Source organism: Syntrophotalea sp. (assembly GCF_050253115.1).
GTDB lineage: Bacteria > Desulfobacterota > Desulfuromonadia > Desulfuromonadales > Syntrophotaleaceae > Syntrophotalea > Syntrophotalea acetylenica.
In genome coordinates this window covers 1-42,790 of sequence record NZ_JBFWJQ010000009.1, presented here as the reverse complement: position 1 = coordinate 42,790, position 42,790 = coordinate 1, and the positions used below count along the sequence as shown (strand labels likewise).

Here is a 42,790-nt window from a genome sequence, read left to right as displayed (position 1 = left end):
CGAAACGGGTGAATTGACCGAAAAAGGTCAGATGCACAGTACCGATGGGACCGTTGCGTTGCTTGCCGATAATGATTTCCGCATCCTTGTCGTGCCCTTTTTCGCAGGTATGCTCTTTACTGCGGCAATCGTCGCAATAAACCGCTTCACGATAAATGAACATGATCACGTCCGCGTCCTGTTCGATGGCGCCTGACTCACGCAGGTCCGCCATGATGGGGCGCTTGTCGGTGCGGTTTTCCAGAGAACGATTCAACTGGGACAGCGCCAGCACAGGCACATTGATTTCCTTGGCAAGCGCCTTCAGCGAACGGGAAATTTCCGAAATCTCCTGTTGGCGGCTCTCGGGATTGTGCCCCTGCATGAGCTGCAGGTAGTCAACCACAACCATGCCGAGATTGTGTTCTGCCTTGAGTCGACGGGCTTTGGCCCGCAGTTCCATGACGGTAATGGCCGGCGTATCGTCGATGAATATGGGAGCTTCGGAGAGCTTGCTGGCCCCCTCGATAAGCTTCGGCCAGTCGGACTCGACCAGATTGCCGGTCCTCAGGCGGCCGGCATCTACCCTTGCAAGGGAGCACAGCATACGCTGAACCAGCGACTCCTTGCTCATCTCCAGCGAAAAAATAACCGTTGGAACGGGTTTGGCACCATGGACCGCGGCATTTTCCACGAGATTAAGGACAAAGGCGGTTTTCCCCATGGAGGGGCGACCGGCAACGATAATGAGGTCCGAGGGCTGCAATCCGGCGGTCATTTCGTCCAGGACCTTGTATCCGGTCGTGACGCCGGTTACCAGCTCCTTGCGATGGTATAGATCCTCGATAATCTGGATGGTGTCCTTCATGATTTCCCGGGTGGAAAAATACGAAGGACGGTTTTTCATGCCGCTGATTTCGAAGATGGATTTTTCCGACCAGTCGAGCAAAGCCTCCACATCGCCGCCGGTATAGCCGCGCGTTGCGATTTCCGTCGCCACGGAAATAAGATGGCGGGTCAGGGCCTTTTCCTTTACCAGCCGGCAATAATAAACGATGTTGGCAGCGGTCGGAACATAATCGACAAGGGTGCTGAGATAGGAGCTTCCGCCAACCGCATCGAGTTCGCCCTTTTTCTGCAGTGCCGCGGTCAGGGTCACCAGATCGGCGGGCTCACCGACATCGGACAGTTCGACGAGGGTGGCAAAAATTTTTCTGTGGCTTTCCCGGTAAAAGTCGTCCGGACGCAGAATTCCCAAAGCCTTGTTGAGGGCTTCGTTTTCAAGAAGAATGCCCCCCAGAACGGACATTTCGCCTTCCAGGGATTGCGGGGGAAGCTTGGTCACCGAAATCTCGGTCATAAAAAACAACTTACTACGCTGAAACAGCCGGTACCGGGGCATGCCCGATACCGGCCGCAAGTTTAATCAAGAGCGGTTACGGCCACTTTCACCGTTGCGACGATGCCGGCGGGCAGCCTGACGCCAACCTCGTAATCGCCGAGTGCCTTGATGGGCTCATCGAGCTGGATCTTCTTGCGATCGATCTCGATACCCGCCTCGGCAAGCTTGGCCTGAATTTCCATGCTGGTAACGGAACCGAACAGCTTGCCGTCTTCACCGGCGCGCAGAGCAAAAGCACAGGACACCTTTTCGATCTGAGCCTTGACCAGTTCCGAAGCCTGGAGCATTTTCTGGGCCTTGTGTTCCATCTGGCGTTTCTGATGCTCAAGTTCCTTGATATTGCGGGTATTGGCTTCTACCGCAAATTTTTTGGGAATAAGAAAGTTGCGCGCGTAGCCGGGCTTGACTTTGACGAGATCACCGATCTGGCCCAGTCCTTCCACGTTTTCCATCAAGATGATATCCATTGAGTTCCTCCAAAAAGGATCTAATCCTTGTGTTTTCCAGGTTTGCGAAAATCGATCCAGAGATCGAATATTCCAACCCCCGTTGCAAGCACCCGCAAGGGAAAACTCGCAACAACCAGAAAATAACCGATCGCCCTGAACGCTGGCGGAAATCGTTTCACCCTGAAATAGTGGCTCAGGATGGCCAACCCCTGCAGGAAATAAATGCCCAGCACTACCACCAGAACATTCCACGCAAGACGCTGCCAACCTCCCTGCAGAAAGGTGGTCCCGACACCCCCGGCAATCAAAACCCAGATCAGGTTTTCAGGCACCTTCCAGGCGCAAAACGCAACTTGTTCAGGGAGCAATGCGCCCGTCCTGCGGTTCAGAAACCACACTGTAGCCAGCAGCATCACAGCCACCGTCAAAATGATTACGGCCGGATACAGCGCAATGAGACTGTGGCCCAGATCACGGAACAAGGCCTGTGTCTGCTGAACCATTTCAGGTGGCAGATCGGCGGTTTTCAGGGCCTCCAGAGCCCGATTGACCTCACGATTCGCCCATTCGTCCGCCAGTTGCAGCGGGTTTTTCCCGATGCGGACCGCATAAGCGGTCATCCCTAGACTGCCAATGGCAATGATGGTGCCCGTGCCGATGGCCACCACCCGGTCCCACCGGCAGCCCTTATGGAGCAAACCGGAAACGATCAGAGAAGCCAATCCAAACTGGCACAGGTAAGCGGCACCAAAGGGCCACCCTGCCCAGCCTCCGAGGATCACCGCGCTGGCCAGCACCGCCGCAATGCCATCCGCGACGCCTTGCCGGACAACCAGCAGTGCCACGGGCCACGATACGCAAAGCGCCATGACACTACCCATAAGGGTCAGCAGGCTGTTTTGTGCCTGTGAAATAAGGCCGGCCACCATCGCCTGCAAACCGATGGTTAGCACTACCGTGCAAGACAGCGACAAAAGCCTTTGCGTGATCCTCAAAGCGGCTTTCCCGGTTTAATCGAGAGAATGACCGGCCGTAAAGGGCAGCAGGGCGATGTTGCGCGCCCGCTTGATCGCTTCACGAACCTTGCGCTGATGTTCGGCACAATTGCCGGAAATCCTGCGCGGTACGATTTTGCCGCGTTCGCTGACGAAATAGCGCAGATTGCGCACTTCCTTGTAATCGATTTTGAGGGTGCTGTCAGCGCAAAACCGGCAGCCCTTGCGCCGCGAAAAGCGACGGCGGACAGAACGTTTTGCGGGAGCGCCGGTAGTATTTCTTTCATTCATGATCAATTCCTCCTTCAGTACGATGCGATGGGCCAGTTGCCCGATTCCGGTTTACTCTTCTTCTTCGAAACCAGCGGTTTCCTCAGCAGCGGCGGAGGAAGACTCTTCCACAAAGCCTTTTTCCAGTTGAACTGTCTGGAATTTGAGAACGGCTTCGTCGAGGCGCAGTCGGCGCTCGAACTCGTCAATAATGCTCGGATCGGCTTCGAAAACGGTCAGAACGTAACTGCCGCGGCCCTGTTTCCTGACCGGATAGGCAAGCTTGCGCACGCCCCATTCATCGACTTTAAGGAGGTTGGCGTTCAGGTCACCGAGAACGCCCTTGAATTTTTCGACAACGGCGTTGTACTCGTCACCCACTTTTTCCGGATGCACGATCATAATGTTTTCGTAGGTACGCATTTATCTCTCTCCTCTCGAGTGTTTAGCCCCGGCACCCGCCGGAACAAGGAGTAGGCACCAAGTGCCTGCCACAAACCAGAACATGATTTACTATCATATAAATCGGTCTATTTCAATGTTTTTCAGATCGTCAAGCCGTCAGGAGTCTGGAAGTTTGCGTCAGTCAGAGAAAGGGCGCAATCCATCACAAAATTCCCAAGAGGCGATCGGCCACCTGGAAAACGTAAAAGCAACCTATACATTGAACCTAAAATGCATAACGTCACCATCCTGCACGACATAATCCTTGCCTTCCAGACGCAGCAGGCCTTTTTCCTTTGCGCCTGCTTCGCCGCGGCACGCCACGAAATCATCGTAGGCTATTACTTCGGCCCGGATAAATCCTTTTTCAAAGTCACTGTGAATAACACCGGCAGCCTGAGGAGCGCGGTCCCCCTGACGAATGGTCCAGGCACGCACCTCCTTGACGCCTGCCGTGAAATAGGTAATCAGGCCTAGCAACTGATAGCCGGCCTGGATCATACGATCGAGGCCGGAGCACTCCAGCCCCATTTCCTTGAGAAACTCCTGTTTTTCCTCTCCGTCGAGTTCGGCAATCTCCGCTTCGATCTTGCCGCAGATAGCCACGGCTTCTGCGCCTTCGCGGGCTGCGAGCTCCCGTACCCTGGCGACATGCGGATGTTCACCCTGCAGATCGTCCTCGGCGACATTGGCAACGTACAGTACCGGCTTGGCGGTTATAAGATGCAGATCGTAGACAAGACCGCGTTCTTCGTCGGACAGGCCTGCCGCCCGCGCCGGTTTTCCGGCATTGAGAACCTCTCGTACTTTTTCCAGAACCTCCTGCTGCGCCTTGAGTTCCTTGTCGCCGCTTTTGGCCTGCTTTTGAATCCGCGACAGGCGCTTCTCAAGGGTATCCAGATCGGCCAGGTTGAGTTCCGTCTGGATGACTTCGATATCCCGCAAGGGGTCGACGGACCCATCGACGTGCACAACATTGTCGTCATCGAAACAGCGTACGATATTGGCAATGGCGTCAACCTGGCGGATATGTCCCAGGAACTGATTTCCAAGGCCCTCTCCACGGCTGGCGCCGCGGACCAGTCCGGCGATATCGACGAACTCGATGGTGGTAGGCAACACCCTCTGAGGTTTGACGATTGCCGCCAGCGCATCGAGCCGCGGATCAGGCACGGAAACCACGCCCACGTTCGGCTCGATGGTACAGAAGGGGTAATTGGCCGACTCGGCTCCGGCCGAGGTGATGGCGTTGAAAATGGTCGATTTACCGACGTTGGGCAAGCCAACGATGCCACATTTGAATCCCATGAAAATATCCTGCCTAAATAACGATAGCCGGGAAGAGATCCCGGCTATCGATTTTAACGATGTCAGATTCTGACGCTGCGAATCAAACCAGCAGCGGTGCAATAACCAGCGATACAACGCTCATCAGCTTGATAAGGATGTTCATGGCAGGACCCGAGGTATCCTTGAACGGATCGCCAACGGTATCGCCGACAACGGCCGCCTTGTGAGCCTCGCCGCCTTTGACTTCGCCGTCAAGCTCACCCTTCTCGATAAATTTCTTGGCATTATCCCAGGCACCACCGCCGTTGGACATCATCAGCGCCAGCATTACGCCGGCCAGGGTCGCACCGGCCAGCATGCCCCCGAGGGCTTCCTTGCCGATTACGAATCCGACCAGAACCGGAGCTATGACGGCGACCATGCCGGGCAGCACCATTTCGCGCAGAGCGGCACGGGCGGAGATATCAATGCATTTTTCCGGTTCAGGCTTGGCACCAGGCTTGCCTTCGAGAAGCCCGGGAATTTCGCGGAACTGACGACGGATTTCATCAACCATCTTGCCAGCGGCACGACCAACGCTGGTCATGGTCAAAGCACCGATGAAGAAAGGCAGCATGCCGCCAATGAACAGCCCGATGATGGTGGAGGGATTGATAAGGTCGATTTTCTCCAGACCCACCGTGGTGGCATAGGCAGAGAACAGGGCCAGCGCGGTCAGCGCCGCGGAGCCGATGGCGAACCCTTTGCCGATAGCGGCGGTGGTGTTGCCGATCGAGTCGAGTCCGTCGGTAATCTTGCGAACGTCCGGTCCCAGACCGCACATTTCGGAAATGCCGCCGGCATTGTCGGCGATGGGGCCATAGGCGTCGACGGTCATGGTGACGCCAACCGTGGCCAGCATGCCGACCGCGGCGATACCGATACCGTAAAGGCCGGCGTAGTAGTTGGCGACAAAAATGGAAACGCAGATGATCAGTACCGGCAGGGCACAGCTCTCAAGACCGACGGCCAGACCATGGATGATGTTGGTGGCGGGACCGGTTTTGCTGGCCTCGGCAATACGGGTAACGGGGCTGCCCGCGGTATAGTATTCGGTTACCTGGCCAATGGCGATGCCGGACAGGGTACCTGCCAGAATCGCCCAGAACACACCTACGCTCAGGCCTAAACCCATGATCAGGAAATATGCCGCCACCAGAAAACCACCGGCGGCAACGAACGTGGTGTAATGCAGAGCCTTGGCGGGTGCGATGCCCTTGAGGAACTTCATGGAGCCGATGCCGATCAGCGAAAACAGCAGGCCGACGGTCGCCATGGCCAAAGGCAGCTGCATTGCAGCGGCCTGGACATTCACGCCGGATCCGAGCTGGGCCAGCAATGCAGGGCTGGCGGCGGCGGCAATGGCAATGGTTGCAATGATAGAACCGACGTAGGATTCAAAAATGTCGGCGCCCATACCGGCGGTATCGCCGACGCAGTCACCGACGTTATCGGCAATGACGCCGGGATTGCGGGGATCGTCCTCGGGGATGCCGGCTTCAACCTTGCCAACCAGGTCCGCCCCGACATCGGCAGCCTTGGTATAGATCCCGCCACCGACACGGGCGAACAGGGCGATGGACGAAGCACCCATGGCAAAGCCGTTGATGTACTGTGCGGTCTGGGGATCGCCGAACAGCAGATAGGCGATGCCGACGCCGACCAGGCCCAGGGACGCAACCGCCAGGCCCATGACAGCACCACCATTGAAGGACACCAGCAGCGCTTTGCTCTGGCCGGACTGGCGGGCGGCTTCCGTGGTGCGCACATTCGCGCGGGTGGCGGCTTTCATGCCGATAAACCCGCAGATCATCGAGCAGACGGCACCACCCACAAAGGCCAGGGCGGTTTCCTTGTTCATGCCCATGAAGATCAGAAAGAAAACAAGAACGATAAAAATTGCCAGAACCCGATACTCACGTCCGAGGAAGGCCATGGCGCCGGAATGAATGGCGTCCGAAATTTCCTTCATGCGCGCATTGCCGACCGGCTGCGCCTTGATCACATTGTAGATGACAATGGCGATCACAAACCCCACCGCACCAAAGATCGGTGCAAGCTTTGCAAGCATTTGCAGTTCCATTTGTGTTCTTCCCTCTCTGTTAATTTAAAAACACCCGGTTATTGAACTCGTTCATGGCATGCTGTGCACCTTTTTGCATCAACACCTCCAGTGCCCTGACCGAGCTATCCAACACGTTGTCGAGTTGTGATTTCTCCGCGGAAGAAAAGGGGCCCAGAACATATCGGGCAACATCGATCGGTCCGACTGGTCTGCCGATACCAATCCGCAGCCGGATAAAATCCCGCGATCCGATCAGCTCCATGATACTTCGCAGGCCATTGTGCCCGCCATGCCCCCCGCCGGTCTTGATGCGCACCGAACCGAAGGGCAGATCGATTTCATCGTGGATGACGACGAGATCTTCCACACCGAGGCCCTTGCACTTCATGGCGGAGGCTACCGATATACCGCTGCGGTTCATGTAGGTCTGGGGCAGCAGCACCATAACCTCATGCCCTTCCACACGACCGTTCCCCACGATAGCCTGATAAGACTGCCGCTTCAGGGACATGCCGGCTTTTTCAGCAAACTTCTGGGCAACCAGAAAACCGATATTATGCCTTGTTACAGCATATTCCGGCCCCGGGTTGCCCAGACCAACAAGCAGCTTCAAGGATTATCCCCGCGTCCCTATTCCGCGGTTTCTTCCTCGACGGATGCAGCAGATTCTTCCGTCTCGGAGGAACGGCCCGTGACGGTCACCACGGTAAAATTGACATCCGGGGGCAATTCGACACCGGCGGGGAGCCGGAGGTCGCTGGCGTGCAGCGCATCGCCGATATTCAACCCGGTGACGTCAACTTCAAGAGACCCGGGGATATTGGTCGGCAGGCACACAAGTTCGATCTCGTGGCGGATAACCTGCAGATTGCCGCCCTGTTTCTCGCCTTCGGACTTGCCGACGGCAACCAGAGGAACCATAACATGGGCTTTCTCTTTGAGATTGAGGGCCTGAAAGTCGACATGCAGGGGGACTCCGCGCACCGGATCAAGCTGCATGTCCTTCAGGATTACAACCTTGCCGTCAAAGTCGCCTTCGCCCTTGAGGGTGATCAGCGTATTCCAGGCAGCTTCGCTCTCGAGAATAGCGGCGAGTTTTTTGGGTTCCACGGTCAAAGCGCAAGCCGCAACCCCTTTGCCGTACATGACGGCGGGTACCAGCCCTTCGCGACGCAGACTGCGAGCAGTCCCTTTTCCAAGCCCTTCACGCAGGCTGACATTCAATTCCGTCTGTGCCATGTATCAGATCCTCCAATCATCAGTCTGTTACGGTTCATGTAGAACCCTGTCGGTGTTTTATACAAAAAGAGAGCTGACCGATTCACTGCCGTTAATGCGCCGAATGGCCTCGGCAAGAAGCTCGGCCACGGAAAGTTGCCGTAACCGTTTGCAGGCTTTGAGTTTATCCAGCAAGGGAATCGTGTTGGTGACCACCACTTCTTCCAGGCAGCTGTTGTCGATCCGCTCCAGAGCGGGACCGGAAAGAACCGCATGGGTCGCAAAGGCATGCACCTTCCCGGCACCCTTGTCCTTCAGCGCCTGGGCGGCCTGACAAAGCGTTCCGGCGGTATCGATCATATCATCCACGATGATGCAGGTTTTGCCTTCGACATCACCGATGATGTTCATGACCTGAGAAACATTGGGGCCGCTGCGACGCTTGTCGATGATCGCAAGACTGGCATCGAGGCGTTTGGCAAAGGCCCTGGCCCGCTCCGTGCCGCCGGCATCAGGGGAAACAACCACCAGCGAATCCGAAAACCGGTCGGCAATGTCCCGCAGAATCACCGGTGCGGCATAGAGATGATCGACGGGAATATTAAAGAAACCCTGTATCTGACCGGCGTGAAGATCCATGGTCAGCACCCTGTCGAACCCCGATGTAGAAATGAGATCGGCGATCAGCTTGCTGGTAATCGGGGTACGCGGCGCAACCTTGCGATCCTGCCTTGCATATCCAAAATAGGGAATAACGGCGGTAATACGGGCGGCCGAAGCCCGTTTAAGGGCATCGGCCATGATCAGCAACTCCATAAGATTGTCGTTGGCGGGCGCACAGGTAGGCTGAACCACATAAACATCCCTCCCCCTGACGTTTTCTCCGATCTCGACCATGATTTCGCCATCCGAAAAAGGGCGCACCTTGGCAGCCCCCAACGGAACGGCCAGATGACCACAGATTTCACGCGCAAGAGGCGTGTTCGAATTACCAGAGAAAATTTTCAGGTTGTTCACGACAGATCCCCAGAGATTTTAAGTAGAAAAAAACTGCAGGCCATGGAAACCATGACCTGTTATGCGACGAACCCCGGAAGTGTCCGCCTGCCGACTCGCACCACCATCGAAACAACCTTCCGAAGGGGGCACGACTATGTAGGGTGGCTGGGGCGCCAGGGTTCGAACCTGGGAATGCCGGAATCAAAATCCGGTGCCTTACCGCTTGGCGACGCCCCAACAATACACACAATCTCTATATCTTTCCGACAAACCCTGTCTTTCGTCAAAGACATCAATCATTTATCGGCTTGACAGCAAAAGCCCTGAATCCGGGCTGTCTACCCATTTCCTCGGCGGCGGCACGAGCCCGATCGCCATTGCTGAAGACACCAAAAACGGTCGATCCGCTGCCACTCATGAGAGCCCCTTCGGCCCCCAGATCAATCAGCTGTCGCTTGACCTGCCCGATCAGAGGAAAACGCGCTGCCGTTACGTTCTCAAGATCGTTGTGCAGCACATTAACGATCTCCTCTACCGTGCCGGAAAACCGAGGTATTCTAAGATCATCCCGACCAGATGTCAACCGCAAATTTTGATAAACCCAAGCCGTTGAAACTTCCAGTCCCGGATTGACCAGTACATACCACAAAGGCGGCAGCCCGACCACCCGTTCCAGGTTTTCACCGATGCCCGTAGCCCACGCGGCATGCCTGAAAATGAAAAAAGGCACATCGGCACCGAGTTTAACCCCCGTCTCCATGAGCTGGGCAGGCGAAAATCCCAGCTCCAGCATCTGATTGAGGCCCATCAGCACCGTTGCCGCATCGGACGAACCACCCCCGAGACCGGCCGCTACAGGGATATTTTTCTCAATGACAATCTCCACTCCCCGGCTCATGCCGGCGCGCCGGAGAAGCACCTCGGCGGCCCGGGCCGCGATATTTCCCTGGCCTGCTGGCAAGGTCAGGCCGTCACATCGGACCCGGATTCCAGGGCCCTCGACAATGGCCATCTCAATTTGATCATATAGCGAAACCCGCTGCATAAGCATGGCCAGGTCATGATAACCGTCTTCGCGGCGCCTGAGCACATGCAGACAAAGATTGATTTTGGCCGGCGCCAGAAAAGTGGTCATTGAAAGCAGCCTTAACGCGAAAGATGAACAAACAGGTTCTGTGTCGGGATTACTCCCTCAAGGCGCCTATCTATTAATAAATTCGCCTCCTCATGTCAAGCCTTATCCCGGCTATAAATGGCCCCGAATGATAGATTTAATTTTAAAGACGGACGAAATAATCTTCCCAGGCCGCCGTGATGGTCTCCTTGCTGAGAACCGGCGGATAGCCGTGATAGGAGGCATCGGCCAATATGTGTTCGACCAGATCCTGAGGATGACAGGCGCTGTAACGGATTTCGAGGCGCTTGTAATAATTGCTCATCAGGTAATCGAAAACTTCCTTGTCAAAAACAATACTGTTGAGTTGACAGACCTGACGGAAAATGTTCTCGAACTGTTCCTCTGTAGGGTAGTCGACTTTGAACTTGTAATGGATGCGCCGCAGAAAGGCTTCATCCACCAGCTGCTGCGGCTCGATGTTGGTGGAAAAAATCACCAGGTTATCGAAGGGAATTTCAAATTTCATCCCTGTGTGCAGCGTAAGAAAGTCGATACGCCGGTCAAGCGGAACCATCCAACGGTTTAACAGCAATTGGGGGTCGACCGATTGTCGTCCGAAATCGTCGATAATGAAAATGCCGTTATTGGCCTTTACCTGAAGGGGGGATTCGTAATATTTGGTGATCGGATTGAAGTCGAGATCGAGGGTTCGCAAGGTCAGCTCGCCCCCGGCAATGACCACCGGCCGCCGTACAAACAGCCAGCGCTCGTCATAGGCACAGGCTCCGTTTTCAACTTCCAGAGCGTGATGGTTGACCGGGTCGTAGACATTGATGATTTCCCCCCGCACATACAAGGCATAGGGCATATAAATGCCGCCCGGCAGCAGTTCGGCAATAGCCTCGGCGATGGAGGTCTTGCCGTTGCCCGGCGGTCCGTAAAGAAAAATTTCCTTTCCCGAACTCAGTGCCGGCCCCAGACGCCGCAACAACCGATCGCTGACAACCAGATGGGAGAAGACCTGATGCACCCTTTCCTGGCTTATCAGGAGACTACGCACCGTCTGGAGGTCCACCATGTCGCGGTAATCGTCAAGAGCAACCGGGGCGGGTCCTACATAACGGGAAACATCGAGCAGCGCCGAGGCCCGACGGATGCCTGGTTCGGTAATACAATACTGATAGGTGCTTTTGGAATAGAGGGAGGCCCCCTTCACTTTGACAAAATGCTCTCTTCGGAGCTCTTCCACTGCCAGATCGAGAATATGCCCCGGAAGCTTGACCCGATCGCTCAGGTCGGCGAGGGTAAAGTCTCCAAGGAACAGGGCATGCTTCAATGCCAGATCGGCAATGAAAAACAGGTCGAGGCCGGTATCTTCGATGGTCTGCGGGCATTCCGGAGGCTTTCGAAAAAAATTCTGAAGCTTCTTCTCATCGAGCGATCCCTGGGCACAAAGATTCTGCCCCAGCCGCCCTCCCCGCAGCCTCTGACGCTGTAACGCCGCGCTGAGTTGCTGTTGAGATATTACACCCTCTTCTACCAACCTTTCACCCAGGGGAATTTTCATAACGCCAGCCTTCCATGGTGTTTGGATTACATTTGCAAGCAGCATTGCCCTGCTTGCCGAAAATTCATACTGAAAGTTTACGTTAAAAACCGCGGGAAGCCAGTTCCGGAAAACCGGAAAATCCTCAAAACGCCCGGCACCTCTGGATAGATCCGGCAGTCATCGGCATCAGGCATCGGGAAACACATTGTCGCGAAACTGGTGAAAATCCGTAAAGCAGGCACGACGGCACTGGAAAAGCAGTAAAAGACTGCAGGCGGCGACGCCGGCGACAATGGCACACATAATGGCAATCTGGTATCTGACCGCAATCAAGGGATCGGTACCGGAGAGGATCTGGCCGGTCATCATGCCGGGAAGCGTTACCAGACCGGCGGCGGCCATCGAATTGGTGACCGGAATGAGCGCTGCGCGAAACGCCTGCCGCAAGGCCGGAGCGGCTGCTGTTGCGGCGCTGGCGCCGAGACACAGGGCGACTTCGATCTCGTCGCGCCGGTCACGCAGTTCCGACAGATACCTCTCCAGCGCCAGGGTCGCACCATTCATGGAATTTCCCAGGATCATACTGGCCAGCGGCACCAGGTAGCGGGGGTCGTACCAGGGGGAAGGACCTACGACCAGCAGACAGAAATAGGCCGTCACCGAACCACAGCCAAACAGCAGCGCGATGCCGATCATGCGGTGCAGACCGCGCAGCCGCGATTTTATCCGACCACCGATGATCTGCAGGGCGAAGGCGACCATGCTCAGCAGAATCATCAGGGTGAGTAAGGGGCTGCGTACGGCAAAAACCAGTCGCAGCAGAAAACCGACCGCGACCAGTTGCGCCACCATGCGGAGCGAGGCCCACAACAACGCCCGTTCCCGCCCAGCACCGCTAAGACGCGCCAGCCCCACAACCAGCAGGATCAGGCCATATGCGAAAGCCATATTCGCCGCATTCGGGTCGATTATCACGGCCTGATTCATGGCAGGTCTCCCCCGGCGTCGGAATGTACCAGAAAACGGCGCAAGGCCGCGCTGCGAGGATTATTGAACAGATCCCCAGCCGGCCCCTGCTCCTCGATTTTTCCGTCATTGAGGAACACGGCCTGGTCGGCGACGCGCGGCACAAACCATAAATCATGACTTGCCAGCAGCAACGTCACGCCCCGCGTGCGACACAGGCTGCGAAGCGATCGGGCGAGCCCGTCACAGGCCGGTCGGTCCAGGGCGCTGGTCGGTTCGTCCAAAAGCAGCATGGCCGGGCGACCGACAAGCGCCCGCGCCAATCCGACCCGCTGCTGCTGCCCCAGAGACAAGGAACCGGCCGGCCGGTCCAGAAACTCGCCGGACAACTGCGCAAGATCCAGCACCTCCCGCCACAGCGGATCACGCAGCGGCGGCGGTTGCTGTTTGCGTAGCAGAAACGGTGCCCGCAGGTTATCCAGCACACTCCCCTGGAACATGGTGGTTTTCTGCGGCACCAGAGCGACCCGCTGGCGCAGCTGCACAGGATTCATCGAGGCGATATCCATACCGTCAAGCAGAATCCGGCCCGCAGTCGGATCTTCCAGCCGATTGACAAGACGCAACAGCGTGGTCTTGCCGCCACCGGAGGGGCCTATCAGCACCACGGCGTCCCCGGCCGCAATCTCCAGGCAGACATCCCGCAGAATGTGCACGGACGATCCGTCCTGGCGCAGACGAACCCTGGTGATATTTTCCAGCCTCAGCAAGGTTTGACAGCTTTCTCAGGCATCACTGCCACGCAACCGGCCCATGACCTGTTTAAGATCTTCCCACACTTCCCGCTTCGAAGCGGGATTCCTCAAAAGATAAGCCGGGTGGTATGTAGGCATCAGCGGAATGCCTTCGTATTCACGCCACTGGCCCCGCAGACGACTGACAGCCTGCTTTTCCCGCAGCAGCGTCTGGACCGCAAAACGCCCCATACCCACAATGACACGAGGGCGGATGGCCGCCAACTGTCGTATCAAAAAGGGTTCGCAAGCGGCAATTTCCTCTGACTGCGGATCCCTGTTGCCTGGTGGCCGACACTTCAGCACGTTGCAGATATAAACATCCTCCCGGCCCAGCCCCATGGCAAAAAGCATCCGATCCAGCAGGCGCCCGGCCTCGCCGACAAAGGGCATCCCCTGCTTGTCCTCTTCGCGGCCCGGAGCCTCGCCGACCAGCACCAGGCGAGCCGCGGCACTACCGCAACCGAACACAATGTGTTCGCGTTTTTCGCAGAGCATGCAACGTTGGCAATCTCCCAGATCCGCGCGGATCTCTTCCAGACTTTCCGGTCGGCACGGTCCGGCACCATCCCCAGAGTCCTGGGAGGTCACGCAAACCGGCAGATCCTCTGTCGGCACGGCAGGCGGCAAATGCCGCACCCCGAGTAATTGGAGGTTTTCCAACAACCCGCGCACCTGGCCGACCGTCTCACAAACATCACGGTAAAGCTTATCCGGCATATCTCTTTACATTTCCCTGGCTGCGGGATTATGCTTGCAGCAGAAATCAACGCAGGTATCCATGGCGTTCATATTGTTCATCACCACATTTTTCGCGATTCTCGCTATCCCTGCCGATGCATCGGCCTGGGGTCTCGGTGTCCATCTGCAACTGGGCTCGCAGGTGCTTGGCGAACTGCACCTTCTGCCGGAAACGCTGCGGCACCTGATCGCCGCGCATCCTTTCGATTTTCTCTACGGCTGCATCAGCGCCGACATCACTCTCGGCAAACGTTTCACCCATTACCTGCAGCACTGCCATTCCTGGCGGGTAGGCTGCCGCATCCTCGAAGCCGCCGAGAACGATGCCCAGCGCGCCTGTGCCTACGGCTACATCGCCCATCTGGCTGCCGACACCATTGCCCACGCCTATCTGATTCCCTACAAGCTGGTGCGAACCTTCAATACCGTCATGCACAAACACACTTACTGGGAGATGCGCTTCGAAGGCCGGGTAAATCCCGCCTGCTGGGCCCTGGCGCGCTCTTTGGCACAGAAAGATCTGAGTGCCGACGACACCATGCTGCGCAAAACTCTGGCACCGACGCTGTTCTCCTTTGGCACCAACAAGCGTCTGTTCAACTCTCTGCTATTGTTGAGCCGCCTGCAGCAATGGCAGAAAATGCTACGTTCCCTTTCCGAGCACTCCAAGTGGACGCTACAGGAAGACAATCAGGATGAATACCTCGGCCTGGCCCATGAAGCCGTAATGAGCGTGTTGCGGCACATGCAGGACAGCCCTTACTGGAAAGCCGATCCCGCTGGAGAAAGGGCCCTTAACGCCGCCAGGGCCATCCGCAAAAATCTGCGGCTGCTCTGGCTGGAGGGGAAGTTGCCCGACAATCAGGCAGAGCAGTTGCTTGGCGAGATCAAACTGCGGCTGCGCCGCGGAATCACTCATCCGGAAAAACTTCTCGAACTGCTGTCGGGCTACTGACCTGCCCCGTTGCCCGCCGCCGAGGGATATCGCAGGCGCAGCAGCCTGTCCAGCACCACATCGGCCAGTTCGGCTTTGCTCATCAAGAGGCACTGCTCGGCGGTGCCGTTGCGATAAAAAATCCGAACCAGATTGGTGTCTACCTCAAAACCGGCCTCGGGGTGACTTACATCATTGGCAAGGATCATGTCCAGATTCTTGTTCTTCAATTTTCGCAACGCATGTTCTTCCAGATTCTCCGTCTCCGCGGCAAAGCCGATGAGCAGCCGGTCGCCCTTCACCCGGCCCAATTCCGACAGGATGTCCGGATTCTTGAGCAGGTTCAGCTGCATCCTGTCTGCAGGCCCCTTTTTGATTTTCTGCTTATCCCGTTGTTCCGGCCTGTAATCCGCAACCGCCGCTGCCTTGATCACCACCGTCACCACCGGGAGGCACTCCATGACCGCCTGTTGCATCTGCAGAGCGCTGGACACCCTGCGCACGTCGATCCCTGCCGGCGGCGCCAGACAGGTCGGTCCCGACACCAGGATAACCCGCGCCCCGCGTCGACTGGCGGCACGGGCGATGGCGTATCCCATTTTGCCGGACGAATAATTGCTCAGGTAGCGCACCGGATCGAGTTCCTCGCGGGTCGGACCGGCGGTGACCAGAATGGTTTCCGATGCCAGATCCTGCGGAGTCAGCAACCGTAGTGTTTCCTCCCATACCACATCGGGCTCGGCCATCTTGCCCTGCCCTTGCCAACCGCAGGCCAGAAGCCCGCTGACCGGATCGACAAAACCGTACCCAAGGTTCCTCAGCCGCGCCTGGTTGCCCTGATAGACGGGATTTTCCCACATATTGCTATTCATGGCCGGCACGAACAACACCGGCGCTTTGGTCGCCATGATCGTGGTTGTGAGCAGGTCATCGGCCAGACCGGCGGCCACTTTTCCAATCAGGTTGGCGGTTGCGGGCGCCACTACCAGCACGTCGGCACGGTCCGCCAGTGTGATGTGGCCAATTTCCCGCTCGCTGATCAGGCTGAACAAATCGGTGTGCACGGGATTGCCCGACAATGTCTGGAAGGTCAGCGGCGTGATGAATTCGGCAGCGGCGCGGGTCATGATGACATGCACCTGCGCGCCGGCCTTGACATACAGCCGGACCAGTTCCGCGGCCCGATAAGCCGCTATGCCTCCCGTAACCCCGACGACGATCTGTTTGCCGGTCATCATCGCCTGCCTCCCTCAATCAAAATAATTCAGGAACGGATTGCCGCGCCGCTCGTGGCCGATGGTCGTCTGCGGACCGTGGCCGGGATAGACCAGGGTGTGGTCGGGCAGCGTCAGCAGCCGATCCTGCAAACCCTTGAGCAATGTCAGATGGTCGCCGCCTGGCAGGTCGGTCCTGCCGATAGAGCCGGCGAACAGCACATCGCCGGCAAACAGGGCATCGCCGCAGCTGAGACAGACACTGCCGGGCGAATGTCCCGGCACATGGATGACCTGCAGGGCCATGCAACCGACTTCCAGCACCTCGCCATCCTGCAGGAACCGGCTCGGCTCGGGGGAAGGGTCGATCCGGGACAGCCCGAATGCCGCAGCATGTTCCGACGCAGACCTCAGCAGCGGCAGGTCCGCCGAATGCAGCAGCAGTTCGGCATTGGTTGCCTCGACAAGAGTGCGATTGCCGCCGATGTGATCGAAGTGACCATGGGTATTGATAACGGTCTTCAACACCATTTGCTGCGCTTCGAGCATGGCCAGGATCCGGTCACCGTCTCCGCCCGGATCGATGACAATGGCCTGGCGGGTCCGCGGACACCCCAACAGGTAACAGTTGACGCCAAGTGGTCCCGTAACAACAGATGCTTGCCAGAACGCGCTCAATGGTCATCCCTCTCGTTCAGATTGAAAAGATCCAGGTTTTTCCCGCGCAACTGGTCCCCGATGGCGCAATTGAATCCTCTCCGGCGGCGCTCGGCCGGCTGCCGCCTCGTTTCGGCCGTTGCCGTGTCCGTAGCGGGGACGCCGCACTCCGGTGCCGCGGTGGCGGAGCGGCCGCCCTCATCTAACAACAGGGGTGCGACGGAACCGGTCTTGTAGAAATAGCGATCATAGATGCGATGGTAGCCGGTCCAGGACTCGTCGCTGTCCGGTTCTTTATCGATATGGGCCTGGATACCGTTGATCTTGGAATCGAGATCGTCAAGATAGTTGAGGATGGTGGCTTCCAGTGTCTTGGGTCGTTTGGGGGAACCGTATTCGTATTGCCCATGGTGGGACAGCAGCAGATGTTTCAGTAGCAGCGCCGTTTCCGGCGGGAAATCCTCGACCTGCGCCAGCTTGCTGTCGAGCATCTGAAACCCGATGGCAATGTGCCCCAGAAGCTTGCCTGCATCGGTATAGCCGAAGCTCCTCTCATAACAGAGCTCGGCCACCTTGCCGATATCGTGCAGCAGAGCGCCGGTCAGCAGAAGATCCCTGTTGACGGATGGATAGTGGCGACAGATGTCATCCACCAGGCGGGCCACTGCCAGGGAGTGATCCAGCAATCCGCCCAGATAGACATGATGAATGGCCTTGGCCGCCGGGGCACTGGCGTAACCATGCATGAACGACTCGTCGGCAAGGAACCGCTCCATCAGGGTTTTCAGGCAGGGGGTGGTGAGACTCTCGATCCAGGCACCGAGTTCCGACAGCATGTCGGCCTTGCTCCGCGTGGCCACCGGCATGTAATCGCCCAGATCGACCTGTGAATCCTCGAGCTTTTTCAGATCCTGCACGACCAGCTGCATTTTCCCGAGGTACAGACTGGCTTTACCCTGCACCTGCACAAAGTCATCCTTGTCAAAAGCTCCTGATAGTTCCTCGACGCGGTCCCAGACACGCCCTTCGATTTCCCCGGTGCGGTCCATCAGCTTGATGGTGAGGTAGGGCTTGCCGTTGCGCGCCATGGCGGTAATTTTTTCTCGTACCAGGAAGGATTCCTGAACAATATCCCGGTCCCTGATCTGACCCGCATAAACTTTTTTCACCTGCATCTCCCGGTTGGTACAGAACGGATGATTTGTTCTCCGATATGGATGCCGTCAAGGGCTGCACTCATGATGCCCCCGGCATAGCCGGCCCCTTCGCCCGCAGGGAAAAGGCCGGGATGGGAAACGGACTGTCCGTCACTCCCGCGCAAAATTCTCAAAGGCGCCGAGGTTCGCGTTTCGATGCCTACCAGTGTCGCATCGCCGGTAATGAACCCTCGCATGCGCCGATCGAAATGGGGCAGGGCCCGACGTAGCCCGATCGTCACAAAGTCGGGCAGCGCCTCGGCGAGCTCCGCTTCGCATACGCCCGGACGACAAGTCGAGTGCAAAGGGCCGCTGCCACTGCCGAGAAATGCCAGCAGGTTCTGAGCCGGGGCACGGAAGGTCCCGCCGCCCAGGGCGAAGGCCTGCCGTTCCCAGCGGCGCTGAAAACGCACGCCGGCCAAAGCGTCGTGGTCATCGAAATCATCGGGGCGCACCGCAACCACCAGGGCGCTGTTGGACATTTCGCCGTCGCGCCGCAGGTAACTCATGCCATTGACAACCATGCCGTCCGGCTCGGAGGAAGCCACCACGACCTCGCCACCCGGGCACATACAGAAGGAATAGATTCCTCGTCCGGTCTGGGGGTCGTTCCATGTCAGGGCATACTCTGCCGCCGGGAGCCTCGGATGGCGTGCATGGCCAAACTGGATGCGGTTGATCAGCTCCGTCGGGTGCTCCACCCGCACACCCACCGCGAAAGGCTTGGCCTCCATGGCCACCCCTGCCGACCGGAGCATGTGATAGGTATCCCGCGCACTATGGCCGCAGGCCAGCAGCAGGCTGTCGCAAGGCATTTCCTCCCTTCCGTCGAGAATCCCCCCGGTGATGCCTCCTTCATGGACCACCAGGGAACTGAGCCGGGTCCTGTAACGGATATCGACCCCCAGTTCGGTCAGCATCTGACGAAACCGGATCAGCACCAGGCGCAGCCGATCCGTTCCGACATGCGGCTTGGATTCGATGAGAATGTCTTGCGGCGCCCCGCATGCCACCAGTGTTTCCAGAACCGCCCTGTGCCAGGGGTGCCTGACCCTCGTGGTCAGCTTGCCGTCGGAAAAGGTACCTGCGCCGCCTTCGCCAAAAGCGATGTTACTGTCGGGGTCAAAGTGACCCTCGCTGCGAAATCGCCGCACGTCCCTGACCCGACTCTCGACAGGACCGCCACGCTCCACCAGCGTAACCCGTGCGCCGCTGCGGGCCAGCCTCCAGGCGGCAAACAGGCCTGCCGGACCCATGCCTACGACCAGCACCCGCCATGGCCGGAGCAACGGCACAATCAGCGGCAAAGTCGGCGCTTCAGCTTTTTGCAGGCGGGAAAGACCGCGATGACGCTGTAGCAGCGCAGCTTCGTCGGCTACCTCGAACTGAACATTGAACACGCGCAGAATACGGTTTTTCCGCCGCGCGTCGATACCGCGGCGGACAATCCTGAGGTTTTTAAGCGCGTCGGGAGCGACGCCGAGTTCCTCGCCGATGCGCAACGGCAGCAATCCCTCGCCCTCGTCAAGGGTCAGTGCGATTTCTCGTAACAACAGGGACATGATGCTCAGATAGTCCAGTAGGATTGAGGAGCAGTAACCTTGTTCAGCAGCATGACACAGCAAGAGGGAACTCGAGATTGAAAACCGTCCCTTCCCCTTCGGTGCTGCGGACACTGATATGGCCTTGATAAGTCTTGACGATGCGCAATACCACCGACAAACCGAAACCGGTGCCCTTGGCCTTGGTTGTGAAGAACGGATCAAAGATCTTGGTCAGATTTTCTTTCGGAATCCCGCTGCCGGTGTCGGAAACCGCTATGGAAACCTTGTTGCTGTCGTACCGCACCGTCACCCCCAGACACCCGCCGTGCTGCATCTCGTACAGAGAGTTGGCGAAAAGATTATTGAAAATCTGCTCGATTTCACCGATATCCGCCATGATCGGAGGCGGCACCTGTTCATATTGTCGTTCAACTTTTACATGGCAGGATTTCAGCTGCTCGTCAAAACCATCCAGGATACGATCGATGGTTTCGACCAGGCAGACAGGCTTGAGTGTGACTTTCGGGCCCTTGCTGGCATCCAGAAGCTTGGACAGGATCGCGTCGATACGATCAACCTCGTACAGCAATTTATCGATGTAGCCGGATTTTTCGGCATCATGGGCCAGTACCGGTTTCAGAATCTGGGCGAACAGGCCGATAGCATTGAGAGGGTTGCGGATTTCATGGGCCATGCCGGCCGAAACATGGCCAAGGGCTGCGAGTTTCTCAGCCTGCAGGATTTCCGCATGCGCCAGTTCAAGTTCTTGGGTTTTTTCCGCGACGCGACGCTCCAGCTCCAGGTTCCAGCTTTCGATTTCGTTTAACAGCCGTTCCCGTTCCTGACGCAACTCCCGATTGTGTATCTCGATGCGCCGGATACGAAGGACATTTTCAATCCTTTCTACAAGATCCTGGTTTTTGAAGGGCTTGAGAATATAATCAGCAGCGCCGGCCTTCATAACCTCCACGGCGATCTGCTCGCTGCCTTTGCCGGTCAGCATGATGACGTAGGTGTCGGGATGATGCTGCCGCAGATATCGCAGGGTCGTCATGCCGTCCATAACAGGCATCATGTAGTCAAGCAGCACCAGGGCAGGCGACTGCCGCGAGACAATCTTCAGGCACTCCTGACCGCTCTGGGCCGTGAGCACCTCAAAGCCGCGACTGGTCAGCACCATCCTCGCCAACTGCAGGATTATTGCCTCGTCGTCCACCACCAGAATCCGGTTGGGCATACCTGTCTCCACTGAAGGCTGAAAAAACGCCGTAACGCCATCGGGCGGCCCTTATACAACGCCTTCAAGGATAACCTTCACCAATTCGCGAATGCAAGGGGGAAATACCGACTGGCCAGCAACCCTGCGCATGGCAAAAAAAAGAGGCGACCACCTGTCGCCTCGCAGACATTTGAAACCGGGAAGGAATCAGTTCGGCACCCGGACGGTCATGACCGGAACCGGGGATTTGCGCACCACCTTTTCCGCCGTGCTGCCGAACAGCACATGATCCAGGCCGGAGCGCCCCTGCGTGCCCATGATAATGAGATCGGCGGACAACTCCCGGGCCTTTTTGATGATCTCGTCAAACGGGATCCCCGGCAGAATGAAGGTCTGGTAATTTTCAAAATCTTCCAGGTGCATGACGCAAAACTTTTCCATCATCTTTCGCGCGCCTTCTTCGATTTCCTCTTCCAGGGACTCAAAAGAGATGTGGGGAACGTAAAATCCCTTGAGATCCACCGGTTCGTTGATAACGTGCACGATGGCGAGCAGAGCCTGGTACTTACGCGCCATGGCCAGCGCATATCCAAAAGCGTACTCGGAGTTTTCAGAAAAATCCGTGGCAAAGAGAATCGTTTTGAAATCCTTCATTATCCCCCCAGAAATAGTCAGTTCGCTCTGGCCGATCGGTTCTCCGCCAGCATCTTGTGCATGATGTTTTTCAGCTCATCGACCTTGACCGGCTTATGAATGTATTCAAATGCGCCCAGCTGAATCGCCTCGAGATACGATTCGACACCGCCGTAGGCTGTCACCATGATCACCCGCGTGCTGGGGTAGTGGCGATTCAGTTCACGAAGGAAGGACAGACCATTCATTTCGGGCATCCTCAAGTCGCTGATGACCACATTGACCTTATGCTGACGAAGAAATTCCAGGGCTTCATAGCCATTGGCGACACTGTCAACCTCGTATCCTTCTTCCTGCAGAATGGCGCGCAAGGCGATCCGGGCATTTTCCTCATCATCCACGACCAGAACCTTCTCATGACTCTGCACCAGTGCCACCCCCCTTCCTTATTTTTGCCTAAAGCATATCACCGCCGCAGGGGCTGTCAAGTGCTTGCTGAATCTTTACAAATCGTGGATTATTCAGTTTTTTCAATAGGTTGCTGGCACTTGCGGGTATGTGGAGACAAACGGCAAAAGCAGCAGTCAAATCGCGGCGCAAAGATCATCGCCACCACAACCGGCACAGCAGTTCAAGCAAAACCGCAAGCTGTCGGACGCCCGTTTGACCAACAGCAAGAACATCGTCATGTCGAAGGGTTCTGGTTGCCAGCCCCGCCGCCCGGTTGGTTACGAAACTCAATCCGACGAGTTCCATGCCGAAATAACCGGCCATGATGGCCTCCGCCACCAGCGACATGGAAACGGCATCGGCACCCAGTCGTCCCAGAGCGCGCACTTCGGCCGGGGTCTCGTAACTCGGCCCGGCTACGGCTGCCAGCACCCCCTGGTAAAGAGTCATGCCCCGCGCCAGGGCCTGCTGGTGCAGATCCGGATAAAGATCACTGCGGTAGAGGTGGCAGAGATCGATAAAGATATCGCCCGGCATCCCTCGAAGAGGATTGTCTCCCGACAGGTTGATATGGTCCTGGACAAACATGAAGCGGCCGGGCTGCAGGTCAGAATGGATGCCGCCAACGGCATTGGTCAAGAGCAGGCGCCGGCAGCCCAGAGCATGAGCAAGCCTTACAGGCATGGCCGACTGCCAGGCTGAAAAACCCTGGTAAAGGTGGAAACGCCCCTGAAATACCAGCACTCTGCGTCCATGCAGGGTCCCGGCAACCAGCTGTCCGGCATGCCCGGCTACGGCACCGCGGGGAAAACAATCGAAGTCCCGGTAATCCCACAGGCCTGTTACGGCCACATGCTCCGCTGCCGCGCCAAGGCCCGACCCCAAAATGATGGCCAGGTCAGGCGGTTCGTCCCCGAAACCGGAATGCACCGCCGCAACCGCGGAAGCAAGGTTTTCCTCATGGTGCATCGCTCATGCCTTCAACGTCCGCGGAACCAGCCGTCGGTGAAGGGGCATCGGCCGTAGCCGACGATCGCGCGAAAACCACTGTACATGCGCCTGGCAGAGATACTTCACGACCATCGACCCAGGCCTGCATGCCACCGGCAATGTCGAGCCGAATGATGGCAGACTCGCGGATCGTCCACTCGACAAGAGTGCCATCCTGCATATCGTAGCTTTGCAGGGGCCGTTGATCGGCTTCGATCTCCAACCATCCGGCGCCCTTCGCGGCCAGGCGGAAAATGCTGCCGCCATCGGCCAGGGGAAAAGTGATCATCCGCGAATCCAGGGCCAGCTCTGCGCGGGATGGGCTGATCAGGGGTTGGGCCGGCACGGGGCCGGCAACAACCGGCGCGGCCGGTACGGAAACATTTGTGCTGGTCTGGCCGCTTGCCTCATCGGCAGTTTCTTCAATGGAAGCTTCTGCGCCGTCGGATTTCTCGACTTTTGGAGCAAACTTGCCGGCGATGCCGATAATCAGCAATCCGATAACCACCGCAAGCAGCGCGCCGATCGCAAGATACCACCAGAACCGGCCTGTGCCGCGGTATCTGAAACGTCGGTCCGAGAGCAAAGCATCCGGCTCGGATGGACCGTCATCCGCCTGTGAAGCCGGACGAACCTGCCGGTAGGCAGCGACCAGCGGCGCAGGGTCGAGCTGCAGCAACACCGCATACTGTCTCAAAAAGCCAACCGCATAGGGAGCCGGGGGCAATTTCTCCAAGTCGCCGTTTTCAAATGCTTGCAGATAAGTCTGGCGGATGCGGCTCTGCTCCGCCATCGCATGCAAGGTCAGGCCGCGGGCCTCGCGCGCCATGCGCAACTGCGTGCCAAAGTCCGGAAAGGCGGGCATTTCAGCGGAAACAGTTTTCTGAGTGGTTTCATCCATGGTCTTTCACCTCACTGCAGCATATCGAGATAATCACCGGCGCGCAGCCCCAGTTCAGACTCGGGAATCAGTTCCGTCACTCTGGTAAAAGATTGCCGGGCCTTTTGCATATCGCCGTTTTTCATAAAAGCCAGTCCCATAAGAAAGTGCAGGCGGCCGTATTGCGGAGACAAAACCAGCGCCTTGCGATACTCAACCAACGCCCGGTCCACCTGTCCCAACACGCTCAGTACCTCTCCAAGACGCAGGTAGGCTTCAACATACTGCGGATTCTTGCCCAGGGCTTCCCGGTAGGCCGACACCGCTCCCAGATAATCGCTTTTAAGAAAGCGCGCGATGCCGATCCCCGTCAGGGGGATCTCCGGGCTGGGGAACAACAGATTGTTCACTGCCTTTTCCAGGTACGTCAGAGCCTCGTCCGGTCGTTGCATATCCAGATACAAGGTGCCGATATTGTTATGAAACCGTGGTTCATCCGGTCGCATCCGAATGGCGTTCAGGTAATGTTTTTCCGCTTCGGCATAAGCTTTTTTCCGGTGATAGGCCTGGGCCAGTCCTTCCTGGATATCGGGATTTCGCCTGTCCAGTTTTTCCGCTTCCAGAAAACTGGCCAACGCCGAGGTCGGGTTGTTGTTTTTCAGCTCGGCCACGCCGAGAGTGTACTGTACCTGCGCATTGTCGGACATACTCAAACCCTTGCCGCCGGCAGGCGCGCAGCCGCTTGCCAGCAACGGCAGTATCAGCAGGCACCATTTCAGAAACTTGATTTTTCCAGATATACGCACCTTGAAGCCCCCCATTGAGCAGATCAACGGATTATTGGAGATATTTGCCAAGCAGCAGTTCGAGCCTGGCGCGCGTCGCCGGCGGGATCACTGCGGGATCGGTCATGATGGCGTAACGCAACGCTTCTTGGCAGGCGCAGGCCCTATCGTGACCGGTGGCCAGAATTTCCGCCGCGTGGCGAATGATAAGACGTGCCATGGCGACATTCTGCCTTACCATGGCCACCACCGCATCAACGGAAACATCGTCGTGCCCTTCGTGCCAACAGTCGTAATCGGTTGCCAGGGCGATGGTACCGTAACAGATCTCGGCTTCGCGCGCCAGTCGCGCTTCAGGAATGTTGGTCATGCCGATAATATCCACACCCCAGCTGCGATAAATCTTCGATTCGGCGCGGGTGGAAAAATTGGGGCCCTCGATACAGAGGTAGGTGCCCCCCTCATGTACCGTGGCACCGGCTTTGCGGCCCGCTTCCGCCAGGGTTCGAAAAAGGTCGCGGCATACCGGATCGGCAAATTGCACATGCCCGACAATACCTTCTCCGAAAAAAGAGGAAACGCGCCGGCCCTGGGTGCGGTCGAAAAACTGGTCAGGAACGACGATATGCCCCGGCGCTATGTGCTCTTGCATGCTGCCGACTGCCGACACGGAAATGATGCGCTCGACTCCGAGCTGCTTCATGCCATGGATGTTGGCGCGATAGGGCACTTCCGAGGGCATCAGGCGATGGCCACGGCCGTGACGCGGCAGAAAAACCAGCTGCACGTCTTGCAGTTCACCGACTACAAATACATCGGATGGTTTACCAAAAGGCGTGGAAACCGCAACTTCGCGAAGGTCGCTGAGCCCTTCCATATCGTAAAGACCACTGCCGCCGATAACCCCTATGATGGTCTGCTTCATCTGTTACCTCTCTTTGAGGAATGCTCCGGCGATGACGAATCAACGCCGGATTGCCGCGATTGTGCCGCCGTCAGTTTTCCCTTGAGCTGGCCGCAGGCTGCGGCGATATCCTGCCCCTTGCTGGCCCGGCGCACCGCCACCATACCGCGGTCCAGCAGATACCCCTGGAACCGGGAAACAGACTCCTCCGCGGGCGCCTTGAAGGGAGACGCAGGATGCTCGTTATAAGGAATGAGGTTGACCTTGGCCTTTATACCATGCAAAAGCTTTACCAGTCGGCGGGCATCCTGCTCCGAATCGTTGGTATCCCGGATGAGAATATATTCAAAGGTGATGCGTTGCCTGGGCTGCAGAGGATATTCCCGACAGGCCTTCATCAGTTCAGCGAGAGGATAGCGGCGGTTTATCGGCATCAGACGGTTGCGCACCTCGTCGGTGGTAGCATTGAGCGACACCGCCAGATTGACGCGAATACGGCGTCCCAGCTCCAGCATTTCGGGCACCAGGCCGGCTGTCGACAAGGTGACTTTTCTGGGACTGAAATCAAACCCTTCGGGGGTATAGAGGATCTGTAGGGCTTTGACGACATTGTCGAGGTTATGCAGTGGTTCACCCATTCCCATGAGCACGATGTTGTTGACAGGAGCTTCGGCCATGGCGGCACACACCTGATTGACGATTTCCGCCGGCGCGAGATGGCGCACCAGCCCGAAGCTGCCGGTGTGACAAAATACGCAGCCCATGGCACATCCCACCTGCGTCGAAATGCACAGTGTGCAGCGATGATCCTCCATGGGAATACGCACCGTTTCGACGGTTTCGCCATCTTCCAGGCGAAACAGATATTTTCGGGTGCCGTCCCGGCTTTCTTCAACGGTTTCGGGCACCAGATGCGATATACGCGCACGCTGGCTCAACTGGGACCGCAACTCTTTGGACAGATCGCTCATGGCCTCGAAATCCTGAGCCAGACGGCCATACATCCAGCGCATGATTTGGCGGGCACGGAAACGCTCCTTGCCCATGCCGGCAAGAAATTCTGTCAGTTCCTCAAGGGTGAGATTCTTCAGATCAATCAGGGAAGCGTTGTTCATGCTGTATTCCAAACGGCTACGCAAGCCAGCAGATTCTCAATAAAAAACCCTCCAGATTGTATCCGAAGGGCTCCCCGGGCACAAGGCCCTATCCTGAACTATCCTATCCTGCGAGGCCCGCATCGGGCCAAACAGCTCTACAGCAGTTCCATGCCGGAAAAGAAATAGCCAACCTCGAAGAGGGCGGTTTCCGGCGCATCGGAACCATGCACCGCATTGCGCCCGAGCGAAGTTCCAAACTGGTTGCGCAGCGTCCCGGCAGGAGCTGTGGCGGGGTTTGTAGCCCCCATCAGATCGCGCCATCTGCGAATCGCAGCCTCGGCTTCCAACACCATGACAATGCAGGGTCCGCTGCTCATGAATCCTTTCAGATCGTCAAAAAAAGGCTTATCGGCATGCACGTGGTAAAACCCGGCAGCCTGCTGCTCGGAGAGATGCAGTTTTTTCAGGCCGACAACCTGAAAATCCTCCTCGTAAATTCGCGCAAGAATATGTCCGGCGTGACCGGCGGCAAAGGCATCGGGTTTGATGATAGCCAGGGTTCTTTCCATGGTAATCTCCGTGAGACTGAAATCCGGCACAGACAATCCCCGTGCCCTTGAAGCAAAATGCAGAGGTTTCAGATAATCTTTGTCAAGGGATATTCGATAACCCCCTGAGCACCCAGCCTGACGAGTTCGGGAATGATGCACCGCACTTCTTTTTCGTGCAGGACCGTTTCAACAGAAACCCATTCCGAACGATAAAGATTGGCCACCGTGGGCCGATTGAGGCTCGGCAGAATACGGATGATGTCTTCCACCCGATCGTGGGGAACATTCATTTTCAGGCCCACCATCTTTTCAGCACGCAAGGCGGCCTCTAGCAGGGTATGCAACTGCTCGATCTTGCAGCGCTTCCAGGGATCCTGCCAGGATTGCCTGTTGGCCAGTATCACAGGCGTCGACTCCATGAGCGTTTCAACAATCCGCAGATTGTTGGCCCGGATGGTCGAACCGGTTTCGGTTACCTCGACGATGGCATCGCACAAACCCTCGACGACCTTGGCCTCGGTAGCCCCCCAGGAAAACTCTACATTAACGTCGATGCCCCTGTCGGCGAAATAGCGTCGGGTAAAGCCGACCAACTCGGTGGAAATGGTCTTCCCCCCGAGATCCTCCAGTTTCCGTACCGGCGAGTCGTTCGTCACCACCAGTACCCAGCGGGCCGGGCGTCGGGAAACCTTGGAATACACCAGGTCGCTGATGATTTCGACATCCGAGTCGTTCTCCACGACCCAGTCCCTCCCGGCGATGCCGACGTCGATGGTGCCCCGCTCCACATATTTACTCATTTCCTGGCTGCGGATCAGGCTGCAACTGATTTCATCGTCGTCGATTGCAGGAAAATAATTGCGGGAGGCAATGCGGATATCCCATCCGGCCTTGCGAAAAAGATCGACGGTAGCCTGCTCCAGGCTGCCTTTGGGAATGCCCAGTTTAAGTAGCCGGCTCATTTTTTGTAGACTTCATCGGGGTCGAACAGCGGTTCGGAGTGCTCCACCCATGCTCCGTTTTCCCAGTGGACATAAAAACAGCTGCGGTTGCCGGTATGGCAGGCGGCACCACCGTTCTGCTTGACCTTGATGACCAAAGCATCGGCATCGCAATCGGTAAAAACTTCCCTGACTTCCTGGGTATTTCCGGATTGTTCGCCTTTCATCCAGTACTTGTTGCGACTGCGACTGAAAAACCATGTCTTGCCGGTTTCCAGGGTCAGATTGAGGGCTTTCTCATCCAGAAATGCCACCATCAGAACCTCGTTGGTCTGATAGTCCTGAATAATGGCCGGCACCAGGCCGCCCATCTTTTCAAAGTCGATCTTGATCATCTTTGCCTCCCGACAGATCGGATCATCCTGCAACAAACGCAAAACAGCCTGATCCTTAATACAACGCGAAAACCGGACTGTCAACCGTTTCCCCGATCTGCCTGCAACAAACACCTGCTGTAACATGCCGGAAAAACATATGGATAAACCGGGAAAGGCACTGCTCGTCGTCAACGGTACAGGGGCAACTTCATATAGAAACAGCTCCCGCAGCCGGGTTTGCTCTCAAGCCAGACCCGACCGTTGTGGGCCTTGACGATTTCCCGCACCAGAGATAGCCCGAGACCGGTACCTCTCATGGTGTGATAATCGGACGGCACACGAAAAAAACGATCGAAAATCGACTCCTGGTGTTCGGCGGGGATTCCTACCCCCTGGTCCTTCACATAAAGCACAACGCCGTCGACCTCCCCATAGGCACCCACAACAATCGCTTCATTGTCGAGAGAATACTTGATGGCATTGGACAGCAGGTTGTACAGCGCGCGGTACAGCTGGTTTTCATCGCCCCGGACGGCGGGCAAATCCTGATTGCACTGAATATGTATGCGATCCCGGCCGCGATCGGAGGAAAACATGCTCACAGCTCCGTGCAGCAGGGGAAAAACCTCGACGGGGTGAATGGAACCGACGCCGCAGCCGGCTCTGAGACGCTGGAGGTTGAGATGGTTTTCCACCAGATCCTTGAGGCGTTCACTTTGCTGATGGATGATTTGCAGGAAATCTTTTTGCCCCGCCAGAACTTCCTCCGACTTGAGGAGATAGTCGGTGAACCCCAGAATCGCCGTCAGGGGCGTGCGCATTTCGTGACTGACCGCCGACAGCATATCGTCCTTGAGCTGCTCGATACGGTTGCGATCGCTGACATCCCGCAAAAAGGCGGCAAACACCCGGTGTTTTTTCCAGTTGAAGCATCCGATGGACACCTCGATATCCAAAGCATCGCCATTTTTCCGGCGATGCCTGACCTGCGGAAAATGTCGAAGGTCGCCGGATATGACCTGCTGCATGCGAAACCGGCTCTGCTCGATCTCTTCGCCGAGATCCAGCATGTCGAGAGACAAAAACTCTTCCCGCGTATAGCCATAGAGATCGAGCGCCGCCCGGTTGACATCGAGAATACGATAGGATGCCGACTCGAAAATCACGATCGCATCCGAAGAAGAAGAAAACAAAAGCCGGTATTTTTCTTCGGATTCCAGCACTTCCTGCACAGCCTGCTTATGTTCGGTCACGTCGACAAACGAAGCCATGTAGCAATGCGCCTCGCCTTCGGGATTTTCCACAACATGCGCCGAGACCTCAAAATAAGCCGGCTGCCCATCGGGTCGAACCGCCGCAACCTCGCCACTCCAGTCCCCGAATTTCTGTAAACTCCGCAACACTACCCGAGCTTTTTTGGGGTTTTTCCAAAGGCTTCCAACCTGGCGGCCGAGCAGCTCCTCGGGGTGTTGATATCCCACAAGGTCGATAAAGGATTGATTGACATAAGTCAGCAACCCTCCCATATCGGTGAAGGCAATGCCGTTGATGGAAGAGTCTATGGCGCGCCGGGCCAGTTCGAGGTCCTTTTGACGCTGCCGGCTTTCGTCAATATTCTGCAGAAAACCAATGATGTGACAGGAACCGTCCGCCCCCCGGCCGCAGATATAGCTGTAATCCCGGACCCAAAGGTAGTGTCCTTGCCGATGGCATACGCGGTATTCAATCCGCACCGGTTGGTCCGAACGCAGAATGCGGTACATTGCCTGCAGGGCATCGCCACGATCCTGCGGGTGGATGCGAGCCGCCCAGCTTTGCAGGTCGCTGCCCATTTCATCCCGCAAAAAACCGAACAGCCGGCTGCATTGATCGGACCAGTCAAGCTTGCCCCCCGGGTGGTGCAATTCATAGACAACGCCGTCGAAAGCCTGGGACAGGGCCTGAAATTTATGCAATGAAAGATTCTGATGGAAATTGCTGTCCATTTGACCCACCGGAAAGAGTGCCACGCGCAACAACGCCGCTGTTCAGTACACTGTCTTCCCTGGCCGTCCACCAGCCGCCAAACCTCCGTCTGAAAAAACCGGAGATCGCGCGCTGACCTGAAGCATCAACGGCCGGAAGTATTGTATGCGTGAAGAATGGGACTCCGGGTGGCAGTTGGGAAAAGAAGAAAACCTGAAGGTCGAAATGAAACAGGCGGCATCCCTCTCAACACGGCATGCGATTCACAATAAATCAACTACCCATACTAACAGAAAAAAAACAATTTTCTGAGGTGGTCATCTTTTTTTTAAAAAAAATAAAATTGCACAACATACTCCAGTTGATGGCAGGAACCGGTATCCGGACCGATTTGAGGAGCACGGCCCTTTTCCTCTCTGGCGGGTTGATGTATAACGTTTCCCATGAAATATATGATGTTATATCTGATCACCGTGACTATTCTGACCTGTACCCCGGCTTACGCCTGGTATCCGCCTTATCCCACGCAGAGCCGACTACCCGGCACGTCTGCCGATCCGGTTATCGGCCAGAACCAGCTTTACAAGGTGCGTGCCGGAGACACCCTGGTCGAACTGGCCCCAAAGGCGGGCCTGGGTTTTCTTGCCCTGCTCCGTGCCAACCCCGGCGCCGACCCCTGGCTGCTTCCGACAGGAGGAACCGTCCTTTTGCCCTATGCCTTTTTGCTGCCGCCAGGTATTCAACCCGGAATAACCGTCAACCTGGCCGAAATGCGCCTGTACTACCTGTGGCGGGAAACGCATGGCACGCACGTGCGGGTATATCCTGTCGGCATCGGCAGATCCGGATGGGATACCCCCGAAGGGAAATTTGAAATCACCCGGAAAATCGTTGACCCGGCATGGAATCCGCCCGCCTCCCTGCGCCGTGAAAACCCTCAGCTGCCGTCGCGCATCCCTCCCGGAGCTGACAATCCCCTGGGAGAATACTGGCTCGGTCTTTCAAGGGACGGTTATGGTATCCACGGCACCAACAAACCCTATGGAGTTGGACGGCGCATCAGTCACGGATGCCTGCGCCTTTACCCTGCGGATATCCGGGACCTGTTTGCACGTGTCGAGACGGGCACCGCCGTGTATATCATCAACCGTCCCCTCAAGTTCGCACACCGGGACAACCGCCTGTTCATGGAAGTTCACCGCCCGCAGGAGGCGGACAGCGAGGCCTTGTATAGGGAGGCTCTCGAACAGGTAGCCCGAATGCCCTGGCGAGGCACGATAAATCTGGAGGCCATTCGGCGGGAAATTGCGCTGGGACGGGGCGTGCCGACCCTGGTGGGCGGGGAATAACGCCAGCGAATCAGGCCAACCGGCAAAAAAAGCCCTGCAGCAGATACTGCAGGGCTGTGATGAAAACCACCAATGGTTATTTTTTCTGACACATTTCAAAAGCGCGCTCAGCTTTCTGAGCGCTGGCCTGGGCATCGGCGGCACTTTGCGCGGCCTGAGCGGCAGCGGCTTCGGCGCGCTGGGCCGAGTCCTCGGCACGCGCGGCCGCATCGCTTGCCATTCCGGCGGATACCTGGGCTTTCTGGGCCTGTTCAGCAGCCATCTGCCCCGACTGCACGGCCTGATTGAGGAGTTCCCGGTCGGTTGCGCTCATCTGAGCCGAACAGCCGCTCAATACCATAACCGACAAAGCGGCGCCACCCAGCACGATCTGCCATTTTTGCATCGTTCCACCTCCTTTGGGTTAGAGTGTTTAATTAAGCACGACTACCTGTGTTTGTCAAACGGTCCCGGCGAGGTACCCTGGTCGGTAAATATCAGGCGCGAGGCATCATAGCCCTGCCCCTCAAGACGCCGAAGAAGTTGTTCGAGCACCTCTCCGGCCAGGTACGGCTGACGGGCGAGAATCCATAAATACTTCCGGCGAGGATGTCCCACAACGGCCCAGCTGTAGTCTTCAGCCAGGTCGATGATCCAGTAGTGTCCATAAAACGGCCAGAAAAAAGTAACTTTCAGCTTGCCGTCACCCGAGTCTCCGGCAGCTCTGGCGCGGCCGGTAATTTCAGCCACCGCCTGTTCCCGATCGTCGCGCCGGCAGCGATTTACAACCTCCAGATGCCCATCGTCAAGCATCCTGTAGGTGGCGGTAACATGACTGCAGCCCTTTTGGAAACGATTGGGATAACGGGCTATTTCGTACCAGGTTCCGACGTAGCGATGCAGGTCCACATTGGCGACGACACGGGGAGAATCCGTTGGAAATCTGCATCCGGCCACGGTCATGGCAATTAACACTATGATGATATTTCGCAGCATAACCCGAACTTTCCGAAGGTACGGCCATGGTCTTAATTATGCAGCATACAGCCAGCAATGCAACACGGGACGCTACGGCGGATAACCATCACAGCGGGCAGGCAGCGAAACACCACGGGCTATAGATCTATGCTGACAAGGGCGCGCCAAAGCAGCGGAGACTGTCGGCAAGTTGCCTGAGGGCCTGCCCGCGATGGCTGATGCGGTTTTTAATCTGCATCGGCAACTCCGCCAGAGTCATGCCGTATTCGGGTACCAGGAACAGCGGATCGTATCCAAAACCGCCGCTCCCCCTGCCTTCCGTCAGAATGATGCCTTCGAGACGGCCTTCAAAAAACCGGCAGGTTCCATCAGGCCTGCACAGTGCCATCACACAGACGAAAGCAGCCTGACGCTGATCGGCGCGAAGTGACGCCATTTCCTGGAGCAATGTGCGATTATTGTCAGCATCCGTCGCGGCAGGCCCGGCATACCGGGCCGAGTGAATGCCCGGCCGCCCGCCAAGCGCCTCGACCACCAGCCCTGAATCATCCGCCAGGGTAACACATCCGGTCAACCGGGCGACGGTTTCGGCTTTTTTCCGGGCATTGGCAGAAAAGCTGTCCCCATCTTCTATCACCTCGGGCAAAGACTCAAAAGCGTCAAGTCCTTTGACAAGGATCCCTGCATCGCCGAGAAGGTTCGCGATTTCCTTCAATTTTCCCTGATTACGCGTGGCGACCAGCAGCTCCATGCTCAGGCCTCCAGGGTTCGCATTTGCATGCGATGCAGTTCGCGGCACCCGGTCAGCGCCAGATTGCGCAAATCATCGAGTTCCTGCATGGAAAAAGGCCGTTCTTCCGCGGTGCCCTGCACTTCGACAAACAGCCCGGAACCGGTAACGACAAAATTCATATCCACGGCGGCACGAAAGTCCTCGGCGTAGTCCAGATCGAGCATCGGGTGATTGTCCACCAGCCCGACGCTTACAGCGGAGACGCTGTCGCGCAGGGGCGAAGCGTTCAGCTGGCCCTGGCGAATCAGTCCAAAGACGGCATCGTGCAAAGCGACATAGGCTCCCGTTATAGCGGCGGTACGGGTGCCGCCATCGGCCTGCAGAACATCGCAGTCGATAAGGATGGTGCGCTCCCCAAGAGCTTCGAGATCACATATGGCGCGCAGCGAACGGCCGATGAGTCGCTGAATTTCGCTGGTGCGGCCACTGAGCTTGCCCCGTGCCGCTTCACGTGGCGAGCGCACCTGGGTTGCGCGCGGCAGCATGGAGTACTCGGCGGTAATCCAGCCCTGCCCCTGCCCGCGAAGAAAGGCGGGCACACCTTCTTCGACCGTCGCATTGCACAGCACCCGGGTTTCGCCGAAAGACATCAGCACCGACCCTTCGGCATAGCGGGTAAAACCCCGGCTGAAATAAACGGGGCGCAATTCACAAGGTGTCCGGCCGTCGGCACGACGCAAAACGGGATCACTCACAGCACTTCCTCCTGCTTTTGTTCAATAAATGAATTCAGCCCTTCAAACAGGGCAGAGGCCATGGCCTGCTGTCCCTTTGCAAGGGAAAGCCGGGCCTGATCCCCGACATGGCTCAAATACCCCATTTCCACCAGAACGGTCGGAAGATCTCCACGCCCCAACGGCAGCAGCGGCGCCTGCACGATGCCGGCAACCGGCACCCCCATGGAGCGCAGGGAAGATTGCAGCGTCATGGCCAGCCGCATGCTGTCATCCTTGCCGGAAGCCCTCTCCCCGGCCGCCCGTTCCGATGGCCGCACAAAAAGCACGACACCATGTACGGCGGAGCTCAGTGATGCCTGGGCATGCAGCACCAGCAAGAGATCGGCATGGGATCGGGAAAGATGCTGCAGCCGCTGTTCGGCGTCAAGGGCATAATCGGCGTTGCGGGCAAGCGTTACGGGAATGCCGAGCTGCATCTTGATCTGTTTTTCCAGCCTCCGGGCAACCTCCAGGGTCACATTTTTTTCCTTGGCCCCCTCAACACCGATGGCTCCCGGATCCTGGCCGCCATGCCCCGGATCGATGGCAATCCTGGAAACAGCCTCCAAACCCGGTGCTTGCCCGGAACCGCGCCGCAGCAAGAAGGCAAACAGGCGATCCAGATCCGAGCCGGGCTGGGGATCGCGTGTATCGCCGGGGTTCAGATTGTGGAATCCAATAGACCGGCCTGTTAATGCCGCAAGGGTTTTTTGCACAAAGCTCTCCGTAACGCGCAGACGGCCATCGATGAATTTCGGCGGCTGGTCGAGAGGCATGATCTGGCCGCCGGAACGCAGAAAATGACTGCCGGGCGAAATAATGGCTTTACCCTGCAAGGTGATAATCTCGTAAACATGCTCGACCGGCTGCCAGCTCCCGCGCAGCCCCACTGTCGCCAATACATCGTCAACCGCAAGATAGGCGGTGCCGTTGCGGTGATAGACCTCCTCGATGCGCATGGGTGTTTTCCCGTCCGGGGTAATCTCCACGGCGGCAAAACCCGAGGCAGGCAGTACAATCATCCACAAAATGACGAAAAAACGCATTTGGAATTCCTCCATGGTGCAATCCGTTACTCCCGATCCGGTGGTCCGGACCCGTGGCACACCGGTCCGACCTACTCGGCCACCAGCGGCAGGCCGGGAACGGGGTAACAGCCAAGGGTCTGCAACAGGCGCTGCGTCAGGGTCTGCTCGAGGCGCACCAACGTATCCCGGTCTGCCGGGGTATCCGGAATCTGGCCGCCGGCAATCATGTCATGACCGCCGCCGGTACCGAAACCGGCAACCAGGGTTTGCATGATTTCGCCGCTATTGAGGTCGTTACGCAGCGTGCGAAACGACAGAGCCACGCCATCTTTGTAATGCCCCATGCCGAGAACGATCTTCACCTCGTCAACCCGTAACAGAAAATCGGCGAGTTCGGCGACCATGTCCGGGGTATCGATCTCAAACAGATTGAACACCAGCACCTCGTTGTAGATCATTGCATTACGAATCGCATGGCTGAAGTGGGCAAAATAGGCGCGAGGCACTTCCGCATGGAGAATATCGAACAGAATGCTGTTGTTCACCAGGGGCAAGAGATGCAGATAGGCGCGGCGGTCGGCACGAATCCAGTCCCGGCCGAGATCCTGGGTTTCTGATTTGATGGCGTAATACAGAATGGTGGCGAGTTTGGTCCCATAGGAAACCTTTTGCGCTTCGAGGTATTCGAACAGCATGGTGGCGGTGGCACCGTACTCTTCCCGTACATCGACCCACCGGACATTCCGGCAGGATTCCCGAAGCGGGTGGTGATCGATGACCAGATCGACACGCCGATCAAATGGATAAGAGTTGTTGCCCGTGCCGGGCTGGCTGTCGACCATGCAGACCACGGGGAAACGATCCAGATCCAGGGTGTTCAATGGTACCAGGTCGATCTCCAGTTTCCGCACCATGACCCGGTTCTCTCCCCGGCCGATCATGCCACCGAAAGCCACCGTGGCCGGCTGGCCGGTTTTCACGGTAATCAGGTGTTTGAGTGCCATGGCGGCGGCCAGAGAGTCTGGATCCGGGTGATCGTGGGTAACGATCAGTACCGCACCGCGACCACGCATCCACCCGAGAAATTTATCGGTGAAATCCAAAGTTCGCGCCAGATCCACCGTGGTTTCCGCAATCATGGCCACCCTTTCGAAAACAGCGACATCATTTCAGCTCGGCCATAACGGCAGCCACGGCCTCTTCCGGGGTATCGACATACACAACATCGGGCAGGCCCGGCCAGCTGCCCAGGGCGATCACCGGTTTTCCAAGCTTGAGGCCGATGGCCATTTCCGACAGAGTGCCGAACTCCCCAGCAACGGCAATAAGCGCTTCGGCGGCATGGGCAATGATCATATTGCGCGCATGCCCGAGGTTGGTCGGAATCGCCAGGCTCACCCAGGGATTGGCCTGCTCGGCATCCGCGCCGGGCAGGATACCAAGGGTGTGACCGCCCGCTTCCCGGGCCCCGCGGCAGGCGGCTTCCATGATGCCGCCGAGGCCACCGCAAATCAGAACCGCTCCCGACGCGGCAATCAGCCTGCCGACATGCCGGGCGGTTTCGCAGGCAGCGCAACCGGCCTGACCTGCGCCGATAACCCCGATCATCCGTTGACGCATGCTTTCACCTCAACCAGAGTGACGGCGTAGACGCTCACCGTACCCACGCAGCAACAAACTGTTGGTTACCACCGACACACTGGACAAGGCCATCGCCAGCCCCGCGTACTCGGGCTTCAGAAACAGGCCGAAGGACGGATAAAAAAGCCCGGCCGCGACAGGGATGCCGATGAGATTGTAAAAAAAAGCCCAGAACAGATTCTGCCGGATTTTCGACAGGGTCTTGCGTCCCAGAAGAATGCCTCGCGCCACATCGAGGACATCTCCTCTTACCAGAATCACGTCACCGGTTTCCTTGGCCACGTCCGTGCCGCTGCCGATGGCAATGCCAACATCGGCGGCCGCAAGCGCCGGAGCATCGTTGATTCCGTCCCCGACCATGCCCACTTTGTGGCCATCGGCCTGGTAACGCCGCACCACGGCCTGCTTCTGGTCGGGCAGAACTTCGGCTTCGACGCCGTCCACGCCAAGACTGGAAGCCACCGCCTCGGCAACCTCCCGCCGGTCTCCGCTGATAATCACGGTGGTCAAGCCCAGACCGCGCAATCGGGTGATGGCAGTGGCAGCCGAATCCTTGAGGGTGTCGGCCAGGGCCAGAAGACCGCGCAACCGCCCGTCCACGGCGACGTACAGCAGTGACTTCCCCGCTGAGGCGAGCTGATCGGCCCGTCCGGCCACAGCAGCGATATCGACGTTTTCGCGCGCCATCAGGCGCGCATTGCCGAACAGAACTTTTTGTTCACCAAACCGCCCGGCAAGGCCGTGTCCGCCGATTTCCTCCACGCCTTCCAGGGCCGGCATGTCGTACGACATGCCCTTTGCAAAACGGTAAACGGCCCGCGCCAGGGGATGACTGCTGGAAGCTCCCGCGGCAGCGGCGACCCGCAGCCATTCCTCATTGTCCGGCACCAGCGGCACCTGATCCACAACGCTGAAATCCCCGGTCGTGAGGGTGCCGGTTTTGTCCAGCAGCAACACCTGGAGGCGCGCGATATTCTCCAGCACCGAAGGTCTTTTGAACAGAATGCCGAGAGAAAGCCCCTCGGCACTGCCCACCATGATGGCGGTCGGCGTCGCGAGGCCAAGCGAACAGGGGCAGGCGATAACCAGTACAGCGATGGCCATGCGAAACGCAAAAACAAAATCCGCATGGGCCCAGAAATACCACAGCACCAGAGTCAACCCCGCCACGGCCACAATAACCGGCACAAAGACATTGGCCACGGCATCCGCCAGCCGCTGAATCGGGGCACGGTCGGCCTGGGCGTCTTCCACCAGACGCACGATCTGGGCAAGCACCGTCTCCTCGCCAACCCGCTGGACACGCACCACCAGCCTGCCGCCACGATTTATGGTTGCCCCGGTCACGGGACTGCCCGGTTGTTTTTCAACCGGCAGGGATTCGCCGGTTACCATCGACTCGTCGACTGCCGAATGACCGGTTTCGACCACCCCGTCAACCGGAACGCTTTCACCCGGAAGCACCACCACCAGGTCCCCGGGTTGCAGCTGGCTGGCGGGCACCTGCCGCTCGCCCGAATCGGTCAGCAGCAGGGCACGGTCGGCCTGCAGTTGCAGCAGTTTCTGCAAAGCTTGACCGGCACGGCCCCGCGCCCGGGCTTCCAGCCATTTTCCGAAACGGATAAAGGTGACAAGCATGGCGCCGGTCTCGAAAAACACTTCGCCGGTCATTCCGAACAGATGAAATCCGGCCAGCATCGAATATCCCCAGGCAGCTGTGATGCCGAGGGCCACCAGCACATCCATATTTGCGGAGCGATTGCGGATGGCCTGCCAGGCGCCGCGGTAAAACGTAAGTCCGGCACTGAACTGCACCGCCGTCGCCAGAAGCACGATGACATAAAGGGTCCGCGACCCGAAAGGGTGCCACCACATGAGCGGCATGATGGGCAGGGTCAGGGCCGCTGCCAGCAGCAGCCAGAAACGGTCGGACTTCTCCTGACGCGCCTCGTCGGCGGCGCTTCGGGCGGCGAGAGGGCGAAAACCCGCGGCACGCACGGCGTCGAATATCTGTCTTTTTTCCAGCCGATCGGCAAGATAGTGCACCGACGCTTTTTCCGCGGCAAAATTGACCCGCACGGACTGAACGCCATCAAGCCGGGACAACGCCTTTTCCAGGGTACGGGCGCAGGTAGTGCAGTGCATGCCCCGCACCCCAAAACTGGTCCTCGTCAGACCCGTGCTGTTCTGTGACATGAAAAAACCTCCGCACCCTCACAAAAGATGGAACTTTTTAAACAGACGCCGGAATGAAGGCGTTTCGCGTACCGCATCGAAAGCTTCATCGGTCTTGGCCGCCAACAGCTTTCCCGGATCGCGGGCGGCAGCCTGCCCAAGGGATTGCGCGGCTTTGCGTATCTGGCCCTGCCGGGCATAGATACAGGCACGACGGTAGGCAATATCGGGATTGTCGCCCTGTTCGAGAACCCTGTTGAAACAGGACACCGCTTCCTCCAGGGACCCCATTTCCATCAGGAGCAGGCCTTTGAGCGACAGGGCCTTGCGATGATCCGGCGCTTTCTCAAGGCTTTGATTCAACGCCGCCAGAGCGTCATCGACGCTACCCTGATTTTTAAGAAGAAGACCCCGGCAGCACAAAATATCCGGGTGCGCGGGATAACACTCCTCGGCGGCCGCCAGCATCCGCCGGCTTTCCTGCCAACGCTCAAGTATCTGGAATATCTCAGCCTTCTGCAAAAACGCCTCGAGAAAACAGGGATCGATCCGCAACACTTCATCCAGATCGTCAAGCGCGTCCTGTAAACGGTTTCGCGAGCGCAGCGCCAATGCCCGGTTATACCGGTAAAGTGGAGCTTCCGGGGCGGCTTCAACAGCGGCCGACAATGCGGCTACAGCTTCGTCCCCGCGCCCCAGGCCGGCAAGGGCCAGTCCCTGCCCGTTCAGTGCGGCAGCACTGCCCGGTTCGCTTGTCAGTACCGTTCGGAAGCTGGCCAGAGCCTCCTGGAAGCGCCCGAGACGATTGAGCGTACAGCCCAGATTGAAATAGACATCGGCCGTATCCGGCAGGCGCCGCAATGCCTCGCGATACATGCGAAGCGCCTCTTCCCCCTGCCCCATGGCGTCAAGCACATTGCCAAGATTGATGTAGGTCTCGGGGAAATCCGGCTGCAAAGCCATGGCCTGCCGCAAATGATGCAACGCCTGGTCGTAGTGCTTTCGCTTTTCAAGCAAGGCTCCGATGTTATGATGCAGCAGACCGTGGCCGGGGGCCAGACTCAGGGCCTTGCGGTACAGCGCCAGGGCCTTGGCATCATCCCCCAGGCCGGCGCAGGCCAGGGCACAGACATGCAGCGCCTCCACATCCAGAGGATGCTCCTCCAGCCAGGCTTCCGCATATTCAACCGCCTCGGCCAGTTCATTCCGCTGGAAGGCGATCTGCGCCATTTCCAAAGGATCCTGCTCGTCGCCGGACTCATAGAAAAATTCGTCGAATTCGTCGTTCATTGCTGCTCCAATGGCAAACCGTTCTGTCAGTTATTTCGCAAGACAGCCTATTATAGCAGCTTTACCGGGGCACAGGGGCGTTTTTACATGATGGCGACACTCCCCGCGATGATATGCCAACTGCGAGAGCAGCCATGCGATATGTGCTCGAAAAGCGAAAGAACGCCGCATCCGCCCTGGCGGCGGCAAGGCAATAAATGGCTCTGCGCCATCTGCAATGGAACGAGCTGGATCAGGACAGGGTAACCAGCAGATCGCTGACACCCCGGCCCGATGAAAAGACAAGGCCGGCAACAGACTTCAGGCCGTTACCCGCTGCAGATATTCCCGATAAACCCGGAAAAATTCGTTGGAAAAAAGCACAAACAAGACTTTTTCAGGCAAAGGGTTGGTATCGAGAAAATCGCGAACCGTGTCGATGGCGATGCGGCTGCCCGCCTCAATGGGGTAACCGTAGATGCCGCAGCTGATGGCGGGAAAAGCGATGCTGGCCAGTCCGTGCTGGCGGGCGAGTTCCAGGCTGCGGCAATAGCAGGAAGTCAGCAGTACCGGATCATCGGGACGACCATGATAGACGGGACCGACGGTATGGATGACATGCCGCGCGGGGAGACGGTAACCCGCGGTGATACGGGCATCGCCGGTTTCGCAACCGCCAAGCGCACGGCACTCTTCAAGCAGCGACGGTCCGGCGGCGCGATGGATGGCGCCATCGACGCCGCCGCCACCGAGAAGACTGCGATTGGCCGCATTGACGACAGCATCAACCTCGACCCGGGTAATATCCCCCAACAGCAACTCGATCCGGCCGAATTTCTCCTGCATGGCAGTCTCCTTTCCGGAATGTTTCATCAAAGGCCCTCGACGGCAGTCACCGTTTCCTTTTCCCACAGAGCAAACAGATCGGCCTGTTCCAGATAATCCGGCACGTTTGATGCGGGGATTTTCGCAGAACCGATAACATCGAGGCGGGCCCCGGCGTTACGGGCCACGGACGCGGAAGGGTCGGCAGATGTCACAATCCCGGCCTGTCCATCGTGGAAAAAACCGAGATACGAACCATTTTCCATCAGTATGACCGTCGCCTTCCGGTCGTCATACACATGCAGCCCGCCGCTGAAACCTTCCTGTTTCAGCAAAGCGAGCAGATGTGGAAGATCAAGCAGGGCAAGGTGTTGTTCCCTGCAGAAGGGCTGACCTTCGACCAGGTTGCAGATTGCGAGCGCCAGATCGGCTTCAAGCCGGTAGATATCGAGATACGCCCCGCTCGTCCGTGACGCCGACAGGATATGCTGCATGGCATTTTCGCCGCCGACAAACTCTGCGCCGCGGCCATATCTTATCGCCGCAAGCTGACCGTGATAAAACAGCAGCAGGCCGCGGTTGGCATCACAGACAAAATTCAGATAGCCGGTAAACCGGCCATCATGCAATTTCTGCAGAACTTCCCGCCAGTTCATCCCGGCGGTAGCGACATCTTCCTTAACCGGCTTTCCCCGCGGCAAGACAATCATACCCCCTCCAAAAAACATGATCCAACATCAACTCCCTCGCCGCCCGCAGACGGCTTAGGCTGTCTCTTCCAACTGCAGTGCTTCCCAGCGCCGGTAAAGCTCGGCAATATCTCCCTGCAGCATCTGGTATTCCTCGGCTACCTGCCTGGCCCTTTTCGGGTCGTCGTACAAGCCGGGATCGGCCAGAGCCGACTCCATCCGGGCCAGATTCTCTTCCGATGATTCGATAACAGCCTCAATTTCAGCCAGCAACTTCTGCCGCCGACGCTCCTCGCGCCGCACGGCTTTACGTTCCTCGTAAGACCCCGCCGCCGGCTCAAGCGGTTTTTCATTTCCGGCGGCAACAGCCGCCCGCCGCTGTTCAACCCTTTCAGCGCAATGGCTGTCATCCCCGACCGCAGCCCTGCACCGCAGAAAGTCCTCGTAATTACCGAGGTACGAAACGGCCCGCTCGCCGCCGACCTCTATGATCCGGGTCGCCAGGGCGTCGACGAAATAGCGGTCATGGGAGACAAATACCAGCGTACCCTCATAAGCCTTCAGGGATTGTAACAGCACATCCTTGGATTGAAGATCGAGATGATTGGTCGGTTCGTCCAGCAACAGCAGATTGGCCGGACGCAGCAGCAAAATGGCCAGCGCCAACCGATTGCGCTCACCGCCCGACAGAACC

General features: G+C 57.6%; 46 protein-coding genes and 1 tRNA gene. 3 read left to right on the top strand and 44 right to left on the bottom strand.

The genetic code is table 11. The features are described 5' to 3' along the window. From dnaB to AB7E65_RS02085, 16 genes are all read right to left on the bottom strand, one after another. On the bottom strand, nt 1–1,339 hold a 1,339-nt coding region (gene dnaB / locus AB7E65_RS02160), incomplete at its 3' end, for a replicative DNA helicase (RefSeq protein ID WP_428745187.1). A gap of 62 nt (nt 1,340–1,401) precedes the next feature. After that, nucleotides 1,402–1,848 carry a 50S ribosomal protein L9 gene (rplI, locus tag AB7E65_RS02155; RefSeq protein WP_072285416.1) on the bottom strand — a complete coding sequence of 149 codons (447 nt, stop codon included), beginning with the start codon at nt 1,846–1,848 and terminating at the stop codon, nt 1,402–1,404. Between the two features lie 20 nt (nt 1,849–1,868). Beyond that, nucleotides 1,869–2,825 carry a YybS family protein gene (locus AB7E65_RS02150; RefSeq protein ID WP_145926318.1) on the bottom strand — a complete coding sequence of 319 codons (957 nt, stop codon included), beginning with the start codon at nt 2,823–2,825 and terminating at the stop codon, nt 1,869–1,871. A 15-nt stretch (nt 2,826–2,840) separates the two neighbouring features. Continuing rightward, nucleotides 2,841–3,116 (bottom strand): 30S ribosomal protein S18, encoded by a 276-nt coding sequence (rpsR, locus tag AB7E65_RS02145; protein WP_145926319.1) that lies wholly within the window; start codon nt 3,114–3,116, stop codon nt 2,841–2,843. A 51-nt stretch (nt 3,117–3,167) separates the two neighbouring features. Then, nucleotides 3,168–3,518 (bottom strand): 30S ribosomal protein S6, encoded by a 351-nt coding sequence (gene rpsF, locus AB7E65_RS02140; protein ID WP_072285418.1) that lies wholly within the window; start codon nt 3,516–3,518, stop codon nt 3,168–3,170. 234 nt (nt 3,519–3,752) lie between these two features. After that, the gene (gene ychF / locus AB7E65_RS02135; protein WP_072285419.1) at nt 3,753–4,847 is read right to left on the bottom strand and encodes a redox-regulated ATPase YchF; all 1,095 of its coding nucleotides are present in this window, start codon (nt 4,845–4,847) and stop codon (nt 3,753–3,755) included. Nucleotides 4,848–4,929: 82 nt separating this feature from the next. Next, entirely contained in the window at nt 4,930–6,951 is a 2,022-nt protein-coding gene (locus AB7E65_RS02130) for a sodium-translocating pyrophosphatase (RefSeq protein ID WP_320360490.1), read from the bottom strand. A 19-nt stretch (nt 6,952–6,970) separates the two neighbouring features. Next, nucleotides 6,971–7,546 (bottom strand): aminoacyl-tRNA hydrolase, encoded by a 576-nt coding sequence (pth, locus tag AB7E65_RS02125; RefSeq protein WP_320360489.1) that lies wholly within the window; start codon nt 7,544–7,546, stop codon nt 6,971–6,973. A 17-nt stretch (nt 7,547–7,563) separates the two neighbouring features. Next, nucleotides 7,564–8,172, bottom strand: a complete 609-nt coding sequence (locus AB7E65_RS02120; RefSeq protein ID WP_320360488.1) for a 50S ribosomal protein L25/general stress protein Ctc — start codon at nt 8,170–8,172, stop codon at nt 7,564–7,566. 57 nt (nt 8,173–8,229) lie between these two features. Beyond that, nucleotides 8,230–9,168, bottom strand: coding sequence for a ribose-phosphate pyrophosphokinase (locus AB7E65_RS02115; RefSeq protein WP_072285423.1), 939 nt, complete (start codon nt 9,166–9,168; stop codon nt 8,230–8,232). A gap of 144 nt (nt 9,169–9,312) precedes the next feature. After that, nucleotides 9,313–9,387: transfer RNA gene (locus tag AB7E65_RS02110), tRNA-Gln, on the bottom strand. A gap of 55 nt (nt 9,388–9,442) precedes the next feature. Beyond that, complete coding sequence (ispE, locus tag AB7E65_RS02105) at nt 9,443–10,285, bottom strand: 4-(cytidine 5'-diphospho)-2-C-methyl-D-erythritol kinase (protein ID WP_428745186.1); 843 nt, start codon at nt 10,283–10,285, stop codon at nt 9,443–9,445. A 142-nt stretch (nt 10,286–10,427) separates the two neighbouring features. Then, nucleotides 10,428–11,834, bottom strand: coding sequence for an ATPase (locus AB7E65_RS02100; RefSeq protein ID WP_428745185.1), 1,407 nt, complete (start codon nt 11,832–11,834; stop codon nt 10,428–10,430). A gap of 168 nt (nt 11,835–12,002) precedes the next feature. After that, entirely contained in the window at nt 12,003–12,803 is an 801-nt protein-coding gene (locus tag AB7E65_RS02095; protein WP_072285426.1) for an ABC transporter permease, read from the bottom strand. After that, nucleotides 12,800–13,552 (bottom strand): ABC transporter ATP-binding protein, encoded by a 753-nt coding sequence (locus AB7E65_RS02090; protein ID WP_320360486.1) that lies wholly within the window; start codon nt 13,550–13,552, stop codon nt 12,800–12,802. The genes AB7E65_RS02095 and AB7E65_RS02090 overlap by 4 nt, the downstream gene beginning before the upstream one ends. A gap of 15 nt (nt 13,553–13,567) precedes the next feature. Further along, the gene (locus tag AB7E65_RS02085) at nt 13,568–14,296 is read right to left on the bottom strand and encodes a uracil-DNA glycosylase (RefSeq protein ID WP_072285427.1); all 729 of its coding nucleotides are present in this window, start codon (nt 14,294–14,296) and stop codon (nt 13,568–13,570) included. A gap of 61 nt (nt 14,297–14,357) precedes the next feature. On the opposite strand from AB7E65_RS02085, the gene AB7E65_RS02080 reads away from it, so the two are divergent. After that, nucleotides 14,358–15,272, top strand: coding sequence for a zinc dependent phospholipase C family protein (locus AB7E65_RS02080; protein ID WP_072287938.1), 915 nt, complete (start codon nt 14,358–14,360; stop codon nt 15,270–15,272). Here AB7E65_RS02080 and coaBC read toward each other — a convergent pair. The 16 genes from coaBC to AB7E65_RS02000 form a co-directional block, all read right to left on the bottom strand. Further along, nucleotides 15,266–16,489, bottom strand: a complete 1,224-nt coding sequence (coaBC, locus tag AB7E65_RS02075) for a bifunctional phosphopantothenoylcysteine decarboxylase/phosphopantothenate--cysteine ligase CoaBC (protein WP_072285428.1) — start codon at nt 16,487–16,489, stop codon at nt 15,266–15,268. The two genes, AB7E65_RS02080 and coaBC, sit on opposite strands and share 7 nt — an antisense overlap. A gap of 12 nt (nt 16,490–16,501) precedes the next feature. Further along, entirely contained in the window at nt 16,502–17,143 is a 642-nt protein-coding gene (locus AB7E65_RS02070; protein ID WP_072285429.1) for an MBL fold metallo-hydrolase, read from the bottom strand. Next, the gene (locus AB7E65_RS02065; RefSeq protein ID WP_428745184.1) at nt 17,140–18,291 is read right to left on the bottom strand and encodes a 3'-5' exoribonuclease YhaM family protein; all 1,152 of its coding nucleotides are present in this window, start codon (nt 18,289–18,291) and stop codon (nt 17,140–17,142) included. Before AB7E65_RS02065 ends, AB7E65_RS02070 begins: the two co-directional genes overlap by 4 nt. Continuing rightward, entirely contained in the window at nt 18,288–19,880 is a 1,593-nt protein-coding gene (locus tag AB7E65_RS02060) for an NAD(P)/FAD-dependent oxidoreductase (RefSeq protein WP_320360483.1), read from the bottom strand. The genes AB7E65_RS02065 and AB7E65_RS02060 overlap by 4 nt, the downstream gene beginning before the upstream one ends. A 43-nt stretch (nt 19,881–19,923) precedes the next feature. Next, complete coding sequence (locus AB7E65_RS02055) at nt 19,924–21,099, bottom strand: response regulator (RefSeq protein ID WP_428745183.1); 1,176 nt, start codon at nt 21,097–21,099, stop codon at nt 19,924–19,926. Nucleotides 21,100–21,288: 189 nt separating this feature from the next. Continuing rightward, a complete protein-coding gene (locus tag AB7E65_RS02050; RefSeq protein WP_072285432.1) occupies nt 21,289–21,735 on the bottom strand; it encodes a universal stress protein in 447 nt (148 codons plus the stop codon). A gap of 17 nt (nt 21,736–21,752) precedes the next feature. Then, complete coding sequence (locus AB7E65_RS02045) at nt 21,753–22,145, bottom strand: response regulator (RefSeq protein ID WP_072287940.1); 393 nt, start codon at nt 22,143–22,145, stop codon at nt 21,753–21,755. A 172-nt stretch (nt 22,146–22,317) separates the two neighbouring features. Next, the gene (locus AB7E65_RS02040; protein WP_428745182.1) at nt 22,318–23,133 is read right to left on the bottom strand and encodes a purine-nucleoside phosphorylase; all 816 of its coding nucleotides are present in this window, start codon (nt 23,131–23,133) and stop codon (nt 22,318–22,320) included. Beyond that, nucleotides 23,123–24,055 carry a RodZ domain-containing protein gene (locus tag AB7E65_RS02035; RefSeq protein ID WP_428745181.1) on the bottom strand — a complete coding sequence of 311 codons (933 nt, stop codon included), beginning with the start codon at nt 24,053–24,055 and terminating at the stop codon, nt 23,123–23,125. The genes AB7E65_RS02040 and AB7E65_RS02035 overlap by 11 nt, the downstream gene beginning before the upstream one ends. A gap of 11 nt (nt 24,056–24,066) precedes the next feature. Beyond that, nucleotides 24,067–24,840, bottom strand: a complete 774-nt coding sequence (locus AB7E65_RS02030) for a tetratricopeptide repeat protein (RefSeq protein WP_072285435.1) — start codon at nt 24,838–24,840, stop codon at nt 24,067–24,069. Between the two features lie 31 nt (nt 24,841–24,871). Beyond that, a complete protein-coding gene (gene mtnP / locus AB7E65_RS02025; protein ID WP_428745180.1) occupies nt 24,872–25,744 on the bottom strand; it encodes an S-methyl-5'-thioadenosine phosphorylase in 873 nt (290 codons plus the stop codon). Further along, complete coding sequence (gene rlmN, locus AB7E65_RS02020) at nt 25,741–26,838, bottom strand: 23S rRNA (adenine(2503)-C(2))-methyltransferase RlmN (RefSeq protein ID WP_428745179.1); 1,098 nt, start codon at nt 26,836–26,838, stop codon at nt 25,741–25,743. Before rlmN ends, mtnP begins: the two co-directional genes overlap by 4 nt. Before the next feature lie 137 nt (nt 26,839–26,975). Beyond that, nucleotides 26,976–27,389, bottom strand: a complete 414-nt coding sequence (gene ndk, locus AB7E65_RS02015) for a nucleoside-diphosphate kinase (RefSeq protein WP_320360477.1) — start codon at nt 27,387–27,389, stop codon at nt 26,976–26,978. Nucleotides 27,390–27,457: 68 nt separating this feature from the next. Then, nucleotides 27,458–28,333: an ATP phosphoribosyltransferase gene (gene hisG, locus AB7E65_RS02010; RefSeq protein ID WP_072285438.1), complete on the bottom strand. Its 876-nt coding sequence runs from the start codon at nt 28,331–28,333 to the stop codon at nt 27,458–27,460. After that, a complete protein-coding gene (hisI, locus tag AB7E65_RS02005) occupies nt 28,330–28,707 on the bottom strand; it encodes a phosphoribosyl-AMP cyclohydrolase (protein ID WP_072287942.1) in 378 nt (125 codons plus the stop codon). The genes hisG and hisI overlap by 4 nt, the downstream gene beginning before the upstream one ends. Before the next feature lie 170 nt (nt 28,708–28,877). Next, a complete protein-coding gene (locus AB7E65_RS02000) occupies nt 28,878–30,674 on the bottom strand; it encodes a PAS domain S-box protein (protein WP_320360476.1) in 1,797 nt (598 codons plus the stop codon). A 145-nt stretch (nt 30,675–30,819) separates the two neighbouring features. Here AB7E65_RS02000 and AB7E65_RS01995 point away from each other — a divergent pair, with 145 nt between their 5' ends. Continuing rightward, entirely contained in the window at nt 30,820–30,966 is a 147-nt protein-coding gene (locus AB7E65_RS01995; RefSeq protein WP_428745178.1) for a hypothetical protein, read from the top strand. Nucleotides 30,967–31,106: 140 nt separating this feature from the next. Beyond that, the gene (locus AB7E65_RS01990; RefSeq protein ID WP_428745177.1) at nt 31,107–32,003 is read left to right on the top strand and encodes a L,D-transpeptidase family protein; all 897 of its coding nucleotides are present in this window, start codon (nt 31,107–31,109) and stop codon (nt 32,001–32,003) included. Nucleotides 32,004–32,079: 76 nt separating this feature from the next. Here AB7E65_RS01990 and AB7E65_RS01985 read toward each other — a convergent pair whose 3' ends face one another. From AB7E65_RS01985 to AB7E65_RS01930, 12 genes are all read right to left on the bottom strand, one after another. After that, nucleotides 32,080–32,388, bottom strand: a complete 309-nt coding sequence (locus AB7E65_RS01985; RefSeq protein WP_072285441.1) for a hypothetical protein — start codon at nt 32,386–32,388, stop codon at nt 32,080–32,082. A gap of 41 nt (nt 32,389–32,429) precedes the next feature. Further along, nucleotides 32,430–32,978 carry a lipocalin family protein gene (locus AB7E65_RS01980; protein ID WP_428745176.1) on the bottom strand — a complete coding sequence of 183 codons (549 nt, stop codon included), beginning with the start codon at nt 32,976–32,978 and terminating at the stop codon, nt 32,430–32,432. A gap of 127 nt (nt 32,979–33,105) precedes the next feature. Beyond that, nucleotides 33,106–33,711 (bottom strand): XTP/dITP diphosphatase, encoded by a 606-nt coding sequence (locus tag AB7E65_RS01975; protein WP_072285442.1) that lies wholly within the window; start codon nt 33,709–33,711, stop codon nt 33,106–33,108. Nucleotides 33,712–33,713: 2 nt separating this feature from the next. Then, nucleotides 33,714–34,448: a ribonuclease PH gene (rph, locus tag AB7E65_RS01970; RefSeq protein ID WP_145926320.1), complete on the bottom strand. Its 735-nt coding sequence runs from the start codon at nt 34,446–34,448 to the stop codon at nt 33,714–33,716. Beyond that, complete coding sequence (locus AB7E65_RS01965; RefSeq protein ID WP_158513956.1) at nt 34,445–35,515, bottom strand: N-acetylmuramoyl-L-alanine amidase; 1,071 nt, start codon at nt 35,513–35,515, stop codon at nt 34,445–34,447. The genes rph and AB7E65_RS01965 overlap by 4 nt, the downstream gene beginning before the upstream one ends. A gap of 71 nt (nt 35,516–35,586) precedes the next feature. Then, entirely contained in the window at nt 35,587–36,636 is a 1,050-nt protein-coding gene (locus tag AB7E65_RS01960; protein WP_072285444.1) for a DHH family phosphoesterase, read from the bottom strand. Nucleotides 36,637–36,661: 25 nt separating this feature from the next. Next, the gene (locus AB7E65_RS01955) at nt 36,662–37,117 is read right to left on the bottom strand and encodes a TIGR00725 family protein (RefSeq protein WP_428745175.1); all 456 of its coding nucleotides are present in this window, start codon (nt 37,115–37,117) and stop codon (nt 36,662–36,664) included. A 9-nt stretch (nt 37,118–37,126) separates the two neighbouring features. After that, the gene (locus AB7E65_RS01950) at nt 37,127–39,334 is read right to left on the bottom strand and encodes a heavy metal translocating P-type ATPase (protein WP_428745174.1); all 2,208 of its coding nucleotides are present in this window, start codon (nt 39,332–39,334) and stop codon (nt 37,127–37,129) included. A gap of 18 nt (nt 39,335–39,352) precedes the next feature. Further along, on the bottom strand, nt 39,353–40,603 hold the full coding sequence (locus AB7E65_RS01945) for a tetratricopeptide repeat protein (RefSeq protein WP_428745173.1): 1,251 nt from the start codon (nt 40,601–40,603) through the stop codon (nt 39,353–39,355). Between the two features lie 300 nt (nt 40,604–40,903). Further along, nucleotides 40,904–41,428, bottom strand: coding sequence for an O-acetyl-ADP-ribose deacetylase (locus tag AB7E65_RS01940; protein WP_428745172.1), 525 nt, complete (start codon nt 41,426–41,428; stop codon nt 40,904–40,906). Nucleotides 41,429–41,454: 26 nt separating this feature from the next. Next, nucleotides 41,455–42,117 carry a DUF4388 domain-containing protein gene (locus AB7E65_RS01935; protein WP_145926321.1) on the bottom strand — a complete coding sequence of 221 codons (663 nt, stop codon included), beginning with the start codon at nt 42,115–42,117 and terminating at the stop codon, nt 41,455–41,457. A 54-nt stretch (nt 42,118–42,171) separates the two neighbouring features. Then, the coding region (locus AB7E65_RS01930; RefSeq protein ID WP_428745171.1) for an ATP-binding cassette domain-containing protein at nt 42,172–42,790 on the bottom strand (619 nt) is incomplete at its 5' end.

Coding starts and splice junctions, on each gene's coding strand:
- rplI (WP_072285416.1), bottom strand. CDS start 1,848: ATGGATATCATCTTGATGGAAAACGTGGAAGGACTGGGCCAGATCGGT.
- rpsR (WP_145926319.1), bottom strand. CDS start 3,116: ATGAATGAAAGAAATACTACCGGCGCTCCCGCAAAACGTTCTGTCCGC.
- rpsF (WP_072285418.1), bottom strand. CDS start 3,518: ATGCGTACCTACGAAAACATTATGATCGTGCATCCGGAAAAAGTGGGT.
- ychF (WP_072285419.1), bottom strand. CDS start 4,847: ATGGGATTCAAATGTGGCATCGTTGGCTTGCCCAACGTCGGTAAATCG.
- AB7E65_RS02130 (WP_320360490.1), bottom strand. CDS start 6,951: ATGGAACTGCAAATGCTTGCAAAGCTTGCACCGATCTTTGGTGCGGTG.
- AB7E65_RS02120 (WP_320360488.1), bottom strand. CDS start 8,172: ATGGCACAGACGGAATTGAATGTCAGCCTGCGTGAAGGGCTTGGAAAA.
- ispE (WP_428745186.1), bottom strand. CDS start 10,285: ATGACCACTTTTCTGGCGCCGGCCAAAATCAATCTTTGTCTGCATGTG.
- AB7E65_RS02100 (WP_428745185.1), bottom strand. CDS start 11,834: ATGAAAATTCCCCTGGGTGAAAGGTTGGTAGAAGAGGGTGTAATATCT.
- AB7E65_RS02095 (WP_072285426.1), bottom strand. CDS start 12,803: ATGAATCAGGCCGTGATAATCGACCCGAATGCGGCGAATATGGCTTTC.
- AB7E65_RS02085 (WP_072285427.1), bottom strand. CDS start 14,296: ATGCCGGATAAGCTTTACCGTGATGTTTGTGAGACGGTCGGCCAGGTG.
- AB7E65_RS02080 (WP_072287938.1), top strand. CDS start 14,358: ATGGCGTTCATATTGTTCATCACCACATTTTTCGCGATTCTCGCTATC.
- coaBC (WP_072285428.1), bottom strand. CDS start 16,489: ATGATGACCGGCAAACAGATCGTCGTCGGGGTTACGGGAGGCATAGCG.
- AB7E65_RS02060 (WP_320360483.1), bottom strand. CDS start 19,880: ATGTCCCTGTTGTTACGAGAAATCGCACTGACCCTTGACGAGGGCGAG.
- AB7E65_RS02055 (WP_428745183.1), bottom strand. CDS start 21,099: ATGCCCAACCGGATTCTGGTGGTGGACGACGAGGCAATAATCCTGCAG.
- AB7E65_RS02050 (WP_072285432.1), bottom strand. CDS start 21,735: ATGAAGGATTTCAAAACGATTCTCTTTGCCACGGATTTTTCTGAAAAC.
- AB7E65_RS02040 (WP_428745182.1), bottom strand. CDS start 23,133: ATGCACCATGAGGAAAACCTTGCTTCCGCGGTTGCGGCGGTGCATTCC.
- AB7E65_RS02035 (WP_428745181.1), bottom strand. CDS start 24,055: ATGGATGAAACCACTCAGAAAACTGTTTCCGCTGAAATGCCCGCCTTT.
- mtnP (WP_428745180.1), bottom strand. CDS start 25,744: ATGAAGCAGACCATCATAGGGGTTATCGGCGGCAGTGGTCTTTACGAT.
- rlmN (WP_428745179.1), bottom strand. CDS start 26,838: ATGAACAACGCTTCCCTGATTGATCTGAAGAATCTCACCCTTGAGGAA.
- ndk (WP_320360477.1), bottom strand. CDS start 27,389: ATGGAAAGAACCCTGGCTATCATCAAACCCGATGCCTTTGCCGCCGGT.
- hisG (WP_072285438.1), bottom strand. CDS start 28,333: ATGAGCCGGCTACTTAAACTGGGCATTCCCAAAGGCAGCCTGGAGCAG.
- hisI (WP_072287942.1), bottom strand. CDS start 28,707: ATGATCAAGATCGACTTTGAAAAGATGGGCGGCCTGGTGCCGGCCATT.
- AB7E65_RS02000 (WP_320360476.1), bottom strand. CDS start 30,674: ATGGACAGCAATTTCCATCAGAATCTTTCATTGCATAAATTTCAGGCC.
- AB7E65_RS01995 (WP_428745178.1), top strand. CDS start 30,820: ATGCGTGAAGAATGGGACTCCGGGTGGCAGTTGGGAAAAGAAGAAAAC.
- AB7E65_RS01990 (WP_428745177.1), top strand. CDS start 31,107: ATGATGTTATATCTGATCACCGTGACTATTCTGACCTGTACCCCGGCT.
- AB7E65_RS01985 (WP_072285441.1), bottom strand. CDS start 32,388: ATGCAAAAATGGCAGATCGTGCTGGGTGGCGCCGCTTTGTCGGTTATG.
- AB7E65_RS01980 (WP_428745176.1), bottom strand. CDS start 32,978: ATGCTGCGAAATATCATCATAGTGTTAATTGCCATGACCGTGGCCGGA.
- AB7E65_RS01975 (WP_072285442.1), bottom strand. CDS start 33,711: ATGGAGCTGCTGGTCGCCACGCGTAATCAGGGAAAATTGAAGGAAATC.
- AB7E65_RS01965 (WP_158513956.1), bottom strand. CDS start 35,515: ATGCGTTTTTTCGTCATTTTGTGGATGATTGTACTGCCTGCCTCGGGT.
- AB7E65_RS01960 (WP_072285444.1), bottom strand. CDS start 36,636: ATGATTGCGGAAACCACGGTGGATCTGGCGCGAACTTTGGATTTCACC.
- AB7E65_RS01955 (WP_428745175.1), bottom strand. CDS start 37,117: ATGCGTCAACGGATGATCGGGGTTATCGGCGCAGGTCAGGCCGGTTGC.
- AB7E65_RS01950 (WP_428745174.1), bottom strand. CDS start 39,334: ATGTCACAGAACAGCACGGGTCTGACGAGGACCAGTTTTGGGGTGCGG.
- AB7E65_RS01945 (WP_428745173.1), bottom strand. CDS start 40,603: ATGAACGACGAATTCGACGAATTTTTCTATGAGTCCGGCGACGAGCAG.
- AB7E65_RS01940 (WP_428745172.1), bottom strand. CDS start 41,428: ATGCAGGAGAAATTCGGCCGGATCGAGTTGCTGTTGGGGGATATTACC.
- AB7E65_RS01935 (WP_145926321.1), bottom strand. CDS start 42,117: ATGATTGTCTTGCCGCGGGGAAAGCCGGTTAAGGAAGATGTCGCTACC.